Origin of the sequence: Herminiimonas sp. NPDC097707, from assembly GCF_044761395.1 — a bacterium.
GTDB lineage: Bacteria > Pseudomonadota > Gammaproteobacteria > Burkholderiales > Burkholderiaceae_D > Oxalicibacterium.
This window is the reverse complement of record NZ_JBIWCI010000001.1, coordinates 1,209,998-1,267,668: the sequence shown is the minus strand read 5'-3', so window position 1 is coordinate 1,267,668 and position 57,671 is coordinate 1,209,998. Positions and strand designations below refer to the sequence as shown.

The 57,671-nt window shown below is 54.6% G+C and carries 51 protein-coding genes, 2 tRNA genes and 1 pseudogene (1 of these 54 cut by a window edge); 24 read left to right on the top strand and 30 right to left on the bottom strand.

The window, feature by feature from the left end; genetic code table 11:
• The 7 genes from flgF to flgL all read left to right on the top strand — a co-directional run.
• On the top strand, nt 1-400 hold the 3' portion of the coding sequence (flgF, locus tag ACIQW9_RS06070) for a flagellar basal-body rod protein FlgF (protein ID WP_402334225.1). Its footprint begins 341 nt before the window's first position; only the last 400 of its 741 coding nucleotides appear in the window; the start codon falls outside the window, past its left edge; its stop codon occupies nt 398-400.
• Nucleotides 401-461: 61 nt separating this feature from the next.
• Nucleotides 462-1,244 (top strand): flagellar basal-body rod protein FlgG, encoded by a 783-nt coding sequence (gene flgG / locus ACIQW9_RS06065; protein ID WP_402334223.1) that lies wholly within the window; start codon nt 462-464, stop codon nt 1,242-1,244.
• A 42-nt stretch (nt 1,245-1,286) separates the two neighbouring features.
• Complete coding sequence (locus tag ACIQW9_RS06060; protein ID WP_402334220.1) at nt 1,287-1,955, top strand: flagellar basal body L-ring protein FlgH; 669 nt, start codon at nt 1,287-1,289, stop codon at nt 1,953-1,955.
• Nucleotides 1,956-1,983: 28 nt separating this feature from the next.
• Nucleotides 1,984-3,117 (top strand): flagellar basal body P-ring protein FlgI, encoded by a 1,134-nt coding sequence (locus ACIQW9_RS06055; protein ID WP_402334217.1) that lies wholly within the window; start codon nt 1,984-1,986, stop codon nt 3,115-3,117.
• A gap of 20 nt (nt 3,118-3,137) precedes the next feature.
• A complete protein-coding gene (flgJ, locus tag ACIQW9_RS06050; protein WP_402334214.1) occupies nt 3,138-4,091 on the top strand; it encodes a flagellar assembly peptidoglycan hydrolase FlgJ in 954 nt (317 codons plus the stop codon).
• A 110-nt stretch (nt 4,092-4,201) separates the two neighbouring features.
• Complete coding sequence (gene flgK, locus ACIQW9_RS06045; protein WP_402334211.1) at nt 4,202-6,154, top strand: flagellar hook-associated protein FlgK; 1,953 nt, start codon at nt 4,202-4,204, stop codon at nt 6,152-6,154.
• Nucleotides 6,155-6,165: 11 nt separating this feature from the next.
• Nucleotides 6,166-7,389, top strand: coding sequence for a flagellar hook-associated protein FlgL (gene flgL / locus ACIQW9_RS06040; RefSeq protein ID WP_402334208.1), 1,224 nt, complete (start codon nt 6,166-6,168; stop codon nt 7,387-7,389).
• Nucleotides 7,390-7,470: 81 nt separating this feature from the next.
• Here the strand turns inward: flgL and fliR are convergent, their stop codons facing one another.
• The 13 genes from fliR to fliF all read right to left on the bottom strand — a co-directional run bounded on the left by fliR (nt 7,471) and on the right by fliF (nt 18,501).
• The gene (gene fliR / locus ACIQW9_RS06035; protein ID WP_402334205.1) at nt 7,471-8,256 is read right to left on the bottom strand and encodes a flagellar biosynthetic protein FliR; all 786 of its coding nucleotides are present in this window, start codon (nt 8,254-8,256) and stop codon (nt 7,471-7,473) included.
• Between the two features lie 38 nt (nt 8,257-8,294).
• A complete protein-coding gene (gene fliQ, locus ACIQW9_RS06030) occupies nt 8,295-8,564 on the bottom strand; it encodes a flagellar biosynthesis protein FliQ (protein WP_402334203.1) in 270 nt (89 codons plus the stop codon).
• A gap of 9 nt (nt 8,565-8,573) precedes the next feature.
• A complete protein-coding gene (gene fliP / locus ACIQW9_RS06025; RefSeq protein WP_402334200.1) occupies nt 8,574-9,332 on the bottom strand; it encodes a flagellar type III secretion system pore protein FliP in 759 nt (252 codons plus the stop codon).
• Nucleotides 9,322-9,765: a flagellar biosynthetic protein FliO gene (gene fliO / locus ACIQW9_RS06020; protein ID WP_402334197.1), complete on the bottom strand. Its 444-nt coding sequence runs from the start codon at nt 9,763-9,765 to the stop codon at nt 9,322-9,324. The genes fliP and fliO overlap by 11 nt, the downstream gene beginning before the upstream one ends.
• Nucleotides 9,762-10,187, bottom strand: a complete 426-nt coding sequence (fliN, locus tag ACIQW9_RS06015; RefSeq protein ID WP_402334194.1) for a flagellar motor switch protein FliN — start codon at nt 10,185-10,187, stop codon at nt 9,762-9,764. Before fliN ends, fliO begins: the two co-directional genes overlap by 4 nt.
• A complete protein-coding gene (fliM, locus tag ACIQW9_RS06010; RefSeq protein ID WP_011871359.1) occupies nt 10,180-11,178 on the bottom strand; it encodes a flagellar motor switch protein FliM in 999 nt (332 codons plus the stop codon). The genes fliN and fliM overlap by 8 nt, the downstream gene beginning before the upstream one ends.
• A gap of 4 nt (nt 11,179-11,182) precedes the next feature.
• Complete coding sequence (fliL, locus tag ACIQW9_RS06005) at nt 11,183-11,683, bottom strand: flagellar basal body-associated protein FliL (protein ID WP_402334191.1); 501 nt, start codon at nt 11,681-11,683, stop codon at nt 11,183-11,185.
• A 350-nt stretch (nt 11,684-12,033) separates the two neighbouring features.
• Nucleotides 12,034-13,209 (bottom strand): flagellar hook-length control protein FliK, encoded by a 1,176-nt coding sequence (locus ACIQW9_RS06000; protein ID WP_402334188.1) that lies wholly within the window; start codon nt 13,207-13,209, stop codon nt 12,034-12,036.
• A gap of 24 nt (nt 13,210-13,233) precedes the next feature.
• Nucleotides 13,234-13,674 (bottom strand): flagellar export protein FliJ, encoded by a 441-nt coding sequence (fliJ, locus tag ACIQW9_RS05995; RefSeq protein ID WP_402334185.1) that lies wholly within the window; start codon nt 13,672-13,674, stop codon nt 13,234-13,236.
• Nucleotides 13,675-13,709: 35 nt separating this feature from the next.
• Complete coding sequence (fliI, locus tag ACIQW9_RS05990) at nt 13,710-15,125, bottom strand: flagellar protein export ATPase FliI (RefSeq protein WP_402334182.1); 1,416 nt, start codon at nt 15,123-15,125, stop codon at nt 13,710-13,712.
• Nucleotides 15,125-15,808, bottom strand: a complete 684-nt coding sequence (locus tag ACIQW9_RS05985; protein WP_402334179.1) for a flagellar assembly protein FliH — start codon at nt 15,806-15,808, stop codon at nt 15,125-15,127. Before ACIQW9_RS05985 ends, fliI begins: the two co-directional genes overlap by 1 nt.
• Entirely contained in the window at nt 15,795-16,790 is a 996-nt protein-coding gene (gene fliG / locus ACIQW9_RS05980) for a flagellar motor switch protein FliG (protein ID WP_353153998.1), read from the bottom strand. Before fliG ends, ACIQW9_RS05985 begins: the two co-directional genes overlap by 14 nt.
• Nucleotides 16,783-18,501 carry a flagellar basal-body MS-ring/collar protein FliF gene (gene fliF / locus ACIQW9_RS05975; protein ID WP_402334176.1) on the bottom strand — a complete coding sequence of 573 codons (1,719 nt, stop codon included), beginning with the start codon at nt 18,499-18,501 and terminating at the stop codon, nt 16,783-16,785. The genes fliG and fliF overlap by 8 nt, the downstream gene beginning before the upstream one ends.
• Before the next feature lie 266 nt (nt 18,502-18,767).
• On the opposite strand from fliF, the gene fliE reads away from it, so the two are divergent.
• Entirely contained in the window at nt 18,768-19,124 is a 357-nt protein-coding gene (fliE, locus tag ACIQW9_RS05970) for a flagellar hook-basal body complex protein FliE (protein ID WP_402337910.1), read from the top strand.
• Nucleotides 19,125-19,217: 93 nt separating this feature from the next.
• Here the strand turns inward: fliE and ACIQW9_RS05965 are convergent, their stop codons facing one another.
• The 11 genes from ACIQW9_RS05965 to ACIQW9_RS05915 all read right to left on the bottom strand — a co-directional run bounded on the left by ACIQW9_RS05965 (nt 19,218) and on the right by ACIQW9_RS05915 (nt 31,518).
• Nucleotides 19,218-19,973, bottom strand: coding sequence for a flagellar brake protein (locus ACIQW9_RS05965; protein ID WP_402334173.1), 756 nt, complete (start codon nt 19,971-19,973; stop codon nt 19,218-19,220).
• Between the two features lie 61 nt (nt 19,974-20,034).
• Complete coding sequence (locus tag ACIQW9_RS05960) at nt 20,035-20,319, bottom strand: EscU/YscU/HrcU family type III secretion system export apparatus switch protein (protein WP_402334170.1); 285 nt, start codon at nt 20,317-20,319, stop codon at nt 20,035-20,037.
• Entirely contained in the window at nt 20,312-21,448 is a 1,137-nt protein-coding gene (locus ACIQW9_RS05955; RefSeq protein WP_402334167.1) for a flagellar hook-length control protein FliK, read from the bottom strand. Before ACIQW9_RS05955 ends, ACIQW9_RS05960 begins: the two co-directional genes overlap by 8 nt.
• Before the next feature lie 3 nt (nt 21,449-21,451).
• Complete coding sequence (locus ACIQW9_RS05950) at nt 21,452-21,787, bottom strand: flagellar protein FliT (RefSeq protein WP_402337908.1); 336 nt, start codon at nt 21,785-21,787, stop codon at nt 21,452-21,454.
• A 6-nt stretch (nt 21,788-21,793) separates the two neighbouring features.
• Complete coding sequence (gene fliS / locus ACIQW9_RS05945) at nt 21,794-22,273, bottom strand: flagellar export chaperone FliS (RefSeq protein WP_402334164.1); 480 nt, start codon at nt 22,271-22,273, stop codon at nt 21,794-21,796.
• A gap of 16 nt (nt 22,274-22,289) precedes the next feature.
• Nucleotides 22,290-24,278, bottom strand: coding sequence for a flagellar filament capping protein FliD (gene fliD, locus ACIQW9_RS05940; protein WP_402334161.1), 1,989 nt, complete (start codon nt 24,276-24,278; stop codon nt 22,290-22,292).
• 198 nt (nt 24,279-24,476) lie between these two features.
• Nucleotides 24,477-24,824, bottom strand: coding sequence for a flagellar protein FlaG (locus ACIQW9_RS05935; RefSeq protein ID WP_402334158.1), 348 nt, complete (start codon nt 24,822-24,824; stop codon nt 24,477-24,479).
• Between the two features lie 115 nt (nt 24,825-24,939).
• On the bottom strand, nt 24,940-26,802 hold the full coding sequence (locus ACIQW9_RS05930) for a flagellin (protein WP_402334155.1): 1,863 nt from the start codon (nt 26,800-26,802) through the stop codon (nt 24,940-24,942).
• A gap of 705 nt (nt 26,803-27,507) precedes the next feature.
• On the bottom strand, nt 27,508-29,079 hold the full coding sequence (locus ACIQW9_RS05925) for a GGDEF domain-containing protein (RefSeq protein ID WP_402334152.1): 1,572 nt from the start codon (nt 29,077-29,079) through the stop codon (nt 27,508-27,510).
• 193 nt (nt 29,080-29,272) lie between these two features.
• The gene (locus ACIQW9_RS05920; RefSeq protein ID WP_402334149.1) at nt 29,273-29,920 is read right to left on the bottom strand and encodes a response regulator; all 648 of its coding nucleotides are present in this window, start codon (nt 29,918-29,920) and stop codon (nt 29,273-29,275) included.
• Between the two features lie 131 nt (nt 29,921-30,051).
• On the bottom strand, nt 30,052-31,518 hold the full coding sequence (locus tag ACIQW9_RS05915) for a histidine kinase (RefSeq protein WP_402334146.1): 1,467 nt from the start codon (nt 31,516-31,518) through the stop codon (nt 30,052-30,054).
• A gap of 242 nt (nt 31,519-31,760) precedes the next feature.
• Between ACIQW9_RS05915 and ACIQW9_RS05910 the strand changes: the two genes are divergently transcribed.
• From ACIQW9_RS05910 to ACIQW9_RS05885, 6 genes are all read left to right on the top strand, one after another.
• Nucleotides 31,761-31,837 (top strand) — tRNA-Arg (locus ACIQW9_RS05910).
• A gap of 389 nt (nt 31,838-32,226) precedes the next feature.
• Complete coding sequence (locus ACIQW9_RS05905) at nt 32,227-33,348, top strand: N-6 DNA methylase (protein WP_402334143.1); 1,122 nt, start codon at nt 32,227-32,229, stop codon at nt 33,346-33,348.
• 4 nt (nt 33,349-33,352) lie between these two features.
• Complete coding sequence (locus ACIQW9_RS05900; protein ID WP_402334140.1) at nt 33,353-34,291, top strand: diguanylate cyclase; 939 nt, start codon at nt 33,353-33,355, stop codon at nt 34,289-34,291.
• Between the two features lie 304 nt (nt 34,292-34,595).
• Nucleotides 34,596-36,341, top strand: a complete 1,746-nt coding sequence (locus ACIQW9_RS05895) for an amidohydrolase (protein WP_402334137.1) — start codon at nt 34,596-34,598, stop codon at nt 36,339-36,341.
• A gap of 638 nt (nt 36,342-36,979) precedes the next feature.
• On the top strand, nt 36,980-38,662 hold the full coding sequence (locus tag ACIQW9_RS05890; RefSeq protein WP_402334134.1) for a ShlB/FhaC/HecB family hemolysin secretion/activation protein: 1,683 nt from the start codon (nt 36,980-36,982) through the stop codon (nt 38,660-38,662).
• A gap of 71 nt (nt 38,663-38,733) precedes the next feature.
• Nucleotides 38,734-42,855, top strand: coding sequence for a filamentous hemagglutinin N-terminal domain-containing protein (locus ACIQW9_RS05885; protein ID WP_402334131.1), 4,122 nt, complete (start codon nt 38,734-38,736; stop codon nt 42,853-42,855).
• A 162-nt stretch (nt 42,856-43,017) separates the two neighbouring features.
• Here ACIQW9_RS05885 and radC read toward each other — a convergent pair whose 3' ends face one another.
• The 5 genes from radC to ACIQW9_RS05860 form a co-directional block, all read right to left on the bottom strand.
• Nucleotides 43,018-43,518: a DNA repair protein RadC gene (gene radC / locus ACIQW9_RS05880; RefSeq protein ID WP_402334128.1), complete on the bottom strand. Its 501-nt coding sequence runs from the start codon at nt 43,516-43,518 to the stop codon at nt 43,018-43,020.
• Between the two features lie 88 nt (nt 43,519-43,606).
• On the bottom strand, nt 43,607-44,506 hold the full coding sequence (locus ACIQW9_RS05875; protein WP_402334124.1) for a hydrolase or metal-binding protein: 900 nt from the start codon (nt 44,504-44,506) through the stop codon (nt 43,607-43,609).
• A gap of 108 nt (nt 44,507-44,614) precedes the next feature.
• Entirely contained in the window at nt 44,615-45,616 is a 1,002-nt protein-coding gene (locus ACIQW9_RS05870) for a YqaJ viral recombinase family protein (RefSeq protein ID WP_402334121.1), read from the bottom strand.
• A gap of 114 nt (nt 45,617-45,730) precedes the next feature.
• Nucleotides 45,731-46,690, bottom strand: a complete 960-nt coding sequence (locus tag ACIQW9_RS05865; RefSeq protein WP_402334118.1) for a DUF932 domain-containing protein — start codon at nt 46,688-46,690, stop codon at nt 45,731-45,733.
• 151 nt (nt 46,691-46,841) lie between these two features.
• Nucleotides 46,842-47,183, bottom strand: a complete 342-nt coding sequence (locus tag ACIQW9_RS05860; protein WP_402334115.1) for a hypothetical protein — start codon at nt 47,181-47,183, stop codon at nt 46,842-46,844.
• 588 nt (nt 47,184-47,771) lie between these two features.
• Here ACIQW9_RS05860 and ACIQW9_RS05855 point away from each other — a divergent pair.
• From ACIQW9_RS05855 to ACIQW9_RS05825, 7 genes are all read left to right on the top strand, one after another.
• Nucleotides 47,772-47,885: a transposase gene (locus ACIQW9_RS05855; protein ID WP_402334112.1), complete on the top strand. Its 114-nt coding sequence runs from the start codon at nt 47,772-47,774 to the stop codon at nt 47,883-47,885.
• Nucleotides 47,878-48,162 (top strand): hypothetical protein, encoded by a 285-nt coding sequence (locus ACIQW9_RS05850; protein ID WP_402334109.1) that lies wholly within the window; start codon nt 47,878-47,880, stop codon nt 48,160-48,162. Before ACIQW9_RS05855 ends, ACIQW9_RS05850 begins: the two co-directional genes overlap by 8 nt.
• Nucleotides 48,163-48,428: 266 nt before the next feature.
• Nucleotides 48,429-48,806 carry a hypothetical protein gene (locus tag ACIQW9_RS05845; protein ID WP_402334107.1) on the top strand — a complete coding sequence of 126 codons (378 nt, stop codon included), beginning with the start codon at nt 48,429-48,431 and terminating at the stop codon, nt 48,804-48,806.
• 105 nt (nt 48,807-48,911) lie between these two features.
• Complete coding sequence (locus tag ACIQW9_RS05840) at nt 48,912-50,036, top strand: efflux RND transporter periplasmic adaptor subunit (RefSeq protein WP_402334104.1); 1,125 nt, start codon at nt 48,912-48,914, stop codon at nt 50,034-50,036.
• The gene (locus tag ACIQW9_RS05835) at nt 50,036-53,119 is read left to right on the top strand and encodes an efflux RND transporter permease subunit (protein ID WP_402334102.1); all 3,084 of its coding nucleotides are present in this window, start codon (nt 50,036-50,038) and stop codon (nt 53,117-53,119) included. The genes ACIQW9_RS05840 and ACIQW9_RS05835 overlap by 1 nt, the downstream gene beginning before the upstream one ends.
• Complete coding sequence (locus ACIQW9_RS05830; RefSeq protein ID WP_402334100.1) at nt 53,112-53,414, top strand: DUF3240 family protein; 303 nt, start codon at nt 53,112-53,114, stop codon at nt 53,412-53,414. Before ACIQW9_RS05835 ends, ACIQW9_RS05830 begins: the two co-directional genes overlap by 8 nt.
• Nucleotides 53,411-54,649, top strand: coding sequence for a TolC family protein (locus tag ACIQW9_RS05825; protein WP_402334097.1), 1,239 nt, complete (start codon nt 53,411-53,413; stop codon nt 54,647-54,649). Before ACIQW9_RS05830 ends, ACIQW9_RS05825 begins: the two co-directional genes overlap by 4 nt.
• Nucleotides 54,650-54,918: 269 nt before the next feature.
• On the opposite strand, the pseudogene ACIQW9_RS05820 reads toward ACIQW9_RS05825, so the two are convergent.
• Nucleotides 54,919-55,020, bottom strand: a pseudogene (locus tag ACIQW9_RS05820) (lysozyme); the annotation flags it as partial.
• Between the two features lie 566 nt (nt 55,021-55,586).
• On the opposite strand from ACIQW9_RS05820, the gene ACIQW9_RS05815 reads away from it, so the two are divergent.
• The 3 genes from ACIQW9_RS05815 to ACIQW9_RS05805 all read left to right on the top strand — a co-directional run bounded on the left by ACIQW9_RS05815 (nt 55,587) and on the right by ACIQW9_RS05805 (nt 57,526).
• Nucleotides 55,587-55,678 (top strand) — tRNA-Leu (locus ACIQW9_RS05815).
• Nucleotides 55,679-55,694: 16 nt separating this feature from the next.
• Nucleotides 55,695-56,852, top strand: coding sequence for a PocR ligand-binding domain-containing protein (locus ACIQW9_RS05810; RefSeq protein ID WP_402334094.1), 1,158 nt, complete (start codon nt 55,695-55,697; stop codon nt 56,850-56,852).
• A complete protein-coding gene (locus ACIQW9_RS05805) occupies nt 56,849-57,526 on the top strand; it encodes a response regulator (protein WP_402334091.1) in 678 nt (225 codons plus the stop codon). The genes ACIQW9_RS05810 and ACIQW9_RS05805 overlap by 4 nt, the downstream gene beginning before the upstream one ends.
• The last annotated feature ends 145 nt before the right edge of the window (nt 57,527-57,671 follow it).

The following is a 57,671-nucleotide window of genomic DNA, read 5'->3' as shown; positions in this document are numbered from 1 at the left end:
AACGCAGTCCGGCTTGAATGTGCTCGGCGATGGCGGACCAATTTCCATTCCGCCGAATGTGCATGTCACGATTGCCAAGGACGGCACGATCTCTTCGGTGGAATCGGGTAGTAGGCCGGGTCAGACGATACAGGTCGGACGCCTGAAGCTGGTTAATCCGGATGAAGCCAATCTGAAACGTGCCGACGACGGTTTTTTCGTTACCAAAGATGGTGCAGACGTGGCGTCCGATGCCGGCGTGAGTGTAGTCAGCGGCGCGGTCGAAGGTAGTAACGTCAATGTTGTCGATGCGATGGTCAACATGATCAGTCTGGCAAGGCAGTTCGAGCTCCATATGAATATGCTGAAGCATGCCGAGAGTAACGCTGCCAAAGCCACCGAGTTTCTCGCTTTGAGTTAATGGCTGTACGGGCACAATGAAGTAACCGTCTGGTTTTGATTAACCGACATCGGAGAAAAAAATGATACGTTCCTTATGGATTTCCAAAACCGGTCTGGATGCGCAGCAAACGCAGATGGACGTCATCTCGAATAACCTGGCCAACGTCAGCACTACCGGCTTCAAGCGTTCACGTGCCGTTTTCGAGGATCTGCTGTATCAAACGATACGCCAGCCGGGCGCTGCGTCTTCGCAGCAAACGGAGTTGCCATCCGGTCTACAACTCGGTACCGGTGTGCGTCCGGTAGCGACCGAACGTATTCATACGCAAGGCAATCTGCAACTGACCAGCAATGCCAAGAATCTGGCGATTGAAGGCGACGGCTTCTTTCAGGTATTGATGCCGGACGGCACCACCGCCTACACGCGCGACGGTTCCTTCCAGACCAACAATCAGGGCCAGATGGTGACGTCCAGCGGCTTCCCGATCCAGCCTGCCATCACGCTGCCGGAAAACGCGACGGCGATCACGATCAGCCGCGACGGTATCGTCTCGGTCACCTTGTCCGGCACGACGGCAGCAACCGAGGTCGGCTCGCTGCAACTGGCGACCTTCATCAATCCGGCCGGCTTGATGAGTCGGGGCGAAAACCTGTACGTGGAAACCACGGCATCCGGCACGGCGAATACCAATACGCCTGGCTCCAACGGCGCCGGTTTGCTCAAGCAGAATTATGTCGAAACGTCGAACGTCAACGTGGTCGAAGAACTGGTCAGCATGATCCAGACGCAACGCGCATACGAAATCAACAGCAAGGCAATCACCACATCCGACCAGATGCTGCAACGTTTGACGCAGATTTGAGCGAGGTGCGTGGTCGCGCGGATAGTGTGTAAAGGAATGGCAATGAAAAACTCTTTGATGGCATTGATTGTGGTGGCAAGCGCGGCACTCTCGGCTTGTTCGACGCCGGATACCATCGTAAAAACACCGTTGACGGCGCGTCCGCAGGCAGCCAACACAATTGCGCCACCGGCCAATGGTGCGATTTTTCGGGCAGCTGCCTATCGCCCGATATTTGAAGATCGCCGCGCACGTTTGATTGGCGACACGATCACGATCGTCATCAACGAGAAGAGTTCGGCCGGCAAGCAGGCAGGCAGTGCCGCCAGCAAAACCGGCAGTGTGACGGCGTCGGCGCCTAACGTGTTTGGACTGCTGGGCAGCCTGACCAATCGTCTGAGTGCAAGCGGATCGAATGCCATCAAGTATGAAGACAAGGGAGCGGTCACTTCCAGCAATAATTTTATCAGTACCATGACGGTCACCGTGATCGATGTGCTGTCGAACGGTAATCTGATCGTGGCAGGGGAAAAACAGGTTTCACTCGACAAGGGATCCGAATTCATCCGCTTCTCCGGCGTGATTGATCCGAGCACCGTTAACTCCGGCAATATCGTCTCGTCCACACAGGTGGCCGATGCAAAAATTGAATATCGCACCAACAGTACAGTAGATGGCGCCGAAGTGGCATCGATGCTGGCGCGTTTCTTCCTCAGCGTACTGCCTCTCTGATTTCTCTAGAAGGCAACCAGGAAACCACATGAAAACCGTACTCAAACCACCTTCCATATTTAAAAAATCATTGCAGATACTCGCCTGTTCGGCGTGCCTGCTGATGCCGCTCGCATCGCATGCCGAGCGCCTGAAAGATCTGACCAGCATCCAGGGCGTGCGGCAGAACCAATTGATTGGTTATGGCCTGGTCGTCGGCCTCGACGGCAGCGGTGATCAAACCACGCAAACGCCGTTTACGGTGCAAAGCGTAATCACTATGATGCAGCAAATGGGCATCAACCTGCCGCAAGGCACCAATCTGCAATTGAAGAACGTGGCCGCAGTCATGGTGACGTCGTCGCTGCCGGCATTTGCACAACCGGGTCAGACGTTGGACATTACCGTGTCGTCGATGGGGAATGCAAAAAGCCTGCGCGGCGGCACCTTGCTGATGACGCCGTTAAAAGGTGCAGACGGCCAGATTTACGGTATGGCGCAGGGTAACGTCGTGGTGGGGGGCGCAGGTGCGGCAGCCAACGGCAGCAAGGCGCAGATTAATCATTTGAGTGTGGGCCGGATTTCTGCAGGCGCCACGGTAGAGCGCGCGGTAGCGACGACGTTGGGTCAGGGCGACGTGATTTTCCTGGAACTGAAAGAAAGTGATTTTTCCACCGCCAGCCGCGTGGTCGATGCAGTCAATGCGCGCTTCGGCCCGCAAACGGCAGCGGCACAGGATGGTCGCGTCATTCGTGTGCGCGCTCCGGCGAGCAACGACGAGCGCGTCAGTTTCCTCGGTGCACTGGAAAGCATCAATGTGACGCCGGCGCAGGTCAGCGCCAAGGTCATCATGAATGCACGTACCGGCTCGGTCGTAATGAATCAGGCAGTGACGCTGGATGCCTGCGCGGTTTCGCACGGCAATCTGTCGGTCACGATCAATACTCAGCCTGTCATCAGCCAGCCGGCGCCGTTTTCCGGTGGGCAGACCGTGGTGGCGCAACAATCGCAAATTGAAATCAGCAAGGAGCCGGGTAAAGTCATCCTGCTGAAAAATTCCACTTCGCTGGCAGATGTCGTGAAAGCCCTGAATTCGATAGGCGCGACGCCACAGGATTTGCTGGCCATCCTGCAAGCGATGAAAGCCTCCGGTTCGCTGCGCGCAGAACTGGAAATCATTTAATTACAGATGATTAATTACGCATGATCACGCCTGCTGACAACTCGAACAGTTCGCTCGCGATCGATGCCAAGGGCATCGAATCGCTGAAGCAGTCAGCGCGCCAGAATTCGCCTGATTCGCTGAAGGCTGCAGCCAAGCAGTTCGAAGCGCTGTTCATGAACATGATCATGAAAAGCATGCGCGAAGCTACGCCGCAGGAAGGCGTGTTCGATAACCAGCAGACCAAGATGTATACGTCGATGCTGGATCAGCAAATGAGTCAGAGCATGGCCAACAAGGGCATAGGACTGGCCGAAGTGCTGATACGCCAGTTGAGCGTCAACAATGCGGTGGCCGATACTGCCGCGATGAGCGATGAGCCCAGCAGCGCAACGGGCGGCAATGAAATCGGTTTGATGCAGGCAGTGCAGATCCGTGATATCTACGGCAAGCATTCAAAACTGGCGGCGGCCTACGAGGGAGACGATGTCACCGTGGCTGCAGCCGAAATGGCAGTCTCGACTTCTGGGCAGCCTGCGCATGTGCAGGCCTTCCAGAACAAATTGAATGCGCACGCAGAAGAAGCCAGCAAAACCACAGGTATTCCAGCCAAATTCATGCTGGGCCAGGCCGCGCTGGAAAGCGGCTGGGGCAAGCATGTGATGCGCACCGCAGATGGCGGCAGCAGTCACAATCTGTTCGGCATCAAGGCGACCGGCGGCTGGAAAGGCAAGACCGTGGATGCCGTGACAACGGAATACGTCAACGGCGCACCGCAAAAACGGGTGGAAAAATTCCGTGCCTACGATTCCTATGCAGACTCGTTTCGCGATTACGCGAAGCTGCTGAAGAATAATCCGCGTTATGAAAAGGTGCTGGCCAATGCCAGTGATGTTCAAGGTTTTGCACAAGGTTTGCAGCGTGCCGGTTATGCAACTGACCCCAACTATGCGGCAAAACTCACGCACATCATCAACAAGAATCTATCGGCTTGAGCAGTGTTTCCGGCATGCAGGAAAGCGCATGTTATCTAAGTTTTAAGTAGCTCCGCTCAAGTTTTCCATCGTCATGCCGTACACATCGATATAGCGTTTAAAGAAAAACCATGGCCAATATTCTCAGCATCGCCCAGAGTGGCCTCGCCGCAGCACAGGCGGGACTTGCCACTACCGGACACAATATCGCCAATCAGGCGACGCCGGGTTACAGCCGGCAATTGGTGATTCAGGCATCGGTGGGTGGGCAGAACTTCGGCTACGGTTTTATCGGCAACGGTACCAACGTGCAAACCATACAGCGGGTGTACAACGAGTTTCTCGGCTCGCAGGCAATTGCAGGCCAGGGCACGGCCAGCCAGTTGGCCACGTATTACGCGCAAATCAACAAGATCAATAACATGATCGCCGACCCGACCACTGGCCTGACGCCGGTGTTGGCTGATTTCTTTAAAGGTGTGCAAGATCTGGTGGCAAATCCGGCTGCAGCGCCATCGCGCCAGGCCATGTTGTCAGGTGCGGAATCACTTGCCGCGCGCTTCCAAAGCATGGCTGGACAATTGCAAGGCATGCAAGACGGTGTCAACAATGAAATCAGTTCGGCCGTAACGACTATCAATGCCTACGCCAAGCAAGTCGCCCAGTTGAACGAGGCGATTTCCAAGGCGCAGAATGGCACCGGGCAAGCGCCTAATGACCTACTCGATCAACGCGATCTGATCGTTTCCGAATTGGCCAAGCAAACCAAGGTGACGGTGCTTAAGCAGGACAGTGGTTACGGTATCTTCATAGGCAACGGCCAGCCGCTGGTGATAGGACACAGTGCACGGGAACTGATGACCGTGACCTCGCCTACCGATCCGAAACGCCTGCAAGTTGCCTACATTGATAATGGCAATACTGTCATCCTGCCGGAAAGCTCTTTAATCGGTGGCAATCTGGGCGGTTTGTTCAAGTATCGCAGTGAGACACTGGATACGATGCAGAATTCGCTGGGCCGGATTGCAATCGGCCTGGCTTCCACCTTCAATGCGCAGCACAAACTGGGGCAGGATCAGAATGGCGCGCTGGGGGGCGATTTTTTCAGTGTGGCCCAGCCGCTTATTAATCCGAGTGAAAATAATTCACCCGGATCGGGGATAGCTGCGACCATCAGTAACGTCGATGCATTGACGACCAACGATTATCGCGTGTCTTACGACGGCACCAATTACAAGGTGACGCGCCTGCCGGATAACACTTCCACAAACTTTGCAGATGCAGATCTACCGATAGAGATGGATGGCGTGACCTTTTCGCTGACAGGTGCGCTGGCTGCAGGCGACGAATTCATAGTAAAACCGACCGTCAATGGTGCTTCGAGTCTGAGTGTATTGATCAAGGATGTAGCAGCGATTGCCGCCGGCACACCGATTCGCACTACTGCACCAGCAAGCAATATCGGCAACGGAGCGATCAGTGCTGGCAAGATCAATGCCGCTTTTACTGCAGCCACTGTCAGTACACCGGTTACGCTGACCTATGACGCGACCACCGGAACCCTGAGCGGTTTTCCGGAAGGCATGGATGTGACGGTGACCATCAATGGCGTGTCGACTCCCGTCCCGGCCGCCACGCCTCCTGATCTGACAACAATCGCTTTTACCGCCGGTGCAACCATCTCCTTCGGTGGTGCGGAAGTTCAGATTAGTGGCACTCCTGGCGAAGGCGACAAGTTCACCATCAGCGCCAATGCTAACGGTGTTGGTGACAATCGCAATATGCTGGCGCTCGGTGAATTGCAAACCAAGAAGGTCCTGCAGGATGGCAAGGCTAGTTATAACGACGCCTATAGCCAAGTGGTGAGTCTGATTGGCAATAAAACACGCGAGATGCAAAGCAATAGCCTGGCCGAGGCCACCTTGCTGAAACAAATACAGACGGCCCAGCAATCAGAGTCGGGTGTGAATCTGGATGAAGAAGCGACCAATCTTTTGCGTTATCAGCAGGCCTATCAGGCTTCCGGCAGGGTAATGCAGGCAGTCAGCGACATGTTCGATGTCCTGATCTCCATAGCTCGATAGAGGTAAAGACCATGCGTATCAGCACCAATATGATATTTGAAATGGGCTCCAGGCAGATGAGCGAGCTGCAGGCTGCGATGGCCAGAACGCAGCAGCAGGTGGCCAGCGGTCGTCGCATCTTGTCGCCGGCAGATGACCCGGTTGCTGCAGCAACGGCTTTGGGTGTCAATCAAGCCATATCGATTAACGATCAGTTTTCAATTAATCGCCAGAATGTAAAAAGCGCCTTGTCACAGGAAGAAAGCGTTTTGCAAAGCGTTACGTCGCTGCTGCAATCGGTCAAGGATGCCGTAGTGGGTGCAGGTAATGGCTCAATGAATGATCAGCAACGTCAAACCTATCTGACGCAACTGCGCAGCAACTTTGATGAATTGATGGGTCTGGCGAATACGCGCGACCCAGGCGGCAATTACATCTTCGGCGGTTATCAGACAAATTCGCAGCCATTCACCCAATCCGCTTCCGGCGCGACCTACAACGGCGACCAGGGACAACGCATGCTGCAGGTGGACACAGCGCGACAATTGGCGGGCAGCGATTCCGGCACAGATGTGTTCGAGAGCGGCAAAACCGGTAACGGTCGTTTCGTGACAGCAGCCGATGCCGGAAATAACGGCACCGGCGTAGTGAGTCTGGGATCGGTATCCGATCTCGCCCAGTTGAATGGTCATACGTATGAGCTGACGTTTGCGGTAGATGCTGTTACCGGCCTCACCACCTATCAGGTAACAGAAACACCAGCTCCAGTGCCGCCGCCCTTGCCAACGGACCTACCCTTTGTCAGCGGTCAGGCGATTACAATTGGCGGCATGCAGTTCGACATCAAGGGTAACCCTGCCGATCAGGATACTTTCACCGTCAAGCCGAGTACCGAACAAAGCATATTCACGACGATCAACAATCTGATCGACAGCCTCTCTGTAACCGGTGAAGGCCAGCCCGGCCAGACCAGACTGACGAATGCGCTCAATACCGCCAATACCAATATCGACAAAACCATAGACAATATTCTGACCATGCGCACCACGATCGGATCGCGCTTGAAAGAGGTCGATAATCTGGAAGATTCCGGTATGGATATGAAGCTGCAATATCAGTCAACCCTGAAGGCTTTGCAGGAGATCGATCCGGTAGAGGCGTATTCGCAGTTCACACAGCAGCAGTACACGCTGCAGGCGGCACAGCAATCCTTCATCAAGATCACCGGCCTGAGTCTGTTCAACCTGCTGCGCTAAGGTTCGGCTTTTCCCTCTATCGCTGTTAGCCCCTAGCTGTTAGTTCATACATGCATCATGTGCATGATCTGGTAGCGGGTCTTACGGCGCCAGCGCCACGGTAATTCTTCCTATCGCATCAATTCCTTCCTGCATCAAATTGATGAAGGGATTCATCAGATAAGGCAGGACGATGGCGATCATGATGAAGCCGACACCGATGGTGATCGGGAAACCGATACCGAAGATGTTCAATTGCGGTGCAGCCCGCGTCAAAATGCCGAGGGCGATATTCGTCATCAGCAGTGCGGCAACCATGGGCAGAGATAGCTGAACGCCGGCGCTGAAAATACGTCCCCCCCATTTGACGATCTGAAAAAAACCTTCCGTCGAAACAAAACTGCTCGAAATCGGCAGCAGCTCGAAGCTTTGCGCCAACGTGGAGAGAACGACCAGATGCAGATTGGTCGATAGATAAATCATCAGTATGAGCAGCGCCAGAAACTGGCTGATCGCCGACGATCGTGCGCGCGTTTGCGGATCGAAAAAACTGGCAAAGCCGAGACCCATGGTCATGCCGGTGATTTCGCCTGCCATTTCCACACCGGCGAACACAATGCGCATCGCAAAACCCATCGTGAGGCCGATCAGTAATTGCTGCACCAGAATCAGCAGGCCGGCAGGCGACATTGGATCCATGGCAGGCAGAGCCGGTACGGTAGGCGCAATGACCAATGCGAGCATGATGCCGAGGCTGATCTTCACGCGTGCCGGTACGCTCACGTTGCCAAATAGCGGTGCGACCGAAATCAGGCCGAGGATGCGCGTGAGTGGCCACAGGAAAGAGGCGATCCAGGTATGTAATTCGGCGCTGGTAACAGAGATCATGTCGACATGATGCGAAGCCCGGGAAGCTGGCGCTGCATTTAGCTGACGAGTAGGGGGATATTGGTGAACGTCTCGCGCATGTAATCCAGCATCACGGTCAGCATCCACGGCCCGGCAATGATCAATGCGAGAAAAATGCCGACCAGTTTCGGAATGAAGGACAGTGTGGTTTCATTGATTTGCGTGGCGGCCTGGAAAATACTGACGATCAGGCCGATGCCCAGCGCAACCAGCAACATCGGCGCCGCTACCATCAAGGTAATTTCAATCGCATGACGGCCCATGGTCATGACGGTTTCGGGAGTCATAGCAAATCCTTAGTAAAAACTTTGCGCCAGTGAGCCGATCAGCAATTGCCAGCCATCGACCAGGACGAACAGCATCAGCTTGAACGGCAAGGCCACAATCGCCGGTGACACCATCATCATCCCCATCGACATCAAGACGCTGGCAACCACCATGTCGATGATCAGGAAGGGAATGAAGATGGCGAAGCTGATCTGGAAAGCGGTTTTCAGTTCGCTGGTGATGAAGGCCGGTACCAGTATGCGCAGCGGAATATCTTCCGGTCCTTGCAGCTCCGGCCCTTTGGACATTTTGACGTACAGGGCCAGATCGGATTCGCGGGTCTGCTTGATCATGAAGGTTTTCAAAGGCGCTACCGCCTTGTCGAGCGCTTCACCCATCTGGATCTTGTTGGCGGAGAAGGGTTGATAGGCGTCGACGTAAATCTTGTCCAGCACCGGGCTCATGACAAACAGGGTCAGGAACAATGCCAGTCCGATGATGACCTGGTTCGGCGGCGAACTCTGGGTGCCGAGCGCCTGGCGCAGTAATGAAAGCACGATGATGATGCGGGTAAAACTGGTCATCATCAGCAGCACGGCCGGTAAAAACGACAAGCCGGTCAGCAGCAGCAGGGTTTGCAGGCTGAGCGAATAGGTTTGCCCGCCGCCCGGCGTCGGTGTACTGGTCAATGCGGGCAGGCCGGCTTGCTGCGCCATGGCTGCCATCGGCAAGACCAGCAGCAACAGGGGCAGGCAGCGACGCAGCAGGGGAGAAGTGCTATTGGACATTGCGTTTTTCGATTGTTTGCGCGAGCCAGCTGGAAAAATTCTTTGCCGGCGGAGCATCGGTCATGACGGGTGTTTCCTGGCGAGCCATCGTGCTCAAGGCATTGACGCGGCCCGGTGCGACGCCCACGACTATCCATTGATCGGCGATTTCGACAACCACGACGCGTTCACGATTGCCGACGCTGACGCCGCCTATGATCTTGATATTGGCGGCACTGCTGCCTTTTGCGCCGGTAAAACGGCGCAGCATCCAGGCTGCGGCTGCCATCAGGCCCAGTACGACCAGCAGGCCCAATGTGACTTGCAGCAGATTGCCAGCTGTCGATGTATTGGCCGCAGCAGCGGTAGCAGCAGGTGCATCGGCAGCGCGGGCCGCTGTTGCCAGCATCGCCAGCGGAGCTGCCGCCAGCAAGATAAGACGAGGAAAAATCATCGGTTCAATTTGCGGATACGTTCTGACGGCGTGATGATATCGGTGAGACGAATGCCGAATTTGTCATTCACCACCACGACTTCACCTTGTGCAATCAGGCAGCCGTTGACGAGTACATCCATCGGTTCGCCGGCCAGACCGTCGAGCTCGACGACGGAACCCTGCGCCAGTTGCAGCAGATTCTTGATGGCGATCTTGGTGCGGCCGAGTTCTACCGTCAGTTGCACCGGGATATCCAGGATAAAGTCGATATCGTTGTGCGTACCGGTTTTCAGGTCACCACCGGAGAAATCCTTGAAGACGGTGGCAGCGGCCGCTTTCGGTGCCATCGCAGCAGCTTCTGCTTCCGTCTGCTCCTGCTCGGCCATGGCCGCGCCCCAATCGTCTTCCGCAGTAGTCTGGGATGCGTTTTCTTCACTCATGATCTTCTCCTTGCGTTGTATCGTTTGCGCTATAGATCAGTTTTTCCACACGCAAAGCATATTGCCCATTCAGTTTTCCGTATGAGCATTCCATCACCGGTACGCCATCGACTTCCGCCGTGACCTGCTCCGGTACGGCGATCGAAATAATGTCGCCGATCTTCATGTTCAGGATGTCGCCCAGGGTTACTTTGGCCGACCCCATATTGGCGAGAATTTCAACTTCTGCAGTCTGGATCTGCTGCGTCATCAAGCGTATCCAGCGCTTGTCCATTTCCAGCGTTTCGCCCTGCATGCTGCTGGTCAGCAGATCGCGTATCGGTTCGATCATCGAGTAGGGCACGCAGAAATGCAGGTCGCCGCTGACCGGACCGAGTTCGATCGTGAAAGTGGTGGCAACCACCACTTCATTCGGGGTCGCGATGTTGGCGAACTGAGTATTCATCTCCGAGCGGATGTACTCGAATTCAACCGGATAGACGGGTTCCCATGACTTGGCATAGGTTTCAAAAATGATGCCGAGTATGCGCTGGATGATGCGCTGTTCTGTTTGCGTGAAATCGCGACCTTCCACCCGTGTATGGAAGCGGCCATCGCCGCCGAACAGATTGTCCACCAGCAGGAAGACCAGATTCGGATCGAGCACGATCAGGCCGATGCCGCGCAGCGGCTTCATGTGAATCAGGTTCAGGTTGGTCGGCACCACCAGATTGCGTATGAATTCGCTGTATTTTGATACGCGCACCGGACCGATGGAAACTTCGGCGCTGCGATGCAGAAAATTGAACAGGCCGATGCGCAACAGGCGCGAAAATCGTTCATTGATAATTTCCAGCGTCGGCATGCGGCCGCGCACGATACGTTCTTGCGTTGCAAGATTGTATGGACGCACGCCAGTCGAATCTTCAGGCTTGCCGGCCTCATCCTGATCGCCATTGACGCCCTTTAAAAGAGCATCAACTTCTTCCTGTGAGAGGAAATTATCGGCCATGATTTTATTGCACGACGAATGAGGTAAACAACACGCTGCTTACCTTGACGGTCGGGCCCTGTGGTGTAAATGGTTGTTTGAAAATATTGATGATTTCTTCGGCCAACTTGGTCTTGCCTTCCACGGTCAGGATTTCCGAAGCCTTTTTGCTCGACAACAGCAACAGTATGCGGCTACGCACATGCGGCATGTACAGCTTGATCAAATCCACCTGTGCCTGATCCAATACTTGCAGCGTAAAACTGGTTTGCAGAAATTGTTCGCCGTTTTCAGCCAGCAGATTGACGGTGAACGCTTCCATCGGCAAAAACACCGGCGGCTTTGCTTCCACGTGCGCTGCTTTTGCAGGTTGCACCGTTGCTTTCTGATCCAGAAAATACCATGCACCAGCGCCACCGCCAGCCAGGATGATCAACAACGCGAGCACGATAATCAAGATTCTTGATTTCTTCGGTTTTGGTTCCACGTTTGTGCTGGTTGTTTTGGGATCTACTTTTGTTGCCATCTGTTTTCCTCAAGTGCTGCATGCATTCTGGTTACACGCCATTATTAAAAAAAAACGACACACGGGATGCATTGAAAAGAGAGGGGAACACGACGCATATCGTCGTATTCACGTCATCCAGTCCCGGGGTCGCTTCTTCCAGCGAATTCCGCACATCGCTGGGGATGTGCGGAATTTCTGCTTAAGGCCCTATTAAACCATTATTCATTGCGGGTAACACTCGCATCGTGCGAAAAACAATGTGATTTTTAGTGAATGGATGAAGAGCGCATCCACGCCATGCAGAAAATCGCTGCAGGCGCGATGTATGCGTTTTGACATGGAGGCGCTGCAGATGCTATGGAATCGCGTCAGGCAAAGGTATCGACCATGCCGCTGCCGCTGGAAGGCAGCGGTACGTGGCTGACGTGGATGACGGGTTCCACGACGGTATTGTCGTTACGGCTGGCTTGACGTCCGCCCTGTTGCTGCTCGCCGGATGTCTGTTGCTGATTCGGTGAACCGGCGCTGACGCTGGACTGGCCAAGCTGTATGCCTGCGTCGTTCAGCATTTCGCGCAGGCGCGGCATGGCTGCTTCCAGCGCCTGACGAACTTCGGGTTGATGCGCAGTAAAGTTTGCAGTTGCCTGATTATTCGAGACGTTCAAGGTCACCTGCATGGGTCCGAGATCAGGCGGATTCAGCGTCAGCGTTGCAGTTTGCTGTGCGCCCTGAATCATCCACACCACTTTTTGACCAAGCGCCTGATCCCATCCCGGGCTGCCGACTTGCGGCGCCAGCTTGGCGGATTGCGCGTTCTGCGTTGCGTTCAGATGCTGAAGTGCCGCGGTGTTGATGGCGATGGTTTGCGGATTGCTGACGGTGGCCGGTTCGATGGCCTTGGTCGCTGCAGTTGCAGCAGCGACCGCGAGGTCGGCATCGCCTTTGGCGGCGGCTGACGCAGCAGCAGGTGTTTTACTGCTTTCATTTGCCGCGACAGTGGCTTTGTCCAGAGCGGAAACGAAGTCCGACTTTTTGCCGATCGCATCTTTTTCGCTACCGGCAGCGGTGGTCGTGGCAACAAGCGTGCTATCTGCATCCAGTCTGGTGTCGATGTCGGCAGCCTTGGCGGTGGCCACAGTGTCCAGTGCTGTGTCTGCAGCAGGGGCTTGCGCAGTATTGGCCTGTGTCAGTGCGGCCACAAAAGCCAGCAATTCTGCCGAAGGGTCGGTCGCGGCGGGATCGGCTTCGTCCTTTTTAGCGGCGGCGAGGGCAGCAGCCTTTTCGTTTTCCGCGTTCTTTGCCGTTTCGGCAGCAGCCGTATTGCTGTTTTCGTTCTTGGCGTTGGTCGTGCCGCCACCTTTGCCGGATGCTTCCTTTTGCGTATTTTTTGCCGCTGTGCTGCTGTCGGCATTGTTGCGGCCGGCGATTTCACGCGAGAGCACCTGGTTGAACGCGCCTGCATCGGACGGGGACGCCATATCCTGCTTGTTGCTGGCAGGCGCCTGCAATATGCCGAGAGGGTTGTTGATCGCGGAGGTATTCATGAGTCTGTCGCCTGTTGTGGTCGTTTATCTTTTGTACAGAAATTGTCGTGCTGCGTGTTCGTCCGTCTGCTTCTGGTCACGTTTGTTTTCGGCCAGCTGTTTGGCCTTCAATGCCCGGTTTGCCAGCGTGCCGTAGGACATGCGTTTGCGTTCGCTGGCTTGCCATGCCGATCGTTCCTGTTCGACGTGTATATGTGCATCGCGCACCACCAATTGCTGACTGCTGATTGCGTTTTCCAGTTTGTCCAGGAACAGCTGGAAATTACGGTAACCCATGGCCGTCAAACCGTTGGCCAGATTTTGCTGAAAGCGCGTGGCGTAATCGTCACGATACTGCATCAGCAAAGCCAGTTTCTGTTCGCTGTCCTCGGCGGCCTTCATGCAGTGGCCCAGACGCTTGGCAGCTTCGTCGCTTTCCTTGCTGGCCAGTTCTATCAGTGTGTCTAATGCAGAGGAGGTAGCCATTGTGAGTAATTATATTTTCCCAACGTCTGCGGCCATCACTCGAATAGCGAGGCAAGTTGCCCCAAGCTCTCGTTTATGCCGCTGCGTTCGGTAATATCCTGTTGCAAGAATGACTCTATTTTTGTGTTCAGGGCAATGGCCTCGTCCAGCACCGGGTCCGAGCCCGCGCTGTAGGCGCCGACGCTGATCAAGTCGCGATTGCGCTGATAGCGGGACGTCAATTGCTTCAGCTTGCGCGTCTGTTTTTGATGTTCCGGCGTGGTGATATTGTGCATCGCGCGACTGATCGACTGTTCGATATCGATCGCGGGGTAATGTCCGGCTTCCGCCAGCGAGCGGTTCAGCACGATATGGCCGTCCAGAATCGCCCGCGCGGCATCGGCGATCGGATCCTGTTGATCGTCGCCCTCGGTCAATACAGTATAAAACGCGGTGATCGAGCCGCCGCCTTCCTTGCCGTTACCGGCACGTTCGACCAGCGCCGGCAGCTTGGCGAATACCGATGGCGGATAACCCTTGGTGGCCGGCGGTTCGCCGATGGCGAGGGCAATCTCGCGCTGTGCCATCGCATAGCGGGTCAGCGAATCCATGATCAGCAAGACGTCTTTGCCTTCATCGCGGAAATGTTCGGCGATGGCGGTGGTGTAGGCGGCTCCTTGCAAGCGCATCAGCGGCGGCGTGTCGGCTGGTGCCGCAACCACGACTGAACGCGCCAGACCTTCCGGCCCCAGAATCTGTTCGATGAATTCCTTCACCTCGCGACCCCGTTCGCCGATCAGGCCGACCACGATCACATCGGCAGTCGTATAGCGCGCCATCATGCCGAGCAACACGCTTTTGCCGACGCCGGAGCCGGCGAACAAGCCCATACGCTGACCACGTCCTACGGTCAACATGCTGTTGATGGCGCGCACGCCTACATCCAGTACATCGGTGATGGGCGCACGCGTAAGCGGATTGGCGGCGCGTACATTCAGCGGTCCGGAGTGCGTTGCATGCAGCGGTCCCAGATTATCGAGAGGGCGGCCGGCGCCATCCAGTACGCGACCCAGTAATTCCATACCGACTGGCAGATGACGGGTGCGGTCGCTAGGGCGACGGCGCGGATGGCTAACGGCCCCAGGTTTGGGTAGCGATTGCACCACCTCTACGGGGAATACGCGCGTGCCGGGCACGATCCCTTCGACATCGCTTTGCGGCATCAGGAATAGCCTGTCGTCTTCAAAACCGACTACCTCAGCTTCAATGCGTGCGCCATTTGCCAGCGGTATCGTACAGGCGCTGCCGACGGCGAGCTTAAGACCAACCGCTTCCATCACCAGCCCGGCCACGCGCGTGATGCGGCCGGAGACCAGCATCGGTTCGGCGATATCCAGCAGGGTACGGCAATCGCGCAGATAAGCCTGCCAGCGGCTGCTGTTCGGGGTGGTTGAAGGAGTCGTGGTGGGCATTAGACTAGCCAGTCAGATTCTTTGCCCAGTGAGGCGGCAATGCGCTGCCAGCGAGTTGGGGCGCTGGCGTCGATCTGATTGCTAACCGCTTCGACGCGGCAACCGCCGCGACCCATGTGTGTATCTTCCACTACGCGCCAGCCGACCGCACTCAATTCATCATTCATGTGCACGGTGATGATGGCCGCATCGTCCGGATGCAGATGGAGCAGCGTAGGTTGCTGCAGCGTAGGCAGATAGTGAATTGCCTCCCGCACCAGCGGGATGATGAGTTCGGGGCGTACGTTCAAGGCGGTTTTCAGCATCGCCTTGGCCAGATCCAGCGACAGGTCAAGCATGTCGTTGGCGATCAGTTCATTGGCCTGCGCTACTTCCGTGCCAAAGGTTTCGGCGATCTGCCGCAGGCTGCGTCTTTCCTCTTCGGCCTGCGCACGACCTTCTACCAGGCCGGCTGCGCGACCTTCTTCGAGACCGGCGGCATAACCTTCTGCATGCGCCTGCGCGCGCGCATCTTCAATCTGTTGCGCCATCGCGGCAATATTGGCCATCTGCGCGCTTGCTGCGGTATTGGCAGCGATGATGGATTCAATTTCGGCGACAGCAGGTTCTTCGCCGAAGGAGGTCATTTCCCAGCGTTGATATGCCGACTGTTTTTCTTTTGGGATAACGTCAGACATAAGCATCTTCCGCCTTGCCGCCCAGCGTCAATTGGCCTTCATCGGCCAGACGACGCACGATTTGCAGAATTTCCTTCTGATTCGCTTCGACTTCGGACAGGCGTACCGGCCCTTTGGATTCCAGATCCTCGCGCATCATTTCCCCTGCGCGCTGCGACATATTCTTGAAGAATTTTTCGCGCAAATCTGGTGTGGCACCCTTGAGCGCGATGATCAGCGATTCGGACTGTACTTCACGCAGCAGCAGCTGGATGCCTCTATCCTCGATATCCATGATGTTGTCGAACACGAACATTTCGTCCATGATCTTTTGCGCCATATCGTTGTCGTAGCCCTTCAGATTGGCCATCACCGATACTTCGTTTTCGCCATTGAAGAAGTTGAGAATTTCTGCCGCTGCGCGGATGCCGCCCATCGGTTTTTTCTTCAGGTTTTCATTGCCGGTCAACAGCTTCGTCAACACTTCGTTCAATTCGCGCAGGGCGGCCGGTTGTACGCCATCCAGTGTGGCTATGCGCAATACGCAATCGTTGCGCAGGCGTTCGGTGAAATGTTCCAGCACCTCGCAAGCCTGGTCGCGTTCCAGATGCACCAGGATGGTGGCGATGATTTGCGGATGTTCGTTGCGCACCAGGTCGGCGACCGATTGTGCGTCCATCCATTTCAGGCTTTCGATACCGCTGGCATCGCGTGCGCCGAGAATGCGATTGAGCAGCGACGCTGCCTTGTCGTCACCCAGCGCCTTGGTCAGCACGTCACGGATGTAGTCGTCGGAATCCAGACCCAGCGAGGTATTTTTTTCCGTTTCGCCTCTAAATTCACTGAGCACGGCAACCAGTTCCTCGCTCTGGATGGCCTTCATCGTGGACATGGCTGCGCCGAGTTTTTGTACTTCGCGCGGGCCGAGATATTTCATCACTTCGGCAGCTTCATCCGCGCCGAGTGCCAGCATCAAGACCGCGCCTTTATGTATGCCTTTATCACTCATTTCCCACCCACGCCTTGACGATGTTTGCGACCACTTTCGGATCCTGTCTGGCGAGCGTCTTGGCGGCTTCCAGATTTTGCTGGTAACTGTGCTGATGGATACCCATAGGCCCGACTTCTTCCACTTCCCGTGCCGCGAGGATAGACTGGCCGCTTTCATCGGTCAGCGCCAGCGGTGGCAGATTCAGTTTGGTGAGCAGCGGTTTCAACACTTTGAAGTACAGAACCAGCAGTACGATGCCGAGCAGTAGATATTTGGCTCCCTGCATGCCCATATCGATCGCTTCCGGCCGTTCCCAGAGCGGCAGCTTCGCTGCTTCTTCCTTGTTGCTGCCGGCAAAAGGACTGTTGACGACATTGAGCGTATCGCCTCGATCCTTGTTGTAACCCATGGCTTCTCTGACCAGATCGGTTATTTGCGTTTTTTCGATTTCTGTCAATGGCAGAAAACTGACTTTGCCATCCTTGCCGACCACGCGCTTGTAATTGACCACGACGGCAACGGACAGACGCTTGAGGCCACCCATCGGTTGCTGGACGTAGCGGATGGTTTTATCCACTTCGTAATTGGTCGTGGTATCGCGTTGAATCGGCGTGGCTTGGGGTGCTGCCGCAGTGGCGGCCGGCGCGCCGGGAGCCCCCGGCGCTCCTGGCGTTCCTGGTGCAGCAGCAGTGGTTTGCGGCGTCGTATTCAATGGCGCCGTTGCTGCCGGTGCCGGCTGATTGGTTAATGAACCGGGAACGCCCGTTGCATTGTTGCCGCCATTCGTCGATTCGCTGGTTTGCTGGCTGCGTACGGTGGCGCTGCTGGGCACCTGGTTCGGTTTGTAGATTTCAGCGGCTTGTTCGCTGGTCGAAAAATCGACATCGGCGGTTGCTTCCGCACGGACATTGTTGAGGCCGACGATAGGCGTGATGATCGATTCGACGCGCTTGGCGATGTTTTGCTGCAGTTCCTGCACGTATTTGAGTTGCGATGGGTCCAGCGTATTGGTGCCGGCTGGTTTGTTGTTTTCAGACAGCAAGTTGCCGGCTTGATCGACGATCGTGACATTTTTCGGCGACAGCTCAGGCACGCTGCTGGCGACCAGATGCACGATGGCGCTGACTTGTTGCTGATCCAGGAAACGACCTGCATGCAGATTTAGCAATACGGATGCCGTTGGTTTTTGCTGATCGCGTACAAAGACCGATGCCTTGGGCAGGGCCAGATGGACGCGCGCCGCCTGCACCGCGCCGACTGACTGGATGGAACGGGCCAGCTCACCTTCCAGTGCGCGCTGGAAATTGACCTGTTCGAGAAATTGCGACACGCCGAGTTTTTGATTTTCCATCAATTCAAAGCCGACGCTGCCGCCTTTCGGCAAACCTTCTGCCGCCAGCTTCAGGCGAATTTCATGCACTTTATCGGCAGGTACCAGAATGGCACCGCCGCCTTCGGCAAATTTATAAGGGACGTTGGCCGCTTGCAGCGAGGTCATGATGGCGCCGCCATCGCGATCCGAAAAATTGGAAAACAGCACCCGATATTCCGGCTTCTGGCCCCATAGCACCAGACCTATCATCACCGCAATGACAGCGGCAATGCCGACCATCAACAAGAACTTGCGGCCGTTAGGCGACTTGGTCATGTTGAGTATGGTGCTTGGACTGTTCGGGTTGGCGCCTGCCGTTTGGGGGAGTCCGCCTTCGCCTGCTACGACTACTGCCATGATTGTGCTCCTGCTTGGCTAGCGTCAAATTGGACTGAATGGTTCATCGATGTTCTCGCTCTTCAAACTTTTTTCCGTAGCATGAATTGTCAAGGGTACGAGGAAATTCAATCTTTGGAACAGAGCGATATTTCTGTCCTTTATTGAAACGATTCAAGTTGACGTGCGTGATAACTTGACGAGGTAGTGCGGAATCCCTTATCGGGAACTCTGCTGTATGGGTTGAGGTAATTATAGTGCCCGCCCGCAACTGTATGGAGAAAATGATGAAAGTCGGCGGAATTGATTCAACGGCAATAGATGCCATGGTGGCACAGCTCAAGGCTGCAGCTGCGCGTTCGCAGCCTGCGATCAATCCTTTGGCAGGTGGTGCGTCGCCGGTCGAAAAATCGGCGACCAAAGTGGATTTTTCCCAGGCGCTGAAGGCATCGCTGGATAATGTGGCCAGCGCACAGAATCACGCTGATCAATTGGGGCAGAAATTTACGCTAGGAGATGACAGTGTGAACTTGTCGGATGTGATGATTTCCATGCAAAAAGCGAGTATTTCATTCCAGGCAACGGTGCAGGTACGCAACAAGGTGGTATCGGCCTACCAGGAAATGATGAATATGCAGGTATAGATTTACCGCGTTTTGATTGGGGCTGTCCGGCTCCTGTTTTTTGTTTATCTGTACTTCTTCACGGCTGTTTCACTTCCGCTTTACTTCTGTTTTTCAGCCCAGCCCTGTCGCTTTTGCGTTCTGGTCCCGCTCCAGCTTGGTAATGTACTTTTGTACCGCGCCCAGCGCTCCATTGGAAGGGTTCACGAAAGCGCATCCCAATCTATGTATGCTTTTGCCGTTGGTCAGCGTGACTTCAAGATGATTACGGATTTGCAAGGCAAGCGTCACGCTGCCACCGGGTAAATCGAGACGGCAATTTTCATATATGTGACCGGGTGTCGAATCGATCAGTTTTTTTTCATCGACTATAGACAGCCCGCCGCCACTGATGTTGTGCAGTGGAACCACAACAGGAATGATCTGGTCTTCAGCTCTGATCGGTATCGTGCAATAAATCGGATTGGTGACAGGTGTGGGCACACGATAGAATTCGCGTCGTTGCAGGCGAATCACGCTGGTCGGCAGCGGAATGATGAAGGCCGGCAGATTCTCGTAGATGCAGCTCTCTGCCGCCGGTGAGTTAAACAGAATGCGGATGTTTTCCAGCACCGTTTCAAACGACAGTTTTTCACTATCGAGCACACGCTGATTCATGATGGCGGTAGGCGCGCAATCGAGCAGGACGGTATTGGCGGACTCATCGATTTGCAGGATCGAGGTCACGATTGTGTCGTTGCCGTGGTTGATCAGCATTCTGACCAGCTGATTGCGTTCGCCTATGCTGCGCAACAGGGCAATTACTTCCCGGCGGGAGTGAACCCGGTAGGGATTCAAATCATCGTTTTCGTATTCACTGGCAAGAGTCATCGTGTTTTTCTAATAAACTGAGTGCAAGTAAGTGGCCGTGGCTTCACCTTACAACCGCACATCATACATTGCCGCCACGCTGTTGGGCAGCCTCAACGCGATATAACCACGCCAATAATTCAGCCACTGCGCGGTAGAGCGCAGGGGGGATGTGATCGTCCAGCTCTACCTGCAGTAATAATGCCACCAGCTCTTTCGATTCGTGTACCGCAACGCCATGTTCTTTTGCGCGTTCGATAATCTGTTCGGCAATCAGGCCGCGTCCTTTGGCAACAATACGTGGCGCCGAATCGCCGCTCTGGTAGGCGAGTGCAACGGCACTTGGTGGCGGTTTGAAATTATCCATGCGACTTATCCGCTGGCTTGACCAGAAGAGAGTCCAGCGTCGAGCCGGCAGCGGCCAGTGCGTCGGCCAGCAGCTTGCCGTGGCTGCGCAGCGCTACCGCGGTTTCTTCATCTGCAGTATGAACTTGCACCTGCAGATGTTCGCCGCTCAAACGGATGGTTGCAGAGACCGAACCCAGCGTCGGCAGGTTAAAGCGCACGCTACTGTTCCATGTCGGCTCAGGTTCGGATTGTTCTGAGCTTTTCTCCGGTGTGTCGTCGGAAATTTCCCATTCCAGTGGCTGACCGGGGAAGAGCTCGCCTTGCCACATGATGCGGCGTTGTTCCAGCGTATCGAGTTGCAGGTTGATCAGCTTGAGACCTTCACTGACCGGAATATCCTGCTGTTTGCCAACGAGAGGTGCGATGCTTTCCTGCTCCGGCTTGCCGGTTTGCGCGCTGCGCAGCAAATCCGCCAGCGCACGTTCGCCGCCCACCCATTCGCGTACATTCGTCATCAATCTGCCGAGATCGCTGGTGCCGGCATTTTCTGTTGTCGCTTGTGGCTGGCCGGTGAGAGGTAGGTTGCTGCGTTTGGCGGCGGGTTCGCGCAATAGATCGCTTGACGGGCGCATGCCCATCGCCCATTGCGCAACATGCGATTCGTAAAACAGTCCGCTGAAGGCCACGGCATTTTGCAGCGCGCCGGCAATCTGCTGTGCGCTGGCGCCGGGTGTTGCGACCAGCGGTGTTTTGCCGACGATGGCGGTCGGCATGCCGTCCTGCTGCGCCAGTTGCAGCATATTGCCGATCAGGCGGCCGGCATTGCTGATAGAAGTGGTCGCACCCGCTTCGGCCTTGCCGAGCATGAAAGTAGGGCGTGGCTGGTTTGCCAGCAGGGTCAGGTCGAGCTTGTCGCCGGCCTTGGTGCCGGGCGGCAGCAGCATGCTGGCAACGGCATTGTCCACTTTCACCAGAAAGTTGCCGTCGCTCAGGCGCGATAAAACCTGCGCCTGATATTCCTTGCCCAGCGTGAGCTGGAGCAAGCGGTCTAGCGTTTCCTGCTTGGCTTGACCCAGGGCCGTGACCGGCGCGCTTGCCTCGATAAGGACGACGGGCCGGGTTCCCGTTAAATCGGCCCGTGGCAGCATGGCTTACCCCGATTGATTGGCGCCATAGGCGTTGTTGAGTTTGCGTTCGGTGCCTGTGCTGTTGATCATCAGCGACAACTTAGCCATCCACGGTTGCGTAATATTGCGTATTTCGCGGTCATCGGACAGAATTTTCTTGATGATCTGGACCTTGCGTTCGCGCACCGCGCCGACTAGCGGTGCAGGCGGCTCACTGGTTTTGAGCACGGCGACATGATTCGAGCAACGCGCTTCCAGCGCGACCAGTTCATCCCAGTCGCCATTGCGTGCAGCAGTCAGCATCTGGTCGGTAATGCTTGCGACAGTTTCGTACAAAGAAATGACTTCCTGACTATTCATCATCGATCATGCTTTCACTAATGTAGAGATGTTCGGAGCGAGCGGATCGTAAGCGCGCGCAATCGGTGGTACTTCCGGTTGCTTATAAGCGTTTTTTTCATTGTCGATGGCGCACCAGGCTTCTTTCAGGTCATGCAGTAACTTCTGCACTTCTTCCAGAATGACGGGATCATTTTTGATATTGGCGACCAATAACTGGCTGCTCATGTATTCGTATAACGCATCGAGATTGAGCGCGATGTCGCCGCCCACTTTTTTATTCAGGCTGGCGCGCAGTCCACTATCGATGATCGAAATGGCCTTCGAGATGGACTTTCCTTTGGCCGGGATGTTGTTCGCTTTCATTTGTTGCAGGGCGCTCGCCACGGCGATGAGTGCGCCATCGAACAGCATCACGATCAATTTGTGCGGACTCGCTGCGATCACACCGGTTTCTACCGCCACATTCGCGTAAGCATGTACGCCGCTTCTTGCAGTTCCGAACATTTTTCTTCTCCGGTTATCAGTTGGTATTGCTAGGCAACGCAGCCAACTGTTGCGTCAGATAGTTACTGGTTGAATTCATGCTGCTAAGCAGTACATCCAGCGCCGTGAATTCCTTGCGATAACGTGCCTCGATATCCACCAGTCTTTGGTTGATGGCGTCACGTTGAGTACCAAGATCCTTGATGCTTTGGTTAATGCCATCGGTACGACCTGCTATCAGGCCTTTGGCGCCGACAAAGCTGGTCAGCAGCGCATTCAGATTGGATGCATAACCCATGGAAAAATTGACGTCGCCACGCGCGCCCAGAGCGCCGCCGGTAATCTGCAGTTTCAGGCCTTCCGCGCTGCTGCCGGCAGCACCGGTCAGGAACTGGCCTGAGCCGGTTGCCGCTGCGCCGTTGATGGTGCCGGCCACATCGACGCCGGTGGTTGCTGTTGGTGTGCTACCCAGCAAGGCTGTTGCACCATTGCCTGCTACCGTCACTTTGGATGCCGAGCCGTAACGGTTGGATGTAATGCTCAGGACGCCGTTCTGGTTCGTCACGCTGATGGCCACAGTCGCTTCTGAAAACGCAGGCGTACCATTGATCAGCGATTGCAGTTGCGTGCTCAATGAATCGGCCGTATAGCTACCGGCGGCCAGCTTGACGGTGGCTTTCACGCCATCGATTTCCAGGCTCAGTTCATCGTTGACGCCAGCCACAATATTCGTGTTGGCGGCGCTGGAGCCGGTCAATTGACCTTTGGTGGCCAGTGTCGTGATGTTGAGTGCATTGCTGCCGGCTTTGGTCGCCGCAGTCGAGCTGACATAACTGACCAGACTGTCGGTTGGTGTGGCGGTAGTAGCGAACAGCTTGCCGATGTCTTCCGGATTCTTGGCAATCACCGCTTTCAATTTGGTAGCGTCCAGCGTCAGCGTGCCGTCTTTCTGGAACGAGATGCCGATCTGCGACAGGTTAACCAGGTCGCCAGTCAGGCCTTCAGGCTGGGTTGAAAACATGCGTTGCAAGGTGGTTTGCACTGTGCGTGCGGTGGCGTCGCCAACCAGCGGGCCACCGGTTTTAGTGTCGGCGTTGTAACCGGTTTGATATTTGAGCGTTCCCTGCAATTCATTGTAGGCAGTGACGAAGGCGGTCACGCTGCTTTCTATCGATGAGGTGTTACGCGTGACCGATATCGTGGTCGTGCCTATTTTGCTGGCCGTTATCGACAGTCCCTCGAAGGTGTCGGTCAGCGTATTGCTCTTGTTCTTGATCTCCATGCCGTTCACTGTCAGCAACACGTCTTGAGCAGCGCTGTTCTGTTTCAGTTTTTGCGTGCCGGCAGGATCTTGCGCCAGTAGGTTTTGCAAATCGGCATCGCCATCGACGGTGATCTTCATGCTGGAAGATTCACCCGTACTGGTCGAGGTTAACTGCAATTTATATGGTGCATCGGTGCCGTCGGACACGATAGTCGCGGTAACGCCCATGCCGGCCTTGTTGATCGCATCGCGTATGCCTTGCAGCGAATTATTACTGGCATCGATGGTGATCTGGCTGGTGGACTGGCTGGCATCCTGTGCAAATGCCGCGCCGCTATACTGGCCTCCGGTCAGGGTGCCACCAGTGATCTTGCCGAACTGGAAAGTCAAAGTAGTGGTGCCGCCCGCGCCGATCGCGGCGCTGGTGCTGGTGCGACCTTCAGTTGACAGTGACTGCGCCTGGGCGCGCCGCAGAACCTCGATTTCGTATTGACCGGGTTTTACCGACGCGCTCGCGGTGGCGGATGCAATGGTAGCGTCGGTCGATGTCGCACCGAACTGCATGAATTTGGATATATCGCTTAAGGTCGCGACCTTGGCCTGGAAAGACGACAAGGCGCTGCTCAGGGCGCCGTAGGCGGAGAGCTTGGCTTTATAGCTGGTTTCCTTGGTCGTGAGGATAGAGAGCGGTCGTTGCTCAGCCACCATCAATTGTGTGACGATGGAGTTGACATCCAGATTTGATCCAACGTTGAGAGCCACGATTCCTCCTGCAGAAAGTACTAATGTAAACCGTTATCGGCAGAATCAAACCGGACTTTAGAAGGGTTTTATGTTGCTAATTCAAATTTTGACAAGAAGATAAGACCGCAGTGCGCTACACAGGGCATGGCTGCGTGCTTGTGAATTTGGTATGACAGCGTTGACATACAAGGTTTCTATTGCTGTGAGCGATAGAAATCAGGCGCGCAAACTGATCAGCAATCCTTGTACGCGATCCAGCGCCTTGGCAATTTCCAGCGTTTCTGCCGATGGCATTTGCCGGATCAATTCTTTGGTTTGTTGATCGACAATTTTGACGATCGTGCGTTGCGATTCCTGATCTATCGAGAACTCCAGTCCTGACCCCATCTTTTGCATCGCCTGATTGATGCTGGCAACCGCTTGTGACAAGTGTGCCGCTTCCGGTGGCGGAGTGGCTGCTGCAGGTGCAATGTCCGAGACCGCAGGCGCGGTTTGGGCAGCGACGTGTGGTGCGGGCAACCGAACGCTTGCTACAACGGCGTTACCGATAGACGAGATAGTCATGAAGACTCCATTTGCAAAAATGTCCCGACCAGCAAAATGCCGGGCGGGACCTGTTCTTCAAGCGACCCGATCTGCATCGGGCCGATTGACGAAGGACTGCTTGCTTGCCCGGCTATTAACCGCGCAACAGGGCCAGCACGCCGTTCGGCAGCGAGTTGGCTTGCGCCAGCATCGCGGTACCAGCTTGTTGCAGGATCTGACCGCGGGTCAGATTGGCTGTTTCTGCTGCAAAGTCAGTATCCAGAATCCGGCTACGTGATGCAGCCAGATTTTCTGCTGTGGTTTGCACGCTTGCAACGACCGAGCTAAAGCGGTTTTGAATCGCGCCCATGGATGCACGAGCGGTGTTGATCGCTGTCAACGCGCCGTCCATCGCCAGGATTGCGTTATCTGCACCGGCTGCTGAGGTGATATTCAGCGTGGCGAAACCAGTCTGACTAGTAGCGACAACCGCATCAACACCGGCAACTGCGGTACCGCCGCCGAAAGCCGCATTGCCGTTGCCAGTGAAAGCACTAATGGCCGCTGGCGTTGCCACGCCAGCCGTAGCGCTGGTGATGCTGAAGCCAGACGCACCGCTTGCGGCAACCGTGTAGCCGGTGAGTTGAGCCTGGAGAGCGGCTATCATGCCAGCCTGATCGGTGACATTGGTGGTAAGGGAAACGGCAGTGCCGTCCACCGAAAAGCCTGAGGCATTGCTGGCGCCGGCTGCACCACCGGCTGCTGCAACGCCGCCCGTGGTGAGCAAGGCATTGTCAGTGCCGGCGATCGTCACGGCGCCTGCGCCTGGGGTTGTTGCGGTGAACACGACTTTACCTGCATTCGCGCCGGTTCCGACTGCCGCCGTTACGCCGCTGGCAGCATAAGCTGCGGTGTTTGCACCACCGGTGATAGCGGCAACCATGTCGGCTGCGCTGGTGATGTTCGACGAAAGTGTGAAGGTGGAAGCTGCGCCGCCAGGACCTTGCAGGGTGAAGGTTTTGTTGGCACTTGTATCGACAGCACTACCAGCTGTATCAACTACGGTACCACCTGCGATCAGGGCAGCATTGGTACCACCAATTGCGATGTTACCTGCGCCTGTGGTCGAGTTTGTGAAGACAAGCTTGTCAGAATCTGCGCCTGCACCTAATGCAACGGTAAAGCCGGCAGCGGCATATCCAGCTGTGCTGGTAATTTCCGCCAACATATCGGCCGCATCGGTGGTGGGGGCAGCCAATGCGACTGTAAAGGCGGTGCCATTTGCAGGAGTAATTGAGAAAGTCTGACCTGCTGTACCGGCGCCAATCGTGTCGGTCGTATAAGTCGCAGCTGAGTTCGTACCGGTGGTGCTGTAATCGCCGGCGGCGACAGTACCTGATGTGTAGGTTGCCGGTGACGCAGCTGCAGCGCCGAAATTGAAGTTGCTTACTGATGCGACCGTGTAGGATCCGGCAACAGCTGGTGCTGCAACAGAGTCCCACGTACCCAGGGAAGTTGAGTTTGCATTGACGATGGAGGCGATATCAATTGTTTCGCCTTGGTTGGCGCCAACCTGGAATGCTTGTGCTGTGAAAGAACCGTCCAGCAGTTTCAAGCCGTTGAATGCGGTGGTGTCTGCAACGCGATCAACTTCTGCTTTCAACTGTTGTGCTTCTGCATCCAACGCAGCGCGATCCGATACGGAGTTGGTTGCATTACGTGATTGCACTGCCAGTTCACGGATACGTTGCAAGTTGTTGCCGATTTCGGTCATTGCACCCTCAGCACTTTGCGCCAGGGAGATACCATCGTTTGCGTTACGAACTGCGACGTTCAGGCCGCGAATTTGTGTGTTGAAACGCTCGGAAATTGCCAAACCTGCAGCATCGTCCTTTGCGCTGTTGATGCGCAGGCCGGATGACAGGCGTTGCAAGGATGTGTTCAACGCTGACTGTGATGTGTTCAGGTTACGTTGGGCATTGAGTGATGCAAGGTTGGTGTTAATTACGGCGGCCATTTTATGACTCCTGTAAAAGATTTCGGGGGTGAACTAGCAGCTTGTTGCGTTCAATACTGATTTCCTCAACCAACCTGCTTATTTGATTCGCAGAGGAAAATCAGTCTTGTTGCAACTGGTAACGGACGGTTTTGGAAAAAGTTTAATCCGGACTGCGATTTAAATTTTCTGCTTCGCCGCGACACTTGCCACGTAACTCTTTTTCGTCAGAGCAACAAAAAGCTTTAGGAGTATATTTTTGATCCGCTACCCTTAAGTTATGCGAAAAGGTGCCGACAGGATGGCGAAAACTGCTTGGTATAGTCGGTTTTCACTCTGAAAATAGTTTGTAAAAACCGGAGATGGTGAGCGACTGAGGACAATGCTGCATCTTGCATGAGAGCTTGCCCCTTGTTTTTCATGCAACCGTAATGCCAGTATGAGCGCAAGATCACACCCGTCTGGTGCTACGCTCAAGAACAGTCATGAGCACGACGATGCATCCTTGGCAATATCAGGGGGCGTTAGCGGATGGTGGTTGACGATAGCGGGGGCAGGAATGACAGGCGGCCCGACTCCCCGGAGCTATCATGTGGCGCAAGCGTTGATGGGATTTATTACGAAGTTCGGTGATAGTGCTGCAGATGTCGTCCGGCTACTGGGCTTGAACAAGCATCCGGTGCCGGATGCTTGTTCAACTCAGAAGGCTCAACTTGTTACGCACAGTTATCCGGCAGAGATTACGCGGTTTTTTCCGGTACGCTTGGCTTCGTACAAGGCCTTGTCGGCACGCTCTATCATCGATTTTTGATCTTCTTGCTCATTACGCAAGGCAACGCCGGCGCTGAAGGTCATTAGCAGGCGGGTGTGGTTATGCATGAAGATCTGCTTGGTCAATTCTCTTTGCAGACGCGTGACGGTCTGAACGGCCTCATCCATGCCGGTATCCGGCAACACGATGAGGAATTCTTCGCCGCCGAAGCGGGCGATGACGTCCATCGAGCGCAAGGTTTCCTTGATCACGCGCACCAGGTGGATCAGGGCTTCGTCACCGGCAGAGTGGCCGTATTTGTCGTTGATCTTCTTGAAATCATCCAGATCGAGCATGGCGATGCAGAGCGGCGTGCCGCGCCGCTCTGCGCGGGCCAGTTCGCGCTCGAAAATATCTTCCAGGCCGCGACGGTTGAGACTGCCGGTTAATTGGTCTTCTCGCACCAATTCACTCATTTGTTCGAGCTTGGCTTCAAGATTATGGATGCGCGCTTCGGCATCTTCCACGTTTTTGCGTGCGGCCAGGATCGCGTCGCGCGAACGTAATGCTTCGTTCTGGGCAATACGTGTTTCCTTCATCACTTCATCGAGGATCTTGCTCAGCTTGCCGACATCGGCGGTGGCGATGATCTGTTTGGAATACTTGTCGATTTTCTGGTGATAGTTGCCGGTTGTGGTGGCGATCTCTCCCAGCCGGTCGATAAACGTGATCATCATGTCCTTTACCGTGTCTTTTGCTTCAACCAGGCTGTGTTTCAGCGTACCTTGCTTGTAGATCACTTCTTTCAGACTGCGCATGACTTCGCGCAGCGCAGCGTCGTTGATCGGGCCGGCAATCAGGTTCTGGACGGCTTCGATCTGTCCATGCAGCCATGAGTCGTCGTCGATCAGACTGCCGATGTTTTCCAGCAGCAGTTTGAACAGGCGTAGCAGCAGTTCATGCTGTTCGGCCATGTCGCCGCTTTTCAGTTCGATCTTGAAGCAGAGTTGTTTCAGTCGTACGGAAATTTCATTGAGTGCGGCCTCGCTGTGCGCTTCCTTGATGGATCGTCCGAGCGCTTCGGATTCTTCCGCCAGTTCCGGCGCACCCTGCAACAGGGAGGCGACTGCCAGCGTCAGCGTGCGCATCAGCAAGTCGCGTAACAGGGCCGGTTGCGGGTCGTCGATCAGAGATGGCAGCGCGCTGCTGGCGACACTGCTGGTGCTGGAGGTAGTCGTGTTGCGTGCAGACAGCTGAGTCTGGTAATGCTTGAGCAGTTGCTCCAGACCTTTACCGAAATCCGGCCAGTAGGATGTCGCGGCGGCTTCCTGTAAGACTTTTCCTAGCGGCGCAAGATCGGGGGCAGAGAGCAGGGTGCCGGCAAATTCGCCGAGTACTTCTTCTGCGCTGGGTTGTATCGCATAACCGGCGATCTCATCATAAATCTTGCGATAGGCATCAGGGGTAGGGGCAATCTTGCGGGTGGCTAACTGGCGAAATGCTTCGCGTGCAATTTCGGCGGGATTTTGCGTTGATTTTTCTGGCATGACGGCGCGTGCGCTTTATTATTGGGTGACTGAATTTCAGCCTATCCGTGAATAATAAGACAGGCGGGATGGGTTTGATAAGCGAATCAACGCGGCAAATAGTGGCTACTTTGCCGGATTGTCACTATGTAAATAAACTGTGCCCTGATCCGCCACCTGTCATCAAGCCGGCGAATTTTCCGTGCGCACTATATTAGTCAACCAGATGGTTTTTGATTGCGTAGTGGGTTAATTCTGCGTTGTGGCGGAGTTTCATTTTCTGCAGCAGACGTGAGCGATACATGCTGATGGTTTTGACCGATAACACCAGTTCTGCCGCAATATCGCTGACAGTTTTACCGGAGGCGATCATGGTCAGAGTTTGATACTCACGATCGGACAGGGTTTCATGCAGGGGCGTTTCGTGATTGTCGTTGATCTGGTTGGCCAGTTCCTGCGCCAGTGCTGCACTGATGTATTTGCGTCCGGCGGCGACCTGGCGTATCGCAGTTACCAGTTCGGCTGGTGCACTTTGCTTGTTCAGGTAGCCAGCCGCGCCGGCTTTGAGCGAACGGATCGCGTACTGATCTTCGCGGTGCATGGACAGCATCAGGATGGCAATTTTGGGAGATTCCTTGCGCACCTGCTTCAGTACTTCGATACCGCTGCGATCGGGCATGGAAATATCCAGCAGCAGTACATCGCACGGGCCTTCGCGCGATAACCTGATGGCTTCGCTACCATTTTCGGCATGACCAGACACGACGATATCCCGGGTGTCGGCCAGTATCTGTTTCAAACCTTCGCGCACAATCGCGTGGTCATCGGCAATCAGGACTTTTATTGCATTCTTCGTTGTCATTGTTCTGCTTTATAGACTTGCGTAAGGTCAGGCTTTTTTCTGCCAGATGTGACAAATTCTGTATGGCGACAGCGTCTGACAGACAAATTCTGTAAGGTATTTCTCAAGATTGTCGATTTTAATGTTGTTTACTATGCGATCTCGGGCAGCGGCACGTTGATAGCAACGATTGTGCCACCTTTGGGAGCTGTACTGACAGACAGACTGCCACCCATGGCGATTGATCGCTCCACCATGCCGCGTATGCCGAATGACTTCGGCTTGTTGCGGTCCGTCATTTGAATCCCGCGGCCATTATCAACGATCTCCAGTCGTACGTATTGACGCGTGTGCACAAGTTGCACAGTAACCAGGCTGGCTTTCGCATGCTTGGCAATATTGGTCAGCGCTTCCTGAAAAATACGAAACAGCGCAGTGGCTTGATCGAGCGCCAGATCGATCTCCGTTTTGTTACTCGAGAATTGGCAAGGTATGCCAACCTGTTTTTCAAACTCCCTGGCTTGCCAGTCGATGGCGGCTACCAGACCGAAGTCCAGGATGCCGGGGCGCAGATTGCCGGCGATTCTATGCACGGATTCTATGGTGCGATCGACCAGCGACTCTACATAGTCTGCTTTTTCGATAAGCTCCGCATTTTTCCTCGGCAAGCGTCGAGTCAGCAAGGCCAGCGCCATCTTGATGGCAGTCAGATTGCCGCCCAGATCGTCGTGTATTTCACGCGCGATATGTGTACGTTCCTGTTCCTTGACGATATCAATGTGCGCTGATAGTTCGGCAAGTTGCGCCCGCGAACGAATGATCTCTTCCTGCTCCAGTCTGCTGGCAGTGATATTGGTCATGAGGCCTTCCCACTGCACACAATGTTCATCCAGCATGCGTGGCATGGCGCGCAGGTTGATCCATTTGACGTCCTTCCACTTCTCGATCCAGATGCGACCTTCCCAGTTCCAGTTGTTCATCTGTTCGATGGAAGCAAGCATTGCATCCTGATAAGACTGACGATCCTCAGGCAGGATCAGTTCGACGAACAGCGTAGGATTGGCGTGCAATGCTTCGGCCGTGATGCCGAGAAGTGCTTCGCAGCCTTCACTGAGATAAGGGAAGGAGAATTGCCCGTCGCCGTGCAGCAGGAATTGATACACCAGTCCAGGCGTATTGGATACCATGGCGCTAAGACGGGATTCGCTGGCGCGCAAAGCCTTGTCCGACTTATCGCGCGAACTGACGTCATTGCCAATGGCGATGATGACGGGCTCGGCATCCGATGCCAGATAAAACAATTGAAACTCAATCGGATAAGTGCTGCCATCCTTGCGCGTATGGATGGTGTTAATGGCAACAGAAGCCTGGCTGCCGTTCCGCAAGTCCTGAAAAAACTGTTCATACGCTTCGTGTGTCATATCCCGGGCAATGGCGGTGGGGGACATTTCAGCCAGTTCGACAATACTGTATTGCAGATTGTTGGCGGCAGCGGGATTGACGTATTCAAAGCGCAAGGTGTCGCACCTCAATACATAGATTTCGCTCACCGATCCCTGCAGGATGGTTGGTAGCCATTCGGCGTGCATCTTGTTGATGAGGTTTCCTTCTTGTGTCATTGGTCTGGGAGGTGCAAATGCGAGGGTTCGGGTCGGTGCGATAGGCAGCTTTGGTAGCCGCTTCTATATAGAGTGCGATGCAAGCTGATTTTATGTGCCGACTTTAGCATAAGTTTTTTGCGCAAAATCGATTCTGTCTGTGCTTGGGGCAATTGAATGCTGCACTCAGAAAAGTTTGTTTGAATAAAGTGCAAGATGGGGCTTCCAAAACGAATTACACCCGTGCTATAATTTTGTCTTTCGCGGCTGTAGCTCAGCTGGATAGAGTACTTGGCTACGAACCAAGGGGTCGTGGGTTCGATTCCTGCCAGCCGCACCAGCATATACAAGGGGTTACGTTCAAAAGACGTAGCCCCTTTTGCTTTGCCAAGCCATTTGGTAAGAAATTTGGTAAGAAAAAATCTGCAGTAAGAAATTAGCCCCTCGCATTACACATCAGTACCAATTCCCTATCCCCGCTTCTAATTGACGACGACGTTAATGTCGTAGGGGTGCCGCCGTGGTTGATGCGATCAACACGCACCAATTTTTGGAGGGCGTTAAACGAGCGTAATTTTGAGTCGGTTAATGCCGGTTTCAATTTACTGGAATACGGCACACCCGTGTACCTTGCTCATCCGCCATGAAGCCATCAAGGGCTACACTATTGGCAAATAGATCGCGTCCCACATACAATCGCATACGAAAATACCGCTAATAGGAAGTATCTTGAACAAACAACAGCTCGCAGCAAAGATTTGGGCATCGGCCAACCAGATGCGGTCGAAGATCGAGGCTAATGAATACAAAGACTACATCCTCGGCTTCATCTTTTATAAATACCTCTCGGACAAGCTAGAGCAGTTCGCAAAAAGCCAAGATTTCAGCGTAGAGGATATTCGCGTGCTCTCCGAAGACGACATAGAGACGGTCATCCCCACCATCATTCTGGTATTGCGACAGAAGCGCGAGAACAGCGATGTGCTCATCGTGGATGCCTCCAAGGGCTTCGCCAAGGAAGGGAAAAGCAACAAACTCCGTGCGTCAGACATCAAGAAAGTCGCCGATACCGTGATCGTGCGGGCCAGCGTGCCGCGCTACAGCCGCCTCGTCCCCAAGCTCGAGCTGCAGGCTAATGACTACAACCTCAACATCCCACGCTATGTGGATTCTTCTGAACCCGCCGAGAGCTGGGATCTCTACTCCTCGATGTTTGGCGGCATTCCACTAAGCGAACTGGATGCCTTGGCGGATTTCTGGAAAGCCTTTCCCAGCCTGCGCGCCACCCTGTTTACCGACAACGACACGCCCTACGTTGCGCCAAAGGTGGAAGACCTCGCTAATGCCATCCGTGAACATCTCGAGGTGAAAAAATACAGCAAAGCATTCACCGCCGCCTTTACCGATTTCACGCCCTGGCTGCGTCGGGCACTGTTGGAGCAGATGCTCACCCTCCAAATCCCTCAGCAAGAGGCACTCATCAGCGAGCAAATATTTGCCCGTCTCGCCTCGCTATCGCTCATCGACAAATACCACGCCTACCAAATCCTCGACGATCACTGGCAACCCATAGCCGTCGATCTGGAAATCCTCCAGACCGAGGGCTTCGATGCTTCCCGTATCGTTGACCCTAACTTCGTCACCAAAAAGAAGGATGGCAAAGACGTTGAGGTGCAAGAGGGGTGGAAAGGCCGTATCTTGCCCTTCGAGCTGGTGCAGATGACGTATCACAAGACGGAGCTGGACGCGCTGCGCGACAAGGAAACCCGCCTCAGCGAAATCAATGCCTCCCTGGAGGAAACCTTGGAGAGCCTTAGCGAAGAAGATAAGGCCAACGATAACAGATCATGAAGAATTGCTGAAAGCCGAACGCAATCGGTTTGGTAGTGGCCATGATGAAGTTGGATACTGGCTTTTGAAGAGGTGGGGAATTCCGGAACATTTGAGCCTGGCATGCATTGCCAGTCATGCAGATACCTCCGGACATGAGGCGCAGGCGACGCCGTTGACATGCGTGGCAACCTCCGGATATTTCGCCGATGTTTTTCTGAAGGGCGATCACGCAATGCAAATTGTTGCGGCATCTGAAGCAGCTGCCCGCTGGCTGTGCATGGACGCTTGCACGACGATTGCCATGCTTGAGAAAATGCGCGAGCAAATGCAGGAGTTCGAGGCCCTTTTTGATATGCGCGTCTTGCAGACTGATCAAGTGGATGCACTTCTTCAGGAAGCAAAGGAGCTAATCACGATAGCGAATCTGGGGCGACAACGCGAACTTGAAGAAAAAACTCATCGTGATGTTCTCACGGGCGCCCATAACCGTCGGTACTTCGATGAGGCATTCAAAGATGAATTCGCCGTAGCCTCCCGGCAGGGCTGGCCGCTTTCTGTTGCCTTCATCGATATTGACCACTTCAAGCAAGTCAACGATTCTTATGGTCATGCGGCAGGCGATAAAGCTCTGATTGCACTATCACGCATTATTGCTTACCAGATCCGTGGAAGCGACATCTTTGTACGATATGGAGGTGAAGAATTCGTGCTGCTATTCCCGGGCACGGCAGCCGAGGAAGCGCTGATCGTGCTCACTCGTATCAGGCAGGCCGTCGCATCCTATTGCCATACTTACGACACTGCCACCTTCCATTTGACCATATCAGCCGGGCTGGCTTTCCATATGGATGAAGATATGAAACATGAAACCGCAGAGGGCTTGCTACGCGCGGCCGATAGCGCGCTTTATACGGCAAAGCAAAATGGGCGAAATCAAATAATCAAATCAAAAGCAAAGTGATATTTACGCGAGAACCTGGCTGGAATAAACAACAATAAACAAAGGAGGACAAGACTCTTCGTGGAGTGAAAAATTATCTTTTTTCGAAAGAAACTTCATTGGATTGTTTGCTGACCTTTGCAAATTCGTATGAATTAAGCAGGAACGTCCTTCGTGACGGTGCTCGCCCGAACTCGAAATGAAGCTGCTTTCAGTCAAAAACGCTGAATCCGTAATGATCTGTATACGATACGATCGGAACAGGTGTGTGACGGGCTAACGAATCTATTTAAATCATCGAATCTAAATAATTGGGGAATTAGGAATGCTGAGAGATATCAAGTCGTATCCGTTAGTTTTAAAAAATTGCCTTATAGCTGGATTGACCGTATTTTCGTCACTTGCTTTATCCCAGCCTGCCACGGCTCCTCGTGCTGAAGCCATTTATTTTGGGGGAAGTATTCTGACCATGGCTGGCGACACTCCTCGCTACGCAGAAGCAGTTGCGATTCGAAATGGAAAAATCATCAACGTCGGCTCCAAGGCCGCTGCTTTGCAGTTGCGCGATGAGCGCACTCGCATGGTAAATCTTGCCGGCAAAACCTTATTGCCGGGGTTTATCGATGCTCATGGACATACATGGATGACTGGATTCCAAAAATTATCCGCCAACCTTCTCCCGCCACCAGACGGGCGGGCTAGTGACATCCCTACGCTGTTGTCCTTGCTGAAGGAATGGCAAAGTAAAAATCCTGTTGCAATAGACAAAGTGGGCTGGATTATCGGATTCGGCTACGACGATTCCCAACTTGCTGAGAAAAGACACCCTACTGCCGCGGACCTTGATCAGGTATCGACTGAAATCCCTATCGTCATCATTCATCAATCCAGTCATTTGGCCTCCATGAATCACAAGGCGCTGGAGCTGGCCGGCATCACTTCTGCGTCCCCGAATCCTGCCGGTGGCGTGATTCGACGTCTGGCTGACGGACGCACACCAGATGGTGTTTTAGAGGAAATGGCCTTCTTTGCTCCGATGTTCAAAGTGCTCGCTTCTTTCGACCAAAACGCCAGTGAAAAAATTGCACTTGCGGGCGCGGATTATTACGCGCAATTCGGCTTTACTACGGCTCAGGAAGGTCGTGCAAGTAAACAGATTACGCAAACCTGGCACAAGCTGGCCGACGAAGGAAAGCTAAAGATAGATATCGCTGCCTATCCCGATCTTCAGGCTGAATCGACTTTTATGAGTGAAGCCGGTACGAAAAAAACCTATCGTAATCATTTCCGTATCGCCGGCGTCAAATTAAGCCTGGATGGTTCCCCGCAGGGTAAGACGGCGTGGCTTAGTGAACCTTATGTTCACGTTCCCCTAGGGCAGCCTGCCGATTATCGTGGTTATCCGGCGATTCCCAAGAGCGACGATTTGCAGTCATTGGTGAATCAGGCTTTCAATAACAATTGGCAAGTGCTGGCCCATACGAATGGCGATGCTGCTGCTGATGCTTTAATCAATGCCGTCGCAAAAGCCGAGAAGCGATACGGTAAAGGCGATCGCCGTACAGTCATGATTCATGCGCAGACCGTCAGAGAAGATCAACTTGATCGCATGAAGCAACTCGGTATTGTCCCCTCGTTCTTTTCCATGCATACCTATTATTGGGGCGATTGGCATAGAGATGAAACACTTGGGAAGGATAGGGCATTGCGTATTTCTCCAACGCAGTCCGCACTTAAACGCGGCATGTGGTTCACCGAGCACCACGATGCGCCTGTAGCCTTGCCAAGCAGCATTATGATTCTTCACACCACAGTGAACAGGACAACCCGTAGCGGCGCAGTCCTTGGAGAAGATCAACGGGTCAGCCCTTACATTGCATTGAAAAGCATTACAGATTGGGCATCACGACAATACTTTGAAGAAAAGAGCAAAGGGACGATCAGTGTCGGCAAGTTGGCAGACTTGGTCATTTTGGATAAAGATCCGCTTAAAGTCGACCCCGCAACTATCCGCGACATCAAAGTGCTTGAGACAATCAAGGAAGGCAAGACGATTTTTTCTCAAAACTAAAGGGTTAATTTAACTGACTACAATGTTTGCTTGGTGCGTCAGCAGCGACTCCGTTCACAAACCAGCTATCGTCGTCGTCCGAGAATACGTGGTGACATGGTGGCTGTCTGTGTCACCACCCTTTCGGGATAAGTACGTCTGGTCTTGGTCACAAACATAACTCCTGGGTGGGCATTATCCACCTTAATTTAGTGTCTACCTAGACCGGGACAGACCAATGCTTCATTAACTGAAGTGAGGGAGAGAGATAGCTCTCTCCCTTATATAAAGAATATAAAACCCCCGCATTTGCTCCGCACTAGGTAGGCCGAGTGATCAACTGCTCTCCAGCGTTGAACACATGATGGGGGTATTCGATATTTTTTTACTGTGGTGGGGTTATTGGGTAATAAGGATCAACATTTGCCACCTGTACATTGAGCTTTGAGTGGGCTGCAGACTTCGCTAGACAGTAGTCGGTAGTCAGTTAGTGAGGGTCCGTTCTGCGAGCAAATCAACACCTTGTTGTTATTCAGGGAGGAAATGTGAATGAATGTGAAGCAATAGACCATTATTCAAGTTTTTCGAATTCACTCAGCGACTTTCCGTAGGAAAACTTTTATTATGAAACGATTAAGGTTCCCAACTGAAAGCACTACTTGAATTTTCACTTTTCCAAAGCTGTACTGCCCTTGGGTCTGGTTGTTTGCGGCGTCGCTTTTGCACAAACGCCGCCGAACGCCGGTTCGCTGAATCAACAGATCGAACGAGAGCAGGCACCTCTTGCTCCCGCCAAGCCAATCCCTGAAATCCGCATCGAGCAGGACGCTGCACCGACCGCAGCCGTCTCTGATCATCAGAAAATTCTTGTCCGCAGCCTGCAAGTAACAGGTGCGCACGTGTATGCCGAAGCCGCGCTTCTGGACGTGACTGGCTTCAGTGCCAGTCGCGAGTTGACGCTGTCCGAGCTGCGCGGCATGGCATCGAAGATTGCGCGCTATTACCATGTGCGCGGTTATTTGCTGGCACAAGCTTATCTGCCGGCACAAGACATCAAGGACGGGGTCGTGACGATCGCCGTGCTCGAAGGCCACTATGGCAAGGTCACCGTACGCAATAGCACCAATTTGTCGGATGACTTGGCCAACGGCTTGCTCAGCGGCCTGAACAGCAGCGATGCAGTTTCGATCGCTCCGCTTGAAACCAGCCTTCTGCTGCTGTCCGACCTTCCCGGTGTGAACGTGAGATCGACCCTAGTGCCGGGCGCTTCGGTCGGTGCTTCCGACTTGATCGTTGATGTAACACCGGGCCAGCGTGTCACTGGAGCTGTCGATGTCGACAACGGCGGTAATCGCTATACCGGTGCCCACCGTGTTGGCGCGACGGTCAACATCAATAACCCTACCGGACTTGGAGATGTCGCGACGCTGCGGGCACTGACGTCCGGCTCCGGGCTGAACTATGCACGCGCTTCTTACCAGGTGCAGATCGACCGCGCCAAAGCGGGCGTCGCCTATGCCAGCATGCGCTACCGCTTGGGGGAAGAGTTCGAGAGCCTGCAAGCTAATGGCACCGCGCAGATCGCGAGCGTCTACGGCAGTGTGCCGCTGATCCGTTCACGCAGCAACAATCTGTATGCAGTGATCAATTTCGATGCCAAGACTTTCCAGGACAAGGTGGATTCGACTGCGACACGCGCAGACAAGAAAGCCCGGGTGGCGATGGCCAGCCTGACCGGCGATCATCGGGATGGTTTCGGTGGCGGCGGGCTGAGTACTTATGCGTTCACCTGGACCACCGGCCAGATCGACATCAAGAGCGCGGCATCGCTTGCAGCCGATGCCGCGACAGTGCAAAGCAACGGCCATTACGACAAATTAGGATTCAATGCGATGCGACTGCAAAGGGTGACTGACACTCTCTCGTTGTACGCCGCTGCCAACGGACAGTTGGCCTCAAAAAATCTGGACACATCGGAGAAAATGGGACTGGGCGGAGCCAATGGCGTGCGCGCTTATCCGGAAGGCGAAGCATATGCCGATCAGGGATATGTGCTCAATCTGGAAGTCAGAGCATTGTTGCCGCGGTTATCAGAACGGCAATCCGGGCAGATGCAGTTAATCGGCTTTGTCGATACCGGCACGGCGACGTTGAACAAAAATCCGTGGGTCGCCGGGCAGAATCGTCGGACCTTGAGCGGTGCGGGGGTCGGGTTTAACTGGGTGGACAACGACAATTTCGTGGTGAAGGCGTATTACGCCCGCAAGCTGGGCAATGCGACAGCAATGTCGGCACCGGACAAAACGGGGCGCTTCTGGTTGCAGGCTGCCAAATACTTTTAAGCGCGGCATCAGGCAATGACTGCAACGAATATTGACTGTACTCAGTCTTCAAGAGAAATAGGGGACGCACCATGAACCACATTTACCGCTCGATCTGGAATGAGCACACCGGCACCTTTGTTGCGGTTTCCGAAAGTGCCAAAAGCGGCGGCAATAAAGCGTCGGCGGGCGCAAGCATCGCGACCAGCGCGAGCTTTGCGCTGAAAGCGTTGGCGGCCTCTCTGTTGGTCGTGTTCGGATCGACCAGTCACGCGTTGCCTGTTGGTGGCGAAGTCGTGGCCGGCAGCGCTACCGTCACCAGCGGAAATGGCAGTATGACGGTCAACCAAAGCAGCCAGAACGTGGTGCTCAACTGGCAAAGTTTCAATATCGGCGCGGCAGAAGCGGTGCGCTTCGTGCAACCCAACAGCAACTCGGTTGCGCTCAACCGTGTGATCGGTGCGGACCCGTCGAGCATTCTCGGTAGCCTGTCGGCCAACGGTAAAGTATTCCTGGTCAACCCGAACGGCATCCTGTTCGGCAAGGGCGCGTCGGTCAATGTCAGCGGCCTGGTCGCATCGACGCGCAACATCAGCGACAGCGACTTCATGGCAGGCAACTACAAGTTTGCCGGCGCGGGTGGCGGCGACATCCTTAATCAGGGAGCCATCAACGCCGATGGCGGCTATGTCGCCCTGCTGGGTGCGCATGTTTCTAATGAAGGCGTCATCAGCGCCAGACTTGGTACCGTCGCGCTCGCCGCAGGCAACGGCATCACCCTCGATGTCGTCGGGGATGGGCTGTTGAATGTCGCGGTGAACGAAGGTGCGGTGAATGCGCTGGTGCAGAACGGCGGTATGATTCAGGCCGACGGCGGACACGTGCTGATGACTGCACAAGCAGCGGGGAATCTGTTCCAGACCGTGGTCAACAACACGGGCGTCATTCAGGCGCGCACCATAGAGAATCGTGACGGCGTCATCAAACTGCTGGGCGACATGCAAAGCGGCACGGTCAATGTCGGCGGCACGCTGGATGCCAGTGCGCCCAATGGCGGCAACGGTGGCTTTATCGACACCTCGGCGGCGCACGTGAAGGTGGCCAACGACGCTCGCATCACCACACTGGCAACAGATGGCAACACCGGTACCTGGCTGATCGACCCAACCGATTTCACCATTGCCGCCGGTAGCGGTGCTAGTACTGGCTCAAGTATCGGCGCCGATACACTGTCCAGCAATCTGAACAACAGCAACGTCGAGATAGCAACCGTCGCTGACGGCTCAGAAAACGGCGATATTCACGTCAACAGCGCCGTCAGTTGGAGTGCAAATAAGCTGACGTTGAGTGCTCTCCGCGACATCAACATCAACGCCAGCCTGAACGGCTCCGGCAACGCCAGCCTGGCGCTGCTGTACGGCCAGGGAGCAGTCGCAGCCGGCAATACTGGCAAAGCGATCATGCATGCCGCGATCAACTTGCCGGAAGGTCCCAGCCTCAGTACCAAGCAGGGGTCTGACGGCGTCGTCAAAAATTACACCGTGATCACTCGCCTTGGGGCGGCCGGGGACGCTGCGACAGCAGCGGCGAGCTTGCAAGGAATGGCGGCTGCCGCCAACCTTGGCGCCAATTTCGCCCTCGGTGCCGACATTGATGCCGCCGCTACCGCAAGCTGGAACGGAGGCGCCGGCTTTACGCCGATCGGGAAGGCAAGCGCGCAATTCAGCGGCATCTTCGAGGGGCTCGGGCATGACGTCTCGAACCTGAGCATCAAGCCCACTGGCTCACTGTCTTACGTTGGGCTGTTCGGATCGACCGCCACTGCGTCCGAAGTCCGCAACATCGGGTTGGTCAACGTGTCGCTCGCAGGAGCGGACGGACAAGTGGGCGCCTTGATAGGGAGTAACCAAGGCAAGGTCAGCAACAGCTACGCCACCGGCATCGTGCGCGGCGCTACGCATGTGGGCGGTTTGGTCGGGGACAACTGGGGATCGATCGACGGCAGCTACTTTTCCGGCTCGGTCACCGCCGGCAACCGGCTGGGCGGCTTGGTCGGCGTCAACACTGGCAGCATTTCGAACTCCTACAGTACCGGACAAGTCAGCAGCTCCGCGGCTCAAGACCTGATTGGCGGTCTGGTCGGCCATAACAACGGAGGCACCATTAGCACGAGTTATGCCTCTGCCGAGGTATTCAACAGCAGCACAGATCCAAACCGCCACACCGGGAGCCTGGTTGGGTTTAACTCTGGCACCATCAGCAACAGCTACTGGAACCTCAACGTCAGTGCACTTCCCGGCATCTATGGTGGCACGGCGTCCGGCGCGACCGGGTTGACTGAAGCGCAGATGAAAACTGCGTCCAATTTTAGTGGCTTCAACTTCACAACCACACCCGGCGCGGCCGGCAACAACTGGGTGATCGTCGACATCGACGGCACGCTCAACAATGCCGACGGCGCAGTCGGAGCGACCCGGCCGATGCTGGCCTCCGAATATTCCACCACAATCAACAACGCGCACCAGTTGCAGTTGATGGCGATGGCCCCTGCGGCTAGCTACACGTTGGGCTCGGATATTAATGCCGCCAATACGGCTCTCGGCAACGATGTCTGGGGTAGCGCCGGCTTTTCGCCGATCCGCACATTTTCCGGCAGCTTCGACGGCCTCAATCATACGATCAGCGGCATCACCATCAATCAGCCTAGTCAATCGTACCGTGGCCTGTTTGCATACGCTAATTTTGCCTCAAGGATCAGCAATGTGGGCCTTGTTGGGGGCAGCGTGAATGGATCAAGTTACTCTGGCAGTCTTGTGGGTCGCAACGAAGGCGTTATCAGTAACAGTTACACAACGGCTAATGTAGATGGAGGCATTAATTACTATGTCGGTGGTTTGGTGGGTTGGCTGATGCCCGGCGGCACGATTAGCAATAGCTACGCGGGTGGCATGGTCACCAGTGCGGGGCGTGCTGGCGGCTTAGTGGGGCGCAACGAAGGGACTGTCAGCAACAGCTACGCGAGTGGAGCCGTGACCGGTGCTTCAAGTAGCGGTCTGACTGGCTTGAACGATTCGGGGGTAGTGACCAATAGCTTCTGGAACATCGATACAACAGGCCAAGCTACTTCAACTGGTGGTACCGGCCTGAGCACAGTCGCAATGATGCAGCTAGTCAGCTTTAGTAACTGGAATATCGCAAGTACAGGTAGCAGCGGCGCCGTCTGGCGCATCTATGAAGGCCATACTGCGCCATTGCTGACCAGCTTCATGACCGGTTTGACGCTGACCGGCGCGCCGGATGTCGCAGTGACATACAACGGCAATGTCCAAAGCGGGGCGAGCATTGCCGCACCCAGCGGAGTATTGGGCGCGGCTGCCACCGGAACCAACGCAGGTTTTTATAACGGTTACTACTCTACTCAGCAGGGGTATGACATCAGTGGCGGGAATCTTACCGTCAACAAAGCCGACCTCGCCATCAGTACCAGCGATGTCAGCAAGACCTATGACGGCGTTTTGAGTGCAGTAGGCACGGCCACCGTTACTAGCGGCACTTTGTTCGGCAGCGATTCGATCAGCGGCGGCACCTTTGCCTTCACCGACAAGAACGTCGGCAGCGGCAACAAGACGGTGACGGCCACTGGCGTCACGGTCAGCGATGGCAACAATGGCGGTAATTACAACGTTAGCTATGCAGACAACACCACCAGCACGATTGTGCCCAAGGCGCTCACGGTTGCCGGTGTAACGGCGCTGGATAAGGTCTATGACGGCACCACCTTGGCCACTCTTGCTGGCGGCACGCTGGCAGGTATGATCTCCGGCGATACAGTGACGCTGATTGAGGCGGGAGCGTTTGCTACGCCGAACCCAGGTAACGGGATCGCGGTTGCGGCAGCCGTCAGTCTGGGCGGTGCATCAGCGGGGAACTACACCGTAACGCAACCCACCGGCTTGACAGCAAATATCACTGCACCAGTGAGCGTGGTTGATTCTAATCCGCGCAATCTGAATGCCATCGCCAGTGCGGTTTCGCTAATGTCCGCTATGCCCTTGCAGGGCAATATGGCCGTTGCGCAATTACCCTCGCCTCAGGTTGGGAGCAATGCGTCGATGCCGGGCGGATTGACCGGACTGAACCTTGCGATTACGGGCAGTGGCGTAATGCTGCCACCCATCGAGCAGGTAAGCAACGCACGCGAGAACAAGAACTAACTGCTGAAGGCATTGATAGACCACTCCTGAATTTGCAAGGGTGGCACAATTCATCCAGGACAATGGATGAGGTGTTAATCATGAGCGCATCTAAAGATTGAAAGCCTGCTAATCAAATAGCAGGCTCATTTGAACTGAAAAATAGAAGTAATTGCAAATGCGCTACATTTCCCCCCGCTCGGCCAACGATGTACAGCCTTGCGAGCTGACCACGATGTGATCTAAGACTCTCACGCCAATCAAGGCCAAAGACTCTATTAAAACCTTGGTCAGTTTGATATCCGCCTGGCTAGGTTTCGGTTCACCCGATGGATGGTTATGGGTCAGGATGATTGCAGCGGCATTGTGCTCCAAGGCGAGCTTGGCCACTTCGCGCGGATACACAGAAGTAGAATCAATAGTGCCGCGAAACATTTCGTGGAAACCAATGATTTTGTGCTGCGTGTCTAGTAGTAAGACCGCAAAGATTTCGTGCGCATAGTCTTGAAGCAGCGTGCGTAAATGCTCTTTGACGTCACCAGGACTGGTTAATGCTCTGCCTTTGTTTAAGCGTCTGCGGGAAAGCTGCTTTGCCATGGTTAAAATATCTTCCTCGGTCACAAGCGTGGATTCCATGACGTACGTGCCCGGTTCAGATCCGGCTTTCAGTTTGTGGTAACGCATGCGAGTTCCTTCACAATCAAAAATGCCGCTACAAAGAGCGGCATGGGACAATGGGTGGCTATTGACGTTTCACTTTATTACTGCGTAGTTAAGCTTCAACATTCCCCACCTTCGCATTGAGCTTTTCACGCAATCCAACTTTTTCTTCCGTGCAGGGTTTCTTTGAAATGCCTCCAGCGCTCGCGTCGGTTTCAGTAAAAAATTCTTCAATAACCTCCGGCCTTTCTTCTTCCGAATCTTCAAACGCACCGTTGCTTAGTCCTTCGCGAGCGACCACATCCAATGCAGCCTGCTCATAGCCACTAGACTGGCGACGCTCATTAAGTTGTCTGGCTTGTGCAAACGCCTCTTCTATCGTCAGTCCTTCCCTGACTGTGATATCCACGTAGTAAATGGCTGAGCGGTGGCTGAGCGTCGTACTCTTGCCGCGCAGTCGTAACTCTAGGGGAAGACATGCCAGCAGGTCGCCGGACGCAGCCTGGTAATAGCTGAGTCTCGCTGCCAGAGTACGAATACTGTTGAAACCAGTCGTCCTAAAAATGAACGTTCCCATTTCTTCAGTATCACCAATCATCACGTTTAGTCGGCCATACGGTTTGCAGGCTCCGCCTTTGGCGAGATCGCAGCCATCCGGTGAAGGGCAGGGCAGTGTCTGCATGCCTGTGGTGGTGAAACGCTTGCATGTCTCGCCGTTGCCAACACACAGTGGCCGTCCGCTTTGAGGATCAAACAAGTTGTATTCTGCGCGCAGATTTAAATCCGGTTCATTGAATAGAAGGCGAATTGGAATCGAGCGCAGCTTGTCGCTGCCAGACTTGCGCAGCGCTTCGTCCAAGGGATGATTTACCCAGCCGTCACGGTTTTGTACCTGAGACGTAATGGTGAACTGATCATCCTTTTCTGGGAGACGTTTGCCGTTCTTCTCCACTACCTTGCCGATGGAGATCCGTCCGATGACGGGTGGGGTAATAGCGAGACCTTTGATCATGATGTATTCCTCAATAAAAAAGCCCAGCCTCAACAAGAGACTGGGCGGCATAAAAGCCATTCACCTAAATAGCGGCGAATGGAGAAGGGAGTTGCAGGGATGTGTGAATTACGTGGTGATGAGGAAGCGGCGACTGCCAGGCTTGGTTAGGGGATAGCGAGTGGGAAGATCGGGTTGATCCAGCAGTAATGCAGCCATATCCAAGGCTTGGCTGTCTTTTGACCGTTTCCAACTGACACTGCCAGTCTCGAATACGGCATTGCTGGCGTCGCCCATGCGTTGCTCGATTTTCTGTTTCAACTGGGACTCCAGTAGTTGGCGCTGAGCGATCTCTTCACGTACCAACACCAGATCGGCAAAGGCACTGGAGAAGTCGCGGTCGTCTGTCAGATCAAGGCGTTGACCTGCATCAGTTGGATACAGACAGCGCAATGCGGTATCCGCTGAATCAGAACCATCTACCGGTGGCGGTGTATCTGTTTCTACGTACTGCCAGAAGCGACGCTCTAGCTCAATGAGTCGCTCAATCAGCACATCGTCTCGTTCAATACGAGTTACCCTGATTTCCTGGCCACACACCAGCACACACACGTCAGCAGATGCTTTGCCTGTAACCGCGAGTTGGTGCTGCACTTGACAAACTATGTATTCAGGCACACCGTCGCGCCATAGGCGGGCACCGAATTCACCAGCAGTTTTGCATTCAAGGATCTGGACGTCGGATGCGCCGACCACTTCACGATCAATGTTCGCCAGCATCCATGCCTTGTCGGGATCGGGATGCTGCAGTACTGCATTGATCTTGCGGACCCGGTTTCCAGTACGGCGGGTGTAGTGCGCTGCGACTATCGGTTCCAGTAGCGTTCCCCAATACATCGGACTGGTTTCATCGTTAGGATCAACTTTGGGTAAACCGCCATCGCGTCCCGTCTTGATCATCCATAACTCAAGCTGGGACTGATAGGGATTCAAACCAACGGCAGCGGCGGCATCGCTGCTGCCTATGCCGCCTTTACGTACTGCGAGCCAATGGTCGCGGCTCAATTCCTTTGTTGATACCAGCCGTAATGCTGGTGGTTTCCTTTTGGGTGCAATCGCAGGATGGTTCATGAAGCGACTCCTCAAATAAAAAGCCCGGCTACGGTGTAAGCGCAGTCGGGCAGGGGTGTGAGACGGATAGGGGTGAATAACTAAAGCAATGCACACACAGTAAAGAAAAAGGCTCTAGGCAATCATCAGCAAAGCCTGATCTAACGCAATATTTTTCAGTTTTGCACCTTGCCCGAACCAGGCTGACTCCAGTCGATGATCGGTACTGCGCGCACGTCGTTCATGATCGATAAACTCGGTCACTGAATTCAGCAGGCCCAATGCCGTTCCCTTGGAGGACGCCAGTTCAGCCCCTTTGCCATGTCCATCGAACATCGCCATGGCTTTCGTCATGGCGCGTTCGTTGGTGTGGCCGGAGGCAGTTTTACTTTGGTCGGTAAAGACCCTCAGGTAGTAGTTCTGTACTTCTTTTGATTTGACCTTTCGTTCACTCAAGCCCTTCATGCGGTACATGAAGGTATCCCAGGTTGATACGGAAATGCCGAGTTGCTGCTTGACGGCTTGTGGATCGAAGGACGTGCTGTGCGGGACTTTGACTGCACCGTTACTACCAGACAGCGCTACTGCCAGAGTGTTGTTGCAGACCACACGAATCGACGTGAATTGCGCCGTCGTTGCCAGCGTACCATCGCAAGCGGTGGCCAGCAGGACGTAGCCATTGGTCACATCGTTGCCCTTGATGGTGGAAGACTGTCCTGTGCGTGCCAGTGCCCAGATCTTGCGACCTCCTTTCAAGACGCCAGCCGTTTCCAATTCGAAGCCGGAGATTTCCGTCAGGTCACGATAGAACTCCAGAATCTCGCGAGGTTGCACAACCTGGTAGCGTTGGCCGACTACGGATAAAGGTTCGTTAGTGTCCGAGCGGAACAGTACCTTGTTCTCCGGGAAGGACATGATTGCACCTAGACTACCGACGCTTTCAGTCATAAAGCGAACCGGTGCTTCCCGGATCTGCCAATCCATGCCTGCTTGCTGTGCCCATACTTCAATGGGCTGTTTGGCGGTGAGTTGATTGCCTAGTCCATGCCAGGGTGTTGTGCCACAGAAGGCCATTTTTTCAAGTAGGTGCGCCATAGGGTGATTTTTCCTTTTGTTTTGTATGCACGTGACGATGCCGCTGTGAGCAGACAGCCGATAAATACAGTCAGTGCAAAGAGAGTGGGTTACGAGATGTTGCTGGGGGGGATTACAGAGTTACGAAACTGCGAATGTCTAACTCAGGTAGTTAACGATCACATGGAATCTGCTTGTTGAAGGAGCAGTCGCAATCACGGCAGTGATAGTTATCTAATACGGTGTCATCGATGACTTCGCCGAGTGTGGCACCGGTAGCGCATCCTGCTGCACCGCCGAACAGACCGCCGAGGATGGCACCGGCAATACCACCGATCCCGATACCAATTGGACCAGCTATGACGCCAATGCCGGCGCCGATTTCAGCGCCTACCATCGCACTGCTTACACCGACTGCAGCGCCGGCAACAGTGCCGATGGTGCCACCTGTCTTCTTGCCGTAGTTCTTGATGTCGATGTGGTTAGATAAGCATCTTGGACAGATGGGAGTCATGTGGCGTGTCCCTTCGTTTCAGAAGATACAGACACACGCGTTATCAATTGAAGGCTTATTTTTTCTTGCATATTTTTCCTTTGTCTAAGGGGATGAAATTTGATGCCCTGAGTGACGACTAAACAATGGAGATTGCTCAGTCTCGATAATGGAATATATGTTTGAAATTATTTGGAATCGGCGGCTTCGCTTTTTAAACGAATGCATTTTTTGAAGGCGTGTGTAATGCCGCTAAGGATTTCCTATCTTTGCGACCGAGTGGCTGGTACACCATGAGCTTTCTAAGCTCTTGATGCACCGATAAAGCTGCAAGGAAATCAAACCGTTACATGGCCCGTTGAAAAACTGGGTCATTTTTTATGGCAGTTCAATGGGAAGGATGAGCAGGTAAACTTGTCTGGGGGGAGGGTAACAGAGCAGTTTTCACACCAATCTGATATAGATGCACTTGCAATAAATGACCACTTTCGCCCATGCCAGCCTTACGAACCCACGGAGACTCAACAGACGGCTATCTGAGTCGACCTGGCCTTCCCCCATCAGGACGGACACTTTCGTTAGGTATGATTTCCCTATCGGAGGTTTTATATGGCACGTGAAAGACGGTTGTTTTCTGAAGAGTTTAAGCGCGAGGCAGTCAAGCTGGTAGGCCAGCTTGGCGCGAGCAAGGCGGGTATCGCCCGCGATCTTGGCCTTGGCTAATTTATTGGCGCGCTGGTGTAGAGAGGCCAGCGTCGACGGGCAAGTCAATGGCGGCGAGAAGGTTTCCAGTCAAGAGTACGAGCGTATGCGGCGCGAGCTGAGCAAGGTAAAGACGGAGCGCGATATATTAAAAAAGGCGCTGGTGGGTTCAACCGGTCAGCGCAACGCTTCAGCGAGTTTATCGCCAAATACCGAACCATCTGGCCCACGCGAACTATGTGTCGCCTGCTTGGTGTATCAATTAGCGGTTTCTAAAATTGGCTCTACCGGCGAATGAGTCAGCATGAGCGCGACAATATTCAGCTGCTGCAGGCCATCAAGCACAGTCACCAAGCCAGCGATAACGCATACGGTTCACCGCGCGTGGTCGTAATAGCCGTTTTCTTATCGTGATACTATCCGCAGCGTGCGCAAAAATTCGTCATAGCAACATCATCCGGTATAGCTACATAGTCGATATGAAACACCAAAAGCAATTCACCATGCAGACCTATCGTCAAACTGCGACGATGATGGCATTTGCACGGCCGGTGTAGTGACAAGATGTGCACCTCATCACAAAAAATTGTAGCGCTGTTCATGCTCACTGTCTTTTTGACTTGCCTAGGCGCCTACAGTTTCAACCCGAAACTGCTCAAGCATGGTTTTACCCATGGCAACCAAACGCTAGGTGCATTGGCCAATCACGATCATCCTGATCTTGACTCCAAGGGCAATGCTGCTTCGGAGCCATTGAATAAAACTGAACACCAGTTACTGCACGCTGCAGCTCACATACTTCCTTTCCTCGGCAGCTCCAGCCATCGCATGTTCCTTGACGCGCCGGCACGCGTCATCCCCATACTGTGGCACCTGCTCTCCTTGCCCCCAGCCCAGAATCACCCCCCATTTCGTCCTCCGAGAACCAGCTACCGCATTTGATTGCTGTATCTGACGCCGCATAATCCGGCGTTAACGGCTCTTCAGCATCGTCGTGGGTGACGTGCTCATGCTTATTGCGCCATTTGGCGCAACTCGAGGTTAACTATGAACAAAATAAATTCGTCCTTCCCGCTAACCATGTGGGCGGCGCTGGCTGTATGCGCCTTCACCTCTGCTGCCCAGGCAAATGACAGGCCGGCAAAATTTAGCGTTGCCGCTACCCAGATTCAGGTGCTGGGAATACAAACGATGCAATTGCAGAATCAATCCAATTCGATGACAGTGACTTTTCCTGCACAGGTCATCGTTCCACCCACAGCGGAAAAGATAGTCAGCTCGCCGGTAACGGGGCTGGTGGCGCAATTGCTGGTCCAGCAAAATCAGCTAGTGAAGCCTGGCACGCCGTTGATACGTATTGCTAGTATGGAACTCGGTCAGCTGCAATTGCAGTTACTGCAAGCGAGTACCCGTGCCACCCTTGCACGGCAAGCGGCGCAACGCGAACGGCAGTTGTTTGACGAAGGCATCATTCCACAACGTCGGGTACAGGAAACGCAGGCAGCATTAAAAGAAAGCGAAGCCGCGCTCAACTATGCGAAGGCTATGCTGCGCTTGAGCGGCATGTCGGCCACGATGGTAGAACGCATCGCAGCGTCCGGCAAGCTGCAAGACAGCATTACACTGAGCGCAACGCAAGCCGGCATCGTCACCGAGATTTCGGTCAAGCCGGGACAGCGCATCGAGGCAGCAACTGCATTGATGAATGTGGCGCAAACTGAATCGCTCTGGCTCGATATTCAACTCCCGGCTACTGAAAATACGCACAAGCTGGCTGGAACGAAAATCAAGGTGCAAGGCCGGGACATCACGGCACACATTTTGAGCGCCAGTCCAACCGTCTCTTCCAGCAGCCAGACGCTCATGTTGCGCGCAGCCATCGAGGGCAAGACAGGTCAAATAAGACCGGGAGAATTTGTGACGGTCGAATTGCCGGTAGCGACAATGCAAGGCAGCTGGGATGTGCCTCTATCGGCAGTGGCACATGACGGCAAGCAGGCTTACGTCTTCGTACGCACGCCAGATGGTTTCGAAGCCAGGCCGGTAACGATCATGGCCAGTGCTGGACAACGGGTACGCATGCAGGGCCAGCTCAAGGCCGGCGAACATATCGCTGTCAACGGTGTGGTGGCACTCAAAGGTGCTTGGCTTGACGGCAAGGGGAGCAAGTAATGCTAGCCCGTCTCGTTCAATTTTCCCTCTCGCAACGCCTGTTCATACTGATAGCGACGCTGATTACTGCCGCTGCCGGTTGGTATGCCTATCTCGGCTTGCCTATCGATGCATTCCCCGACGTCTCCAGCACGCAAGTAAAAATTATCATGAAAGCCCCTGGCATGACGCCGGAAGAAGTTGAAAGCCGCATCGCGGTACCGATAGAGGTGGAAATGCTGGGCATCCCGAAAACCAAGAGCCTGCGTTCGGTTACCAAGTATGGACTGGTCGATGTCACCATCGATTTTCTGGATGGTACAGACATCTATTGGGCGCGCCAGCAGGTGAGCGAACGCCTGGGCGGGCTGAGCGATAGCCTGCCGGCAGGCATCACTGGTGGCATGGCGCCAATTACCACTCCACTGGGCGAAATGTTCATGTTTACGGTGGAAGGCGAAGGGCTTTCCCTGGCTGAGCGGCGCAGTCTGCTGGACTGGGTAATCCGACCTGCGCTACGTACCGTGACAGGTGTTGCCGATGTAAATGCACTCGGTGGCGTCGTGCGCGCCTTCGAAGTCATACCCGATCAAATCAAGTTGGCGGCCAGCGGCGTGACGATGGCACAGCTCAAGCAGGCGATCAGCCTCAACAACCGCAATGACGGAGCGGGCCGGCTCGGTGAAGGCGATGAAGTACTGCTGGTACGTAGTGAGGGCAGCATTAGGAATCTGGATGACTTGCGCGCGATTGTCGTCACCGTAAAGGATAGGTCGCCGGTTCGACTGGGCAATCTGGCTGAGGTCAAGATCGGCACCATCACACGCAACGGCGTGGTGACCCAAAGCGGCAAAGGGGAAGCGGTCGAAGGTCTGGTCCTCGGGCTGGCCGGCGCCAATGCACAACAGGTCATCAAAGGCGTACGCAAGAAGCTCGATGAATTGCAGGTAACGCTCCCAAAAGGCGTGCAGATCAAGCCTTTTTACGACCGTTCCACGCTGGTCACCAAGGCAGTCGGCGCAGTTTCTTCTGCATTGCTTGAAGCAACCGTTCTGGTCGTCATATTGCTTGCTTTATTTCTCGGCAATATACGCGCAGCCTTGACCGTCGCTCTCGTGCTCCCGCTGGCAGCCTTGATCACCTTCATCCTGATGCGCAGCTTCGGAATGTCGGCGAATCTGATGAGTCTGGGCGGCCTGGCAATTGCAATCGGCATGCTGGTCGATGCTGCCGTGGTGGTGGTCGAAAATATCGTGCAGCGTCTGGCGACCGATCCCACGGCCGGCAAATTGCCGCGGCGGCATACAATCTATCGTGCCGTGCGTGAAGTGGCTGTTCCGGTTACGGCCGGGGTTTTAATCATCATCACGGTGTTCCTGCCGCTGCTTGCCCTACAAGGGCTGGAAGGAAAATTCTTCGCACCGGTTGCGCTTACCATCGTCTTCGCGCTGGCGGGATCCCTGCTGTTATCGCTCACCGTCATTCCAGTAGTAGCATCCTATTTACTGCGTGAAGTCAGTCACGAAGAGCCGTGGTTGCCGCGCAAATTGCTGGCACTCTATGAACCGGCACTTGCCTGGGGGCTGCGGAGTCAACGCATCGTGGCAATCATCGCGCTGTTGATGCTGCTGGTTGCCGGCGTGATCTATACGCAGGTCGGCAAGACCTTCATGCCGACGATGGACGAAGGCGATCTCATCATAGGGATAGAAAAACTGCCATCCATCAGCCTGGAACAAAGCGCCGCGCTTGACCTGAAGATCCAGCAAGCACTGATGCAAGCGGTGCCTGAAATAACAGGAGTGATCGCACGCGCCGGTTCTGATGAAATCGGCCTCGATCCTATGGGGCTCAACCAGACTGATACGTTTTTGGTGCTGAAACCGCAAGGCGAATGGCGCATGAAGAGCAAGGAAGCGCTGATGGATGAAATGCGTAAGGTGCTCGACCCTATGCCGGGCATCACATACAGCTTCACGCAGCCGATCGAGATGCGCGTATCGGAAATGGTGATCGGTGTACGTGGCGATCTCGCCATCAAGATTTTCGGCCCGGAGCTTGCAAAACTTAATGAGTACGCAAGCCAGGTTGAAGGTTTGCTCAAGACCGTGCGCGGCAACCAGGATGTCTACACGGTCCAGAACAATGGCATGCAATACCTGCGAGTGACGGTAGATCGCCTGCAGGCCGGCCGCCTTGGTTTGAGCGTAGAGGAAATACAGGATGCGCTGCGTACGCAAATCGAAGGACAACGCGCCGGCATCGTCATCGAAGGCAACCGACGTACGCCTATCGTATTGCGCGGCACCGAAGCAGTACGCATGTCGCCGGCCGAGTTTGGTGCGATGCGTATTACCACTGTCGAAGGCAGCACGATTCCATTGTCCAGTGTCGCCAAGCTGGAACGTGCCGAAGGCCCGGTCAAGATCGATCGCGAGATGGGTAGCCGCTACAGCGTGGTGATTGCCAATGTCGGCGGGCGCGACCTGGTCGGTTTTGTCGAAGAGGCCAAGACGCTGGTTGCCGCAAAATTACCTTTGTCTTCCGGTTACAGCATTACCTGGGGTGGCCAATTCGAGAATCAGCAGCGTGCCGCAGCGCGTCTGGCGGTGGTCGTGCCGATAGCGCTCGGGCTCATCTTCATTCTGCTGTTCTCGACTTTCGGTTCGGCGCGCCAGGCGCTGCTGATCCTCAGCAATATTCCCTTTGCACTGGTCGGCGGCATCGTTGCGCTGTGGATAACCGGGGAATACCTGTCGGTCCCGGCCTCGGTCGGCTTCATCGCGCTACTCGGCATTGCGGTACTCAATGGCGTTGTACTCGTCAGCTACTTTAATCAACTGCACAACGAAGGGATGACGCTGAGTGAAGTTGTTGTCCAGGGATCGAAGCGGCGTTTGCGCCCCGTCTTGATGACGGCCTCCATTACCGCCTTCGGCTTGATTCCACTGCTGTTCGCGACAGGGCCGGGTTCCGAGATACAGCGGCCTCTGGCTATCGTCGTGATCGGCGGCCTGATCACCGTGACGGTGCTGACGCTGATGCTGTTACCCATACTTTATTTACGCTTTGCGTTTCCCAAGCAAGAGGTTTCCCATGTCTAAAATCTGCTTAACTCTGCTGTGCCCGCCGACCATTGAAGAGCAGTTGCTCGATCTGCTGCTGATGTCGCCCAGCACGACGGTTTTTACGAGCCGGCCCGTCACCGCACGCGGTTTGACCGGTGTCGATCTCAGTCCAAGCGAACAGGTAATGGGCCGTTCCCTGGCCGCCGAAGTGAAGGTCATTATCGCCGCCACGGATCAGGCATCGTTGCTCGATAGCATACGGCAGCAATTTTCCGGAACGGGCATGCGCTATTGGACTGGACCGGTTATTGAATCGGGAGAAATCGCATGATGATCAGATTCCTTTTCATCAGCCTGTTGAGCGTCTCCGGCATCGCATTGGCGCTCGAACCGCTCAACCCGGCAGGGTTTTTACCCACTGAAATTGCTCGTCCTCTTCTGGAGCAAGACCCTGGCGTTGCCGCCGCACGCGGTGGCCTGGATGTTGCTCTTAACGAGGCCGGCATCCTCGATAAATCACCCTATGAATGGACCACCCGTGCTACCGGACAGCAGCGCAGGCTGGAAAGCGGTCCCCGCTACAACGAATGGCATGTCAGCATAGAACAAACCCTCCGTCTTCCTGGTAAAGCTGCGGCCGATCGCAATCTCGGTACGGCAACGGTGGAAGAGTCGCAAGCTCGCTATGGAGAGGCGCTGCATGAAGCCGCGCGAGACTTGATGACGATGTGGCTGGATTGGCTGGCGGCAGAACGTGCACGCGAGCTGGCTGAAAAAAATCTGCTATCGATGCAAGCCAGCCTTGGCGCTGTAGAAAAGCGTATCCGTGCTGGCGATGCTTCGAAACTGGATTTGAGCATTGCCCGCGCTGAACTGTCGGAGCAAAAACGTTTGAACAATGACGTGAAAACGCAGGCCACCACCACCTGGTTGCGTCTGTCCACACGTTTTCCTGGAATCAAACGCCAGCTCCTACCTTTGCCAACACCATTGCCGATAGCAGACAATGCCGCATCCATGCGTGAACGCATCCTTGCTGAAAGTGACGTATTGAAAGGAGCACAAGCGCAAATGCGGATGGCTCAAGCACACGCAGAACGGGCGCGTGCAGAGAAGACGCCAGATCCGACGCTGGGAGTATTCACTGCTTCCGAAGTAGGTGGGCGGGAGCGCATTTCCGGCATCATGATCAGCATCCCTATCCCCGGTGGTGCCCGCAATTTGCGCAGCGCAAAGGCAGCTGCTGCATTAGGCGTTTCATATCAGGAAATAGAGATGAAGAAGCGCCTGCTAGAAACCGAAGTTGCAAGTGCGATCGCCACCGCTGACGGAGCCTACGAAAGTCTGCAAATCGCCAACGAAGGTGCCAGTGCGATGCAGGAAAATGCCGCCTTGATGCACCGTGCTTACACGCTCGGTGAAGCGGAGTTGCAAGCGATGTTGCTGTCAAACCGGCAGGCAACGGCAGCAAGCAACAATGCACTGCAGGCGCAGCTTACGGCCCTAAAAGGTTATTTTGGGCTGCTAGTCGATGCGCATCTGATTTGGGATTTGGCGCATGATTGAAGCCTTGACTGATTAATCGCTGCACGTCAAAAATCATTCATAGATCTCATCCATTTTCGAGAACATGGATCCTTCAGAAGGCTAAGTAGTTTCATGTAAGTAGCCCTAAAAGGTTGTGTGCCAACTTTTTAGGGTGTGTGGAGGTACTTCCGGATAAGTCCCGAAGGTCAAACGTTTTTTTCGTTATCCTACCGATATGACATACGCCATATTTTCGAGTCGAATGCAGTGAACTCAAGATACATCCCGGAGTCATCAGCTAAGATATCTCAGTCGACAGCCGCAGAAGCGAAGAGCAGTACTTCTGCTACTCGACGAGTCACGAGTCCCGGCAAAACTCTTTCTCCGCCGTAGACCCACCGGCGCAACTCCAGCTAAAATAAGCGCATCGGCTTTCTTGCTACGGTTCGACATTGGCTTGCTACCCGGCGGCTTTTGGCGGTCGCGTATCTGCTTCGTCGTAGACTTGATGCAAACGTGGGTTTCGTCGTCGTCACGCGGCCGCGTCTTTCCCACGCACTTGGAGGATGAGCCGCTCCTAAATCCCTTCGTTATACATTCAGGGCGATTAAAATTTCAGTCCGCAACGTCATGCATACCCACGTCAATATTGGCTCTCCCGCATGCCGACTATTGCGAATTGCGGACTGTAATTGGGCCTAAAAGCCACAGTACATATAGAAATATACGATAGTCTTCTAAACTGAGGATCGCGGGTTTGACTCCTGCTGGGCAGGCCAATTTCATAGCGCTTCTACGCGTTTTCTCCTGGTCCGAAAATCAAAAATGATCCCAAGAATCGTCTGCACGATCAGGAAGTACACAAGATCGTTGATACCTTCATCCCACGCATGTTAAGGTGCGAGACTTCTATGCGATTGGATATACCACCTTGTCGGTACGGTCGTCGGAATACGGTTAGTTAAAATTGCGCTTAGCCTGAGTGGCGAAATTGACAGACACAGCGGATTTAAAATCCGCCGCTTACCCGAAAGGGAGCGTCCTGGTTCAATTTCGACCTCGGCACCACTGGATGTTGCAAGCCATGAAGCACAATATCGCAGAGCTTATCGATCTTCCCGCGTTGCAAAATGTGATGGACGCCCTGTTTCGAGCCACTGGCATCAATCATGCGTTGCTCGATCTGCAAGGTAGGGTGTTGACGGGTGCCGGCTGGGAAGACGCCTGTACCGAGTTCCATCGCGTCTATCCCGAGTCATGCAAGAATTGCCAGATTAGCGATCAATATATTTTCAACCACCTCGGTTGCGCCACCTATGTCGGCTATGAATGCCTGAATGGGTTATTCGAATATGCGACCCCGGTCAATATCAATGGTGCGCACATGGCGACCATCTTCACCGGCCAAATCCTGCACGCGAAGCCGGATCTGGCGCGTTTTCGGGCGCAAGCCGCGCAGTTTGGTTTTGATGAGGCAAGCTACCTAGAGTCGATCGAAAAAATCGCCGTGATCCCGCGTGAGCGCATGCCAGCGGTGATGGAATTCCTGGTGGAGCTGGCGCAAATGCTGGGGCGAGCCGGCGCCATGCGGCAGGAATGCGCACTGCGGATCGAGCAGGACAAGCGACGTGTGGCGCGCGAAATGCACGATGAACTGGGGCAGTTGCTAACTGCGCAGGCCATGCACGTCGCCTGGCTGGATTTGCGTTTCGGCAATGACAATCCAGAGCTGCGCGCCAAAACCGGCGAGATGGCGGTGCTGCTGGAAAAGACCATCCACGCGGTACGCCATCTGGCGACCAGCGTGCGGCCGGCGGCGCTGGATCTTGGCTTGCTGGCCGCGCTCGAATGGCTGGCCGCCGATTTCAGCCAGCGTTCGTCAATCCTGTGCAGTGTCGATGCGCCTAGCGGCGACATCGCGCTGGACGATGCCACCGCCACCGGATTATTCCGTATCGTACAAGAGGCGTTGACCAATATAGCGCGCCACGCCAATGCTAATACGGTGCTGATTTCACTAAGCCAGCAAGGTGTCAGCCTGCGGCTTTCTGTGCGAGACGACGGTTGCGGTTTTGATGTTGCAGCTAAGCGCGACGGTGCCGGTTTTGGTTTGCAGAGCATGCGCGAGCGGGCCGTGGGCTTAGGTAGTGTGCTGCGTATCGAGAGCCATTCTGGCAGCGGCACATGCATCAAGGTCGAGCTGGAGCGAGCCGAGACAGCCGGGAGCACGAGCCAGGCATGATCCAGATCCTGATTGTCGATGACCACGCGCTGATTCGCAGCGGTCTGTCTCACCTCATTGAAGCTGCTGGTGACATGGTGGTGGTGGCCGAAGCCGCGAACGGTGCACAAGCTCTGGAGCTGCTCGGTAGTCGTGAATTCGATGTGCTGCTGCTCGATATCAACATGCCAGGCTTGACTGGCATGGAATTGATCGAACGCCTGCATGCCGTACAGCCTGCGTTGCCGATTTTGATTTTGTCGATGCACGATGAAGGCCAGATTGTGCGTCGCGCGCTGGCAGCCGGCGCGGCTGGCTACATCAGCAAGTCGAGCGATATGCTGATGTTGGTGGAGGCGATTCGTAAGTTGGCCGCCGGCGGTCGCTTCATTGATCCGGCGCTAGTCGATGCGGCAGTATTCGATTCCGGGCTGCATGAACCGCAGCCGCACGAGGTGCTGACCAAACGCGAGTTGCTGGTGCTGCGCATGATCGCTACTGGCCAGCCGATCACTTCGATTGCACTACAATTACATTTGAGTGCCAAAACTGTCAGCACCCACAAGATGCGGCTGATGAAAAAACTACACATCAACAACAATGCCGACCTGGTGTTGTTTGCCTTCCGCCATCAACTGATGGACAACATCCCTCCTGCAACGCCCGTTGCCCGTAGCAGCTCCGCCAGCAAGTAAGGATTTCCTGCTTTTTTTGTCGGGATATTCGCCTGTAAATTGCAGAATCTGCCGACTATTGAGTGGGCCGCAAATATTCGATACTCGACTTGTATTAAGTCAACATTTTTCATTCTGATAACGTTTGAAGCGTGGGCCGATCATT

Coding starts and splice junctions, on each gene's coding strand:
- ACIQW9_RS05965 (WP_402334173.1), bottom strand. CDS start 19,973: ATGACTCTTGCCAGTGAATACGAAAACGATGATTTGAATCCCTACCGG.
- ACIQW9_RS05960 (WP_402334170.1), bottom strand. CDS start 20,319: ATGGATAATTTCAAACCGCCACCAAGTGCCGTTGCACTCGCCTACCAG.
- ACIQW9_RS05915 (WP_402334146.1), bottom strand. CDS start 31,518: ATGACACAAGAAGGAAACCTCATCAACAAGATGCACGCCGAATGGCTA.
- flgG (WP_402334223.1), top strand. CDS start 462: ATGATACGTTCCTTATGGATTTCCAAAACCGGTCTGGATGCGCAGCAA.
- flgJ (WP_402334214.1), top strand. CDS start 3,138: ATGATCACGCCTGCTGACAACTCGAACAGTTCGCTCGCGATCGATGCC.
- ACIQW9_RS06055 (WP_402334217.1), top strand. CDS start 1,984: ATGAAAACCGTACTCAAACCACCTTCCATATTTAAAAAATCATTGCAG.
- ACIQW9_RS05835 (WP_402334102.1), top strand. CDS start 50,036: ATGCTAGCCCGTCTCGTTCAATTTTCCCTCTCGCAACGCCTGTTCATA.
- fliS (WP_402334164.1), bottom strand. CDS start 22,273: ATGTTCGGAACTGCAAGAAGCGGCGTACATGCTTACGCGAATGTGGCG.
- fliG (WP_353153998.1), bottom strand. CDS start 16,790: ATGAGTGATAAAGGCATACATAAAGGCGCGGTCTTGATGCTGGCACTC.
- fliR (WP_402334205.1), bottom strand. CDS start 8,256: ATGATCTCTGTTACCAGCGCCGAATTACATACCTGGATCGCCTCTTTC.
- fliJ (WP_402334185.1), bottom strand. CDS start 13,674: ATGGCTACCTCCTCTGCATTAGACACACTGATAGAACTGGCCAGCAAG.
- ACIQW9_RS05825 (WP_402334097.1), top strand. CDS start 53,411: ATGATGATCAGATTCCTTTTCATCAGCCTGTTGAGCGTCTCCGGCATC.
- flgK (WP_402334211.1), top strand. CDS start 4,202: ATGGCCAATATTCTCAGCATCGCCCAGAGTGGCCTCGCCGCAGCACAG.
- ACIQW9_RS05985 (WP_402334179.1), bottom strand. CDS start 15,808: ATGCTTATGTCTGACGTTATCCCAAAAGAAAAACAGTCGGCATATCAA.
- ACIQW9_RS05925 (WP_402334152.1), bottom strand. CDS start 29,079: ATGCCAGAAAAATCAACGCAAAATCCCGCCGAAATTGCACGCGAAGCA.
- fliL (WP_402334191.1), bottom strand. CDS start 11,683: ATGGCAACAAAAGTAGATCCCAAAACAACCAGCACAAACGTGGAACCA.
- ACIQW9_RS05950 (WP_402337908.1), bottom strand. CDS start 21,787: ATGAATAGTCAGGAAGTCATTTCTTTGTACGAAACTGTCGCAAGCATT.
- ACIQW9_RS05855 (WP_402334112.1), top strand. CDS start 47,772: ATGGCACGTGAAAGACGGTTGTTTTCTGAAGAGTTTAAGCGCGAGGCA.
- fliP (WP_402334200.1), bottom strand. CDS start 9,332: ATGTCCAATAGCACTTCTCCCCTGCTGCGTCGCTGCCTGCCCCTGTTG.
- ACIQW9_RS05935 (WP_402334158.1), bottom strand. CDS start 24,824: ATGACTATCTCGTCTATCGGTAACGCCGTTGTAGCAAGCGTTCGGTTG.
- ACIQW9_RS05920 (WP_402334149.1), bottom strand. CDS start 29,920: ATGACAACGAAGAATGCAATAAAAGTCCTGATTGCCGATGACCACGCG.
- fliI (WP_402334182.1), bottom strand. CDS start 15,125: ATGCCCACCACGACTCCTTCAACCACCCCGAACAGCAGCCGCTGGCAG.
- ACIQW9_RS05875 (WP_402334124.1), bottom strand. CDS start 44,506: ATGATCAAAGGTCTCGCTATTACCCCACCCGTCATCGGACGGATCTCC.
- ACIQW9_RS05805 (WP_402334091.1), top strand. CDS start 56,849: ATGATCCAGATCCTGATTGTCGATGACCACGCGCTGATTCGCAGCGGT.
- ACIQW9_RS05810 (WP_402334094.1), top strand. CDS start 55,695: ATGAAGCACAATATCGCAGAGCTTATCGATCTTCCCGCGTTGCAAAAT.
- fliQ (WP_402334203.1), bottom strand. CDS start 8,564: ATGACTCCCGAAACCGTCATGACCATGGGCCGTCATGCGATTGAAATT.
- flgL (WP_402334208.1), top strand. CDS start 6,166: ATGCGTATCAGCACCAATATGATATTTGAAATGGGCTCCAGGCAGATG.
- fliM (WP_011871359.1), bottom strand. CDS start 11,178: ATGGCCGATAATTTCCTCTCACAGGAAGAAGTTGATGCTCTTTTAAAG.
- ACIQW9_RS06000 (WP_402334188.1), bottom strand. CDS start 13,209: ATGAATACCTCCGCGATCAACAACCCTCTCGGCATATTGCAGGCGCCT.
- ACIQW9_RS05955 (WP_402334167.1), bottom strand. CDS start 21,448: ATGCTGCCACGGGCCGATTTAACGGGAACCCGGCCCGTCGTCCTTATC.
- radC (WP_402334128.1), bottom strand. CDS start 43,518: ATGCGTTACCACAAACTGAAAGCCGGATCTGAACCGGGCACGTACGTC.
- ACIQW9_RS05865 (WP_402334118.1), bottom strand. CDS start 46,690: ATGGCGCACCTACTTGAAAAAATGGCCTTCTGTGGCACAACACCCTGG.
- ACIQW9_RS05895 (WP_402334137.1), top strand. CDS start 34,596: ATGCTGAGAGATATCAAGTCGTATCCGTTAGTTTTAAAAAATTGCCTT.
- fliN (WP_402334194.1), bottom strand. CDS start 10,187: ATGAGTGAAGAAAACGCATCCCAGACTACTGCGGAAGACGATTGGGGC.
- ACIQW9_RS05860 (WP_402334115.1), bottom strand. CDS start 47,183: ATGACTCCCATCTGTCCAAGATGCTTATCTAACCACATCGACATCAAG.
- ACIQW9_RS05845 (WP_402334107.1), top strand. CDS start 48,429: ATGTGCACCTCATCACAAAAAATTGTAGCGCTGTTCATGCTCACTGTC.
- ACIQW9_RS06060 (WP_402334220.1), top strand. CDS start 1,287: ATGAAAAACTCTTTGATGGCATTGATTGTGGTGGCAAGCGCGGCACTC.
- ACIQW9_RS05930 (WP_402334155.1), bottom strand. CDS start 26,802: ATGGCCGCCGTAATTAACACCAACCTTGCATCACTCAATGCCCAACGT.
- ACIQW9_RS05840 (WP_402334104.1), top strand. CDS start 48,912: ATGAACAAAATAAATTCGTCCTTCCCGCTAACCATGTGGGCGGCGCTG.
- fliF (WP_402334176.1), bottom strand. CDS start 18,501: ATGGCAGTAGTCGTAGCAGGCGAAGGCGGACTCCCCCAAACGGCAGGC.
- fliO (WP_402334197.1), bottom strand. CDS start 9,765: ATGATTTTTCCTCGTCTTATCTTGCTGGCGGCAGCTCCGCTGGCGATG.
- ACIQW9_RS05885 (WP_402334131.1), top strand. CDS start 38,734: ATGAACCACATTTACCGCTCGATCTGGAATGAGCACACCGGCACCTTT.
- fliE (WP_402337910.1), top strand. CDS start 18,768: ATGAAAGTCGGCGGAATTGATTCAACGGCAATAGATGCCATGGTGGCA.
- ACIQW9_RS05870 (WP_402334121.1), bottom strand. CDS start 45,616: ATGAACCATCCTGCGATTGCACCCAAAAGGAAACCACCAGCATTACGG.
- ACIQW9_RS05830 (WP_402334100.1), top strand. CDS start 53,112: ATGTCTAAAATCTGCTTAACTCTGCTGTGCCCGCCGACCATTGAAGAG.